The sequence below is a fragment of the Arthrobacter sp. NPDC089319 genome (assembly GCF_040684925.1).
Taxonomy (GTDB): domain Bacteria; phylum Actinomycetota; class Actinomycetes; order Actinomycetales; family Micrococcaceae; genus Crystallibacter.
This window is the reverse complement of record NZ_JBFBGZ010000001.1, coordinates 506,323-563,017: the sequence shown is the minus strand read 5'-3', so window position 1 is coordinate 563,017 and position 56,695 is coordinate 506,323. Positions and strand designations below refer to the sequence as shown.

52 protein-coding genes (2 of these 52 running past the window's edge) are annotated in these 56,695 nt (G+C 67.0%); 15 read left to right on the top strand and 37 right to left on the bottom strand.

Features of this window, described 5'->3' with window-relative positions; all coding sequences use genetic code 11:
- The 10 genes from AB0N75_RS02750 to AB0N75_RS02705 form a co-directional block, all read right to left on the bottom strand.
- Positions 1-263 carry the 5' end (the start) of an ATP-binding cassette domain-containing protein gene (locus AB0N75_RS02750; protein ID WP_364644689.1) on the bottom strand. The gene continues 433 nt to the left of window position 1, outside the view, so 263 of the gene's 696 nt are visible here — the first part of the coding sequence; the start codon lies at positions 261-263; its stop codon lies off the left edge, out of view.
- A complete protein-coding gene (locus AB0N75_RS02745; RefSeq protein ID WP_364644686.1) occupies positions 260-2,026 on the bottom strand; it encodes an ATP-binding cassette domain-containing protein in 1,767 nt (588 codons plus the stop codon). Before AB0N75_RS02745 ends, AB0N75_RS02750 begins: the two co-directional genes overlap by 4 nt.
- Complete coding sequence (locus AB0N75_RS02740; protein WP_364644683.1) at positions 2,013-2,876, bottom strand: branched-chain amino acid ABC transporter permease; 864 nt, start codon at positions 2,874-2,876, stop codon at positions 2,013-2,015. The genes AB0N75_RS02745 and AB0N75_RS02740 overlap by 14 nt, the downstream gene beginning before the upstream one ends.
- Positions 2,877-2,921: 45 nt before the next feature.
- Positions 2,922-4,139 (bottom strand): ABC transporter substrate-binding protein, encoded by a 1,218-nt coding sequence (locus AB0N75_RS02735; RefSeq protein WP_364644680.1) that lies wholly within the window; start codon positions 4,137-4,139, stop codon positions 2,922-2,924.
- Between the two features lie 299 nt (positions 4,140-4,438).
- On the bottom strand, positions 4,439-5,551 hold the full coding sequence (locus AB0N75_RS02730) for an NAD(P)-dependent alcohol dehydrogenase (RefSeq protein WP_364644677.1): 1,113 nt from the start codon (positions 5,549-5,551) through the stop codon (positions 4,439-4,441).
- The gene (locus AB0N75_RS02725) at positions 5,548-6,618 is read right to left on the bottom strand and encodes an alcohol dehydrogenase catalytic domain-containing protein (protein ID WP_364644674.1); all 1,071 of its coding nucleotides are present in this window, start codon (positions 6,616-6,618) and stop codon (positions 5,548-5,550) included. The genes AB0N75_RS02730 and AB0N75_RS02725 overlap by 4 nt, the downstream gene beginning before the upstream one ends.
- Positions 6,615-7,751: a serine hydrolase domain-containing protein gene (locus tag AB0N75_RS02720; protein WP_364644671.1), complete on the bottom strand. Its 1,137-nt coding sequence runs from the start codon at positions 7,749-7,751 to the stop codon at positions 6,615-6,617. Before AB0N75_RS02720 ends, AB0N75_RS02725 begins: the two co-directional genes overlap by 4 nt.
- Positions 7,752-7,761: 10 nt before the next feature.
- Positions 7,762-9,165, bottom strand: coding sequence for an NAD(P)/FAD-dependent oxidoreductase (locus tag AB0N75_RS02715; protein WP_364644668.1), 1,404 nt, complete (start codon positions 9,163-9,165; stop codon positions 7,762-7,764).
- A gap of 104 nt (positions 9,166-9,269) precedes the next feature.
- Positions 9,270-10,271: a helix-turn-helix domain-containing protein gene (locus AB0N75_RS02710; protein WP_364644665.1), complete on the bottom strand. Its 1,002-nt coding sequence runs from the start codon at positions 10,269-10,271 to the stop codon at positions 9,270-9,272.
- 489 nt (positions 10,272-10,760) lie between these two features.
- A complete protein-coding gene (locus AB0N75_RS02705; protein ID WP_364644662.1) occupies positions 10,761-11,378 on the bottom strand; it encodes a TetR family transcriptional regulator in 618 nt (205 codons plus the stop codon).
- Positions 11,379-11,555: 177 nt separating this feature from the next.
- Here AB0N75_RS02705 and AB0N75_RS02700 point away from each other — a divergent pair, with 177 nt between their 5' ends.
- The 4 genes from AB0N75_RS02700 to AB0N75_RS02685 all read left to right on the top strand — a co-directional run bounded on the left by AB0N75_RS02700 (position 11,556) and on the right by AB0N75_RS02685 (position 16,241).
- Positions 11,556-13,052, top strand: a complete 1,497-nt coding sequence (locus AB0N75_RS02700) for an APC family permease (RefSeq protein ID WP_364644660.1) — start codon at positions 11,556-11,558, stop codon at positions 13,050-13,052.
- 18 nt (positions 13,053-13,070) lie between these two features.
- Complete coding sequence (locus AB0N75_RS02695) at positions 13,071-13,406, top strand: cupin domain-containing protein (RefSeq protein ID WP_364644657.1); 336 nt, start codon at positions 13,071-13,073, stop codon at positions 13,404-13,406.
- 23 nt (positions 13,407-13,429) lie between these two features.
- Positions 13,430-14,731: an NAD(P)/FAD-dependent oxidoreductase gene (locus AB0N75_RS02690; RefSeq protein WP_364644654.1), complete on the top strand. Its 1,302-nt coding sequence runs from the start codon at positions 13,430-13,432 to the stop codon at positions 14,729-14,731.
- A 76-nt stretch (positions 14,732-14,807) separates the two neighbouring features.
- A complete protein-coding gene (locus tag AB0N75_RS02685; protein WP_364644651.1) occupies positions 14,808-16,241 on the top strand; it encodes an aldehyde dehydrogenase family protein in 1,434 nt (477 codons plus the stop codon).
- A gap of 183 nt (positions 16,242-16,424) precedes the next feature.
- On the opposite strand, the gene AB0N75_RS02680 is transcribed toward AB0N75_RS02685, so the two are convergent.
- On the bottom strand, positions 16,425-16,784 hold the full coding sequence (locus AB0N75_RS02680; protein ID WP_364644648.1) for a zinc ribbon domain-containing protein YjdM: 360 nt from the start codon (positions 16,782-16,784) through the stop codon (positions 16,425-16,427).
- On the bottom strand, positions 16,777-17,862 hold the full coding sequence (gene ychF / locus AB0N75_RS02675) for a redox-regulated ATPase YchF (protein ID WP_364644645.1): 1,086 nt from the start codon (positions 17,860-17,862) through the stop codon (positions 16,777-16,779). The genes AB0N75_RS02680 and ychF overlap by 8 nt, the downstream gene beginning before the upstream one ends.
- 78 nt (positions 17,863-17,940) lie before the next feature.
- Between ychF and AB0N75_RS02670 the strand changes: the two genes are divergently transcribed.
- Positions 17,941-19,152, top strand: coding sequence for a DNA recombination protein RmuC (locus tag AB0N75_RS02670; protein ID WP_364644642.1), 1,212 nt, complete (start codon positions 17,941-17,943; stop codon positions 19,150-19,152).
- Positions 19,153-19,220: 68 nt separating this feature from the next.
- On the opposite strand, the gene AB0N75_RS02665 is transcribed toward AB0N75_RS02670, so the two are convergent.
- On the bottom strand, positions 19,221-20,306 hold the full coding sequence (locus tag AB0N75_RS02665; protein WP_364644639.1) for a 4-hydroxy-3-methylbut-2-enyl diphosphate reductase: 1,086 nt from the start codon (positions 20,304-20,306) through the stop codon (positions 19,221-19,223).
- A gap of 9 nt (positions 20,307-20,315) precedes the next feature.
- The gene (locus AB0N75_RS02660; RefSeq protein ID WP_364644636.1) at positions 20,316-21,158 is read right to left on the bottom strand and encodes a hypothetical protein; all 843 of its coding nucleotides are present in this window, start codon (positions 21,156-21,158) and stop codon (positions 20,316-20,318) included.
- A gap of 172 nt (positions 21,159-21,330) precedes the next feature.
- On the opposite strand from AB0N75_RS02660, the gene xseA reads away from it, so the two are divergent.
- Positions 21,331-22,587, top strand: coding sequence for an exodeoxyribonuclease VII large subunit (xseA, locus tag AB0N75_RS02655; RefSeq protein WP_364644634.1), 1,257 nt, complete (start codon positions 21,331-21,333; stop codon positions 22,585-22,587).
- Between the two features lie 61 nt (positions 22,588-22,648).
- On the top strand, positions 22,649-22,942 hold the full coding sequence (locus AB0N75_RS02650; protein ID WP_364644631.1) for an exodeoxyribonuclease VII small subunit: 294 nt from the start codon (positions 22,649-22,651) through the stop codon (positions 22,940-22,942).
- A gap of 94 nt (positions 22,943-23,036) precedes the next feature.
- Here the strand turns inward: AB0N75_RS02650 and AB0N75_RS02645 are convergent, their stop codons facing one another.
- From AB0N75_RS02645 to AB0N75_RS02600, 10 genes are all read right to left on the bottom strand, one after another.
- Positions 23,037-23,897, bottom strand: coding sequence for a polyphosphate kinase 2 family protein (locus tag AB0N75_RS02645; RefSeq protein ID WP_364644628.1), 861 nt, complete (start codon positions 23,895-23,897; stop codon positions 23,037-23,039).
- Positions 23,898-23,986: 89 nt separating this feature from the next.
- Positions 23,987-25,201, bottom strand: a complete 1,215-nt coding sequence (locus tag AB0N75_RS02640; RefSeq protein ID WP_364644625.1) for a pyridoxal phosphate-dependent aminotransferase — start codon at positions 25,199-25,201, stop codon at positions 23,987-23,989.
- A 73-nt stretch (positions 25,202-25,274) separates the two neighbouring features.
- Positions 25,275-26,258, bottom strand: a complete 984-nt coding sequence (locus AB0N75_RS02635) for an ABC transporter substrate-binding protein (RefSeq protein WP_364644622.1) — start codon at positions 26,256-26,258, stop codon at positions 25,275-25,277.
- A 10-nt stretch (positions 26,259-26,268) separates the two neighbouring features.
- Complete coding sequence (locus AB0N75_RS02630) at positions 26,269-26,988, bottom strand: ABC transporter permease (RefSeq protein ID WP_364644619.1); 720 nt, start codon at positions 26,986-26,988, stop codon at positions 26,269-26,271.
- Positions 26,985-27,755: an ABC transporter permease gene (locus tag AB0N75_RS02625; RefSeq protein WP_364644616.1), complete on the bottom strand. Its 771-nt coding sequence runs from the start codon at positions 27,753-27,755 to the stop codon at positions 26,985-26,987. Before AB0N75_RS02625 ends, AB0N75_RS02630 begins: the two co-directional genes overlap by 4 nt.
- Positions 27,755-28,816 (bottom strand): ATP-binding cassette domain-containing protein, encoded by a 1,062-nt coding sequence (locus AB0N75_RS02620; protein WP_364644828.1) that lies wholly within the window; start codon positions 28,814-28,816, stop codon positions 27,755-27,757. Before AB0N75_RS02620 ends, AB0N75_RS02625 begins: the two co-directional genes overlap by 1 nt.
- A gap of 139 nt (positions 28,817-28,955) precedes the next feature.
- Complete coding sequence (gene rsgA / locus AB0N75_RS02615) at positions 28,956-30,068, bottom strand: ribosome small subunit-dependent GTPase A (RefSeq protein ID WP_364644613.1); 1,113 nt, start codon at positions 30,066-30,068, stop codon at positions 28,956-28,958.
- A gap of 183 nt (positions 30,069-30,251) precedes the next feature.
- Positions 30,252-30,707: an NUDIX domain-containing protein gene (locus AB0N75_RS02610; RefSeq protein ID WP_364644610.1), complete on the bottom strand. Its 456-nt coding sequence runs from the start codon at positions 30,705-30,707 to the stop codon at positions 30,252-30,254.
- Between the two features lie 28 nt (positions 30,708-30,735).
- Positions 30,736-30,990, bottom strand: coding sequence for a hypothetical protein (locus AB0N75_RS02605; protein WP_364644607.1), 255 nt, complete (start codon positions 30,988-30,990; stop codon positions 30,736-30,738).
- Complete coding sequence (locus AB0N75_RS02600) at positions 30,987-31,652, bottom strand: winged helix-turn-helix domain-containing protein (protein WP_364644604.1); 666 nt, start codon at positions 31,650-31,652, stop codon at positions 30,987-30,989. Before AB0N75_RS02600 ends, AB0N75_RS02605 begins: the two co-directional genes overlap by 4 nt.
- 213 nt (positions 31,653-31,865) lie before the next feature.
- On the opposite strand from AB0N75_RS02600, the gene AB0N75_RS02595 reads away from it, so the two are divergent.
- The 4 genes from AB0N75_RS02595 to AB0N75_RS02580 all read left to right on the top strand — a co-directional run bounded on the left by AB0N75_RS02595 (position 31,866) and on the right by AB0N75_RS02580 (position 36,268).
- Complete coding sequence (locus AB0N75_RS02595) at positions 31,866-33,608, top strand: tetratricopeptide repeat protein (protein WP_364644601.1); 1,743 nt, start codon at positions 31,866-31,868, stop codon at positions 33,606-33,608.
- Positions 33,609-33,708: 100 nt separating this feature from the next.
- On the top strand, positions 33,709-34,062 hold the full coding sequence (locus AB0N75_RS02590) for a hypothetical protein (RefSeq protein ID WP_364644598.1): 354 nt from the start codon (positions 33,709-33,711) through the stop codon (positions 34,060-34,062).
- A 125-nt stretch (positions 34,063-34,187) separates the two neighbouring features.
- Entirely contained in the window at positions 34,188-35,615 is a 1,428-nt protein-coding gene (locus AB0N75_RS02585; protein WP_364644595.1) for a HAMP domain-containing sensor histidine kinase, read from the top strand.
- Entirely contained in the window at positions 35,600-36,268 is a 669-nt protein-coding gene (locus AB0N75_RS02580) for a response regulator transcription factor (RefSeq protein WP_364644593.1), read from the top strand. The genes AB0N75_RS02585 and AB0N75_RS02580 overlap by 16 nt, the downstream gene beginning before the upstream one ends.
- An 11-nt stretch (positions 36,269-36,279) precedes the next feature.
- On the opposite strand, the gene AB0N75_RS02575 is transcribed toward AB0N75_RS02580, so the two are convergent.
- The 4 genes from AB0N75_RS02575 to galU form a co-directional block, all read right to left on the bottom strand.
- Positions 36,280-37,491 carry an aminoglycoside phosphotransferase family protein gene (locus AB0N75_RS02575; RefSeq protein ID WP_364644590.1) on the bottom strand — a complete coding sequence of 404 codons (1,212 nt, stop codon included), beginning with the start codon at positions 37,489-37,491 and terminating at the stop codon, positions 36,280-36,282.
- A 103-nt stretch (positions 37,492-37,594) separates the two neighbouring features.
- Positions 37,595-38,398, bottom strand: coding sequence for a hypothetical protein (locus tag AB0N75_RS02570; protein ID WP_364644587.1), 804 nt, complete (start codon positions 38,396-38,398; stop codon positions 37,595-37,597).
- 261 nt (positions 38,399-38,659) lie between these two features.
- Positions 38,660-39,295: a GNAT family protein gene (locus AB0N75_RS02565; protein WP_364644584.1), complete on the bottom strand. Its 636-nt coding sequence runs from the start codon at positions 39,293-39,295 to the stop codon at positions 38,660-38,662.
- Between the two features lie 24 nt (positions 39,296-39,319).
- A complete protein-coding gene (gene galU, locus AB0N75_RS02560) occupies positions 39,320-40,222 on the bottom strand; it encodes a UTP--glucose-1-phosphate uridylyltransferase GalU (RefSeq protein WP_364644581.1) in 903 nt (300 codons plus the stop codon).
- A gap of 68 nt (positions 40,223-40,290) precedes the next feature.
- Here galU and AB0N75_RS02555 point away from each other — a divergent pair, with 68 nt between their 5' ends.
- From AB0N75_RS02555 to cpaB, 3 genes are all read left to right on the top strand, one after another.
- Positions 40,291-40,926 (top strand): 5-formyltetrahydrofolate cyclo-ligase, encoded by a 636-nt coding sequence (locus AB0N75_RS02555; protein ID WP_364644578.1) that lies wholly within the window; start codon positions 40,291-40,293, stop codon positions 40,924-40,926.
- 82 nt (positions 40,927-41,008) lie between these two features.
- Positions 41,009-41,317, top strand: coding sequence for an FmdB family zinc ribbon protein (locus AB0N75_RS02550; RefSeq protein WP_364644575.1), 309 nt, complete (start codon positions 41,009-41,011; stop codon positions 41,315-41,317).
- 113 nt (positions 41,318-41,430) lie between these two features.
- Positions 41,431-42,102, top strand: a complete 672-nt coding sequence (gene cpaB, locus AB0N75_RS02545) for a Flp pilus assembly protein CpaB (protein WP_364644572.1) — start codon at positions 41,431-41,433, stop codon at positions 42,100-42,102.
- 44 nt (positions 42,103-42,146) lie between these two features.
- Here the strand turns inward: cpaB and AB0N75_RS02540 are convergent, their stop codons facing one another.
- The 6 genes from AB0N75_RS02540 to AB0N75_RS02515 all read right to left on the bottom strand — a co-directional run bounded on the left by AB0N75_RS02540 (position 42,147) and on the right by AB0N75_RS02515 (position 52,401).
- Positions 42,147-46,172, bottom strand: a complete 4,026-nt coding sequence (locus AB0N75_RS02540; protein WP_364644569.1) for a DUF4011 domain-containing protein — start codon at positions 46,170-46,172, stop codon at positions 42,147-42,149.
- A 118-nt stretch (positions 46,173-46,290) separates the two neighbouring features.
- Entirely contained in the window at positions 46,291-47,880 is a 1,590-nt protein-coding gene (gene guaA / locus AB0N75_RS02535; protein WP_364644566.1) for a glutamine-hydrolyzing GMP synthase, read from the bottom strand.
- 172 nt (positions 47,881-48,052) lie between these two features.
- Positions 48,053-48,544 (bottom strand): DUF3817 domain-containing protein, encoded by a 492-nt coding sequence (locus tag AB0N75_RS02530; protein WP_364644563.1) that lies wholly within the window; start codon positions 48,542-48,544, stop codon positions 48,053-48,055.
- Between the two features lie 5 nt (positions 48,545-48,549).
- Complete coding sequence (locus AB0N75_RS02525; protein ID WP_364644560.1) at positions 48,550-49,440, bottom strand: SURF1 family protein; 891 nt, start codon at positions 49,438-49,440, stop codon at positions 48,550-48,552.
- Between the two features lie 72 nt (positions 49,441-49,512).
- Complete coding sequence (locus tag AB0N75_RS02520) at positions 49,513-51,237, bottom strand: glycerol-3-phosphate dehydrogenase/oxidase (protein ID WP_364644557.1); 1,725 nt, start codon at positions 51,235-51,237, stop codon at positions 49,513-49,515.
- A 24-nt stretch (positions 51,238-51,261) separates the two neighbouring features.
- Positions 51,262-52,401, bottom strand: a complete 1,140-nt coding sequence (locus AB0N75_RS02515; protein WP_364644554.1) for a GuaB3 family IMP dehydrogenase-related protein — start codon at positions 52,399-52,401, stop codon at positions 51,262-51,264.
- Between the two features lie 376 nt (positions 52,402-52,777).
- On the opposite strand from AB0N75_RS02515, the gene AB0N75_RS02510 reads away from it, so the two are divergent.
- Positions 52,778-53,629, top strand: a complete 852-nt coding sequence (locus AB0N75_RS02510; protein WP_364644552.1) for a hypothetical protein — start codon at positions 52,778-52,780, stop codon at positions 53,627-53,629.
- A 4-nt stretch (positions 53,630-53,633) separates the two neighbouring features.
- Here the strand turns inward: AB0N75_RS02510 and AB0N75_RS02505 are convergent, their stop codons facing one another.
- The 3 genes from AB0N75_RS02505 to groL all read right to left on the bottom strand — a co-directional run.
- Positions 53,634-54,023 (bottom strand): hypothetical protein, encoded by a 390-nt coding sequence (locus AB0N75_RS02505; protein WP_364644549.1) that lies wholly within the window; start codon positions 54,021-54,023, stop codon positions 53,634-53,636.
- Positions 54,024-54,159: 136 nt separating this feature from the next.
- A complete protein-coding gene (gene guaB, locus AB0N75_RS02500; RefSeq protein ID WP_364644546.1) occupies positions 54,160-55,665 on the bottom strand; it encodes an IMP dehydrogenase in 1,506 nt (501 codons plus the stop codon).
- Positions 55,666-55,896: 231 nt separating this feature from the next.
- Positions 55,897-56,695: the 3' end of a chaperonin GroEL gene (gene groL, locus AB0N75_RS02495; RefSeq protein WP_364644543.1), read on the bottom strand. The gene runs 806 nt beyond the window's last position; only the last 799 of its 1,605 coding nucleotides appear in the window; the start codon falls outside the window, past its right edge; it ends in the stop codon at positions 55,897-55,899.

The following is a 56,695-nucleotide window of genomic DNA, read 5'->3' as shown; positions in this document are numbered from 1 at the left end:
ATCGCCCTGCCCTGCTCAACATGTTGAATGCCGTTCCGTGACCGTGACCGCGGTGACGCCGGCCGGAGGTCGGTGCCATCGCTGGCGATGAGGCCGTCGTATGTGCGCAGGATTCCTGAAATGGCCTCGAGCAGGCTGGTTTTGCCCGCACCATTGGGGCCCACCAGTGTCGCAACCTGGCCGGGGCCCACCTGGAAAGAGACATCGTGGACAACGGGCCCGATGCCGCGACGGACGGCAACGTTTTCGAGCTTGAGCGTCATTTGGATTCGACCTCTCCCATGTAGGCTGCCTGGACTTCCGGGTTGCTGAAGACCTCCTCGGACGGCCCACGCGCGATGACCTGGCCGAAGTTCAAAACGGTGACCTCCGTGCAGACACTGCGTACCAGATCCAGGTCGTGCTCAATCACCAGCAGCGTGACACCGAACCGCTCGGGAATCTGCCGCAGCCGTTCGGCAAACCTGAGATGTTCCTCGTGGGACAGCCCGGCGGCCGGCTCGTCCAACAGCAGCAGTTTGGGCCGCGCGGCCAGGGAGGCCGCGACCTCGATCAGGCGGCGCGTTCCCACGTCGACCATCTGCAGCGGTGTTCCGGATTCCGGACAACCGAGGAAATCCAAGGCCGCCCTCACTTCCTGCTGGCCAGCCGAGGCCCCTGCGACAAAGCGGACGTAAGCGCCGACCGTCATTGTAGGCGGCACACGGTCTTGTTGGAACGTTCGCCGCAGGCCCAGATGGGCCCGCTGGTGAGGCGGTACGGCCTGGATTGGTGTATCCCCGAGCAGGATCACGCCGTCGTGGTTTGACACGAAGCCGGTGAGCGCGTCGATGGTGGTCGACTTCCCTGCCCCATTAGGCCCGATCAGGCCCATGATGGATCCCTCGCGGACGCTGAAGCTGACATCGTTGAGCGCCTTCAGGGCGCCGAACTGCACCGTCAGGTTCCGCACGTCGAGCAGCACTTTGCCGCTCCCCCGGGGCAGCTGGCTCCGGAGGGGTTCAAGGCCGGCCAGCCGCGAGTCGGTCTGCTGCAGGCCGCGGGCGCGGCGCCGTTTCACGAGCGCGTTTCGCAGGTCCGCTCCGAGGCTCGAGTTCATGGTCAGCGCCTGGATGCCGAGCAACGAAAAAGCCACGTTGGACCATTCCAAGGGAACTCCGACCCGCTTGAGCAGTTCCGGAAGCAAGACGAACACCACGGCGCCGAGTAACGCCATCTCGAGGAAGTGCGCCCCGACGACGATGCTCAGCACATACAGTCCCAAGGATCCGATGGTCTGGAAGGTGGTGAAGTTGACCTGTGCGATCTGTCCGACAGTCAGCCCTCCAGCGATACCTCCCACGAATGCCGAGGTTGCGAAGGCGGTGAGCTTGGCCCGGGTGACGCTTTGGCCAACAGACGCGGCGCCACGTTCCGAGAATGCCACGGCACGCCACGCCGAACCCCAGCGCCCACGCTGCAGCAGGCCCACGGCCAGCACCACCAGCAACGTCACCACGGCTGTGAAGATGAAGTACTCCCGGTCTCCGGCGTCGGAAAAGGCGATACCGAAGGGCCGCTCGATCCGCTCCACGGAAGCAGCATCCGGGAAGGCGGTGCGCTGGAAGGTCAGGTCGACGGCAGCGGCGATGCCGAGGGTGACGACTGCGAGATTCACACCGCGCAACCGCAACGCCGGGAGCCCGACGACGACGCCCACCAGGCTAGCCATGATGCCGCTGGCCAACAACGCCAACGGGAAGGCGAGCAATCCCAGCGACGAGGCCAGCTGCTGCTCCAGGAGCAGGTATTCCAGCACCCAGGCGCCGATGGCCGCGAAGGACAGTTGGCACAGAGCCATCATGCCCGCAGTGCCGGTGACGACCCCCAACCCGGCAAGCGAGATCCAGGCGATGAGCACCGATGTTCCCACGAAGACCCAGTAGGCGGGCAGCGCGAACCCGAGTGCCATTGCCAGGACCAGCCCGGCACCGCACGCAAGGAGCAACCCGTTCTTGCCCGAGAGCAGTTGTTCAACGCGCAGCATCCCACTTCTCCTTCCGCTGGTTCCATAGCAGGAAAACGATGACGGACAGGATCGGGACCCAGTCCTTGAGGTTCACCAGATCCGGGAACGCTGTGAAGAGCCCCTGGAGTCCGCCGATGAGCAGTCCCCCTATGATGGTCAGTTCTAGGTTCCTGAAAGCGCCGACCAGAGCCGCGGCGGCGGCCGGTACCATCAGATTCACCATGGAGGAGGCGCTGGAGACCTGGGCGCTGCCCAGCATGAACACCACCAGTCCGGAGATGGCTCCCGAGACCGCCCAAACGGCGACCTGCCACCCGGTCACGTTGACCTTTAGCAGGGCGGCGGCGCGCGGGTGGTCGGATATGGCCCGCAGCCGGATCCCCACCGACGTGTAGCCCAAGAGCAGCCGCGCCATCCCGGCAACGGCCACCCCGAGTACCAGCATGGCCACCCCTGCCTTGGTGACGACGATGCCTCCGCTGCTCCAGGCGGGGCCGACGAACAGGGGTGCCAGCGGCTGCGGCCGGGTGCCGAAGAAGATGGCCGACATCGACAACAAGCCCATCAGGACGGCAACCGTCACCGCGGAACGGGCGGTCGCTGAGGCCTGCCCCAGCCAGCGGCTGACTACCCAGCCCACGATGACAGAGACCGCGGCCGCGGCCGCGATAGCCAGTGCCGCCCGTCCCAGAGTGGAACCGTCAGGCCCGATCAGGCTCAGCGACAGGTAGGCGGCAAAGACTCCGACGGCGATCTGAGCGAAGTTGATCACCCGCGTTAGCAGTGCCATCAGGGTCAGCAAGACCCCGAAGGTGGCGTAAATGGTGCCGGCGCTGAGACCGACGACAAAGGATGAGATGAGGTCCATGATTCTCCTCGAGTGGGCCTGTCCGGCGTGCCTTTGACGTGACCGTCAGTTCTTGACGGCCTGCGTGGGAACCCAGCCGCGCTCCTCACCGTCAAGCACCGGCCCCACTGCCTCCCACGCCGTCTGGCCGGCAGCAAGCTTCACAGGGAACACCGTCTGGTTAGGGTGGTGGGCGGTGTCGGAACCGAAAATCCATTCGTCTTGGGCCATGGGGTCGTTGATGCTTTCCGTCATCGCGGTGGCCGCCTTCGTGAAGGCCTCGCGCGTCGGCTCGCCCTCGATGGACTCGAGGATGCTGATGAAGTACTTGGCCGCCAGGTAGCCGCCTTGGGCGAAGGAGGTCTTTTCCACCTTGTGCTCGTCCATGACCTGTGACCACTCGCTGGTGGTCTCGCCGTCGTCGCCGTAGGGTGCGAACTCGGCGGGGACGAAGATGTCTCCCTGATAATTAGCGGTGAGGGCGAACTGGTCGGAATACACGGCAGTGGTGGCCAACACCGGCAGGTTCAGGCCTTGGTTCGACGCCTCGCCGAGGAAGCCGATGACGGCGTCGGCGACATCGTTGATGAACACTGCATCACAGTCCTGGGAGCGCAGCTGGGAGATGTTCGCAGCGTAGCTGGACTGGCCGCGGGTCAGGCTGTCATCTAAGTAGGCCAGCGACTGGCCGCTGGCTTTCTCCCAGGCCTCGATCGACTGAATAACCGCAGGTTTGGCCGAGGCCGGTTCCGTGGTGATGACTGCGCAGATCTTGTCGAATCCGAGTTCTCCCGATCCGTGGCTGAGGCTCATGAACGAGTCGAAGAATGGCCCGGCGTTGGCAGGGGCAATGTTTGGAGTGGTTACGCATTCAGGTTCAGCTCCCACCGCCGGAATGCTGACCACTCCGGCGTCCTCGAAGGCGCGGTGGTTGACAGCGCAATCCACGAGCGACGCGGAGCCCACCATGGCGATGGCGCCGGCGTTGAGCGCTTCCTTGGCCGCGGTGGCCGCAGTTCCGGGATCAGTCTTGTCATCGATCACGCTGTACTGGATCGGGCGGCCGTTCAGGCCGCCGGCGGCATTGTAGTCCTCAAAAACGGCTTCTGCCGCTTGAGAGGCTTCCGGAAAGAAGGACAAGCCGCTGAGCGCGGACACGACGATCGGTTCACCGGTCGCCGCGTTGTCCGTGCCGGACGATGCGGCGCCCGCGCATCCGGTCGCCATAAGCAGGGTGGCTGCAGCCGAAGCAGCTGCGGCCATCCGAAAACGCCGAGAATTCATGATTTTCCTTACTGATGGTGTTCCACGATCCTGCGGAGAGGCAGGGACCGTGGAAGTGAGGTGTGTCATACGGTTTCTAGAAGACTAGGCAGTGCCGATTTCGATCCAGTGCACGCAATTTGCATCTCAGCGCAGGTCCCATGCCGGTCGGCACCGAGCTGCAAATGGGCACAGTTTTCAAGCCCCTGCGCGGGCTGCGGCGGGGCTTGGCCGTAGGCTGGGTTTTGGTTAGCCGGCCCGGCGGTCCCGGGATTCCGCCCTTTCGTCGGACAGCAGCCCGGGACCGGATACGGCGTTGGTCAGGCGATGTTGAGGACGGCCTTAATGGTCTCGCCGCTCTTGGAATCGGCGACCGCCTGGTCAATCTGATCGAAGTCGTAGAACTTCACGAGCCGGTCGAACGGGAACCGGCCTTGACGGTAGAGGTGGATCAAGGCGGGGATGAGTCGTTCGGAACTCGCGGAGCCGCCCAGCGTGCCCACGATGCGCCGCCCGAACAACGTCCGCTGGTGGTCCAGGGAGAACCGCGCCTCGGCCGGGGCGCCTCCGATGAGTATCAGAGTTCCCAGCATGCCCACCGCCTCCGCGGCCTGCTCGATCACCGGGACTACACCCGTGCAGTCGAGCACGTAGTCAGCGGCGCCACCGCAAATCTGCAGTACCCCCTCGACCGGGTCAACGCGGCCGGAGTTGATCACGTGGGTGGCGCCGAGTTCCATTGCTAGATCGAGCCGAGAGTCGTGCAGGTCGATGGCCACGATGGTCGTGGCCGGGGTGTTCTTGGCGGCCATCACCGCAGCCAGCCCGACGGCACCGGCCCCGAAAATGACCACGGATTCGCCCACCTGCGGATCGGCAGTGTTAAAGACGGCGCCGGCGCCGGTGGTGATGCCGCATGCCAGAGGCCCCAGCAGGTTCAGCGGAATGGCTTTGTCGACCTTGACCACGGCGGATGCCGGGGCCAGGGAGTACTCCGCGAACGACGACTGTCCAAAGAAGTGCCCGGACAGGGCCGTTCCGTCGGCGCGCCGGTACCCGGATTCTCCGGCCTTGGGTCCCGAGAGCCGGTGGCCGCCACACAGCGCCTCGCCGATGCGCTCACAGTAGCGGTGCTCGCCCCGCAGGCAGTTGCGGCACTGGCCGCAGTACGGCCAGCCCATAACAACGTGGTCGCCCACGGCGAGGTGGTCGACCCCGTCGCCGAGGGCTTCGACGATGCCGGCCCCTTCGTGGCCGAGGACGCCGGGCAGCGGAAGCGGCATATCGCCGGATTGGGTGTTGAGGTCGGTGTGGCAGACACCGGTTGCCACCACCTTGACCAGGATCTCCCCCCGCCCCGGGGCGTCCAGTTCGATCTGTTCGCGTACGAAGGGTTCGTTCTTGCCTTCGACAATCAGCGCGTCGACTTTCATGTTGCTTCTCCTGCAGTCTTGTTTCCTTCGACCGTGACAAGGACCTTCACGATCTCCGGGTCGCCCTCGGCGAGCCGGTCGTACATGGCGGGCAGCTCGTCGAGCGTGCACGAATGGGTGAACATGGGGTTCGGATCAAGCGTCCCGTCGCCGACGAGTGCCATGAGCTCGTTCATCCGGGTCAGGTCGCCCAGCCCGGTCCAGATCGTCGCGTTCTTCATGAGCAGGCGGCCGAAGTCCAGCGTGAAGGGCTGCGACGCGATGCCGAGTTCTGCGATCCTGCCTCCGACAGCCACGACCTCGCAGGCCATGTCCATCGTCGACTGGACGCCAGCTGCGTCGACCACGGCCGCTGCTCCGACGCCGCGGGTCAGGTCCCGGATAACCTCGACCGTGGCGTCGTCGGGAGCCATAACCGCGTCAGCTCCGAGCTTTCGGGCGAGCCGGCGGCGGGACTCCACCGGGTCGACGGCGATCACCTGGCTGGCCGCGGAGATCCGCTTGGCCGTGTGCACCGCCGACAGGCCGACCGGTCCGCAGCCGAACACCGCGAGGGTCTCGCCCGGTTGGGGCCGGGCCTGGCGGACACCGGACCAACCCGTTGAAAGGATGTCCGCCACGGCAATCGCCGCGGCGTCGCTCACTTCCTCCGGCACCTTGACCAGGCTCTGATCAGCCCACGGCACGCGGATCAGCTCCGCCTGGGCGCCGTCGAGCCCGCCCATGGCCGGGCCCGATCCGAGGATTCCCCCGCGCTGGCACAGCTGGTGCTGTCCCCGCTGGCACATCTCGCACGAGCGGCAGTAGGGCGCCGCCGGCCCGGTGACGCGGTCTCCGATTGAGAACCTCGTCACGGCGGACCCGAGGGCCTCGATCTCACCGACGTATTCGTGGCCGATCGGGAAACCGGTCTCGGGAGTGATGTGGCCGGCGCGGATGTGCAGGTCGCTCCCGCAGATGGCTGCCGCATGAACCCGGATCAGGGCGTCCGTCGGATTCAGCAGCTCCGGATCGGGCAACTCTGCGACGGTTACCCGCCCCACCTCCGGGAAAAAGGCCGACCTCACCACTGGTTCACCACCTGTCGGGTGGCAGCCAGCAACGTCAGCGCCGCATCCGATCCTCCGACCGTGCTCGCCGTATGCGTGGAAGTGTAAACCGACACCAGACCGGAGTCTGGATCCACCGCCGCGACGGAACCGCCCGCACCCTGATGCCCAAAGGAACGGCCGCCGAAGTAAGGGAAGTGCCCGTGCGCCAGTTCCACGCCGGAACCATAGCGGGTGACGTGGGCCAGCGTGCGGTCCATCCCGTGCCGCTGTTCCGCGATCATGTCCTGCAGCTCCGCCGTCGACAGGACCGGCTCTTCCGTCCCATGGCCGAGGACCGCGTTGAGGATCTTCGCCAGGTCCCGCGCCGTGCTGATCCCAGACATGGCCGGCCAGTCAGACTGAATGACCCGCCGGTCCGAGAAGAAGCCCGGGGAATCCGTGAGGATCGGGAGCATCGACCCGTCTGCAATGGCCCGTCCGGCCATCATCGCGGCGACCTGGCCCTCGGTGAGGATCGGCGAGTCGAACGTCAGAGGCGCCAAGGTAGACAGGATCCCGTCCGGCGCACCGAACCAGAAATTGGCTCCGGCCGGGCCTGTGACGTGTTCAGCAACGTACTGCTGCACCGATGTCATGGCCGAGTGCTTGAAAACCCCTGACATGAGGGCACCGAACGTGAAAGCGCCGTAACCATGCTCGGTCCCGGGTTCCCAATGCGGATCCTGGGCAGCGACCGCGTCATCCAAGGCACCGGCGACCAGGTCCTCGAGGGACAGTGGCTTGTCGACGGCGTTGATGCCGCTCGAATGGTTCAGGACCATGCGCGCGGTGATCGTCCGGGCCGCATCGCGGTCGAAGGCCGGCCACGTCTCGGCAAGCGGCTGGTCCAGGTCAAGGACGCCGTGCCCATGGGCGTGGGCGGCCGCGATGGCGACGACCAGCTTCGACACGGAGTACACCTGAACCGGGGTGTCCTGGCTTATCGAGCCGCCGGCCAAGTCCACGAGCGTCTCACCGTTCCGGGTGACCACCAACTGGGCGCCGCCCTTAGAGCGGGCGAGGGCCCGGGAGAACGCCTCGCGGATTTCCGCACCCAGTCCGCTATGCGTGCCCGTAACTTCGGCGACGGGGGGCAATTGCTGATTCATCAAAGCTCCTTTAGACGGTTACGTACTGACGCCGAACCGAGTCATAGAACCCGGGGGTCTGCCGTCTCGGCACCGTGATTCCGAATTTTGTCTCCAGGTCGGAGATCAGTTGGTCCAGAAGGGCAACATCCACCTGGTTAACGTTGCGGCGCACGTCCAGGAACGGGAAGTCGCCCTTCAGATTGGGCCGGAACTCCTCGCGGATGTAACGCAGCGCCTCAGCGTTCTCGCCCGTGAGGGTGGCCTTGATGTCCGCGACGACAAGCTGGGCCAGCTGGTCGAAGGTGGCCCAAGCGTCCGCCCGGCTCGGGTGCAGCACCCCGATGCCGTAGAGGTTCGGGACATTCAGGGCGAGGCCGCCAAGGTGAAAGTGCGGATGCCCCGCCTCATAGTCGACCGCGCCCTCGGGCAGCCAGGGGATGTCGATGTCGTAGCCGGTTGCGAACACCACGAGGTCGATCTCTTCGCGGCTTCCGTCGTCGAACTCCACATCGGTGGCGTGGAAGCGCTTGATGTTGGGCCGGTGCTTCAGCGTGCCGTGGGAGAAGCAGTGCAGCACCAGGTCGCTGACGATCGGCTGGGTCGACCCTAGGACAACGCCCTCGGGCTTGGGCAGGCCGTAATGGCTCAGGTCGCCCACCGTGGAGAGAGCGAGGTTGATGATGTCGATCAGCTCCAGCCCGTCCGCCACACCGGGGACGGACGGCAGATCCACCTTGCCGTTAAGCAGGTCCGGGGTGGGCACTCCGAAGACCTGCTTGGGGAGGAAATGGTAGGCACGGCGCGTCGACAGGAACGCGGCCTCAGCATGTTCGGCGGCGTCGACGGCGATGTCCACTCCGGAGTTTCCGGCGCCGACGATGAGCACCCGCTTGCCCTTGAACTGCGCCGGATCCTTATAGCGGTTGCCGGTGATGATCGCCCCCTGGAACTCCTCCTCGCCCTCGAAATCCGGCTTGAACGGAAGCCACTGCTGCCCACCGGCATAGACCACGCCCCGGTAGAGCCGTTCGCTGCCGTCGCTGAAACGGACCGTCCAGGCATCCGTGTCGGAGACGAGGGTCGGCCTGGCCTCGACCACCTCGAGCCCAAAGCGCGTGCGTTCAGTGAGACCGTAGGCATCGGACATTTGGCGGATGTACTGCAGCACCAGGCGCCACGAGGGGTACATCGGGTAGTCGTCCGGCATCGGGAAATCCAGGAAACCGCCCAGCCACTTGCTCGTGATGAAATGGCAGGTCTCGTACATGGGAGAACCGGCGCTGTCGATGTCCCAGATCCCGCCCGGTGCCGAGTGTCGTTCGACAATCTCTACTTCAACGTCAGCCTTGAGCAGCGCTCTTGCGGCGATCAGTCCGCTGGGTCCGGCTCCAACGACCAGGTAGTTCGCCGGAACTTCGATGTTTGTGTTCATGTCTCAGGTCCTTCCACCAAAACGCTCTAATCGGTGGCGTTTCCCTCGACGTTACGTCGGTCACAGGACCTCATTCTTCAAGGTCCGTGCACCTCGATGACATCTCAGCGCGAAGACTGGTTCGCGAAGCATTCCTGGCGGTAGGCGCGCGGCGTCATCCCCATCTCGGCCCGAAAGAGGGTGGAGAAATGCGTCGCATGCACGAAGCCCCACCGGGACCCGATGGCGCCCACGCTCAGGTGCTTCAAGGCCGGGTTGGACAGATCCGCCCGACACTTTTCCAAACGACGGTGGCGGATCCATACAGCAACGCTCGTGCCCGCGTCACGGGCAAGGTTATGCAACGACCGCACCGACATGAAGCAAGCATCCGCGATCATCAATGGATCTAGATCCGGGTCGGCCAAGTGGTCCTCAATCCAAGACACCACCGCATTCCACTGTTCCAGTCTCGGATCGCCCTTCAGTGCTCCCAGTTCGGTTCCCATATGGGTACATAGAGTCTCAAAAAGGTTTGCCACGTTCTGCCCCAGGCGGTGCTGGACAAAGGCGGGCAACAGGGCAAGACGGCCTTCCATGCCCGCGATGGTCTCCAGCACCACGGACACGACCGGGTCGGAACCGGGCATGTGGTGGGCCAACAACGGATTTATTTGCGTGGGTTTAATGGCGACAAGTTCTGCGGGAACTACAACTCCCAGACCTTCGAAGGGACCGTCAAACTCCAGCGTGTAGGGCTTCGATGTGTCATAGACGGTCGCATCGCCAGGCCCCAGTTGTGCCATACGGCCTTCCTGGATGACAACGGCTGAACCTGATAGATGCAGACACAGCACGTAGTGCTGCGGGTCCCCGACCCTCAAGTGATGGGCCGTCCTATCGAGCACATGCGTCGAGGCGCTCACCCGGGACAGACGCAGGCGCCCCTGTTCGACGGTGCGCATCGAAGCCTTGAAGGAAGTGTCCCATGTGTCGATCCTTGCCGGGACGAAGGCCGTGGCAACGCGCTGACCCCACCCGTCCGCATCGTCGACCCGGTGCGCGTTATCGCTGTCTCCAAACCGATGCTGCATAGCAGTCCCCCATACGTGGAATTCGAACGTCACGGCGTCCGCTAGCGGAGATCTTCAGCCTGGGTTCCCACAACTGGCCGGGCATCATCACGGGGAGCCGCCAACTCAGTGTCGCACAGATCACAGTTGACATAACAAATACCCAGTCACGAGGTCGCCGGGCTCATTCACAGACTGCGAGAGGGAGCGACCTATTCACTGGAGTCAGGTAAGAACTCCAAAAAGCCCCGACCCGGCTGGGCTTGCCGCCACGCTAGTTGCGATACCACCCGACACTTGGAGACGGCACCAGACGTTACAGCGCAAACCTAAACTCCACTCGTTCCGTAGCTGAATAACCTCTTAGCAGGCAGCCGTTGGCAGGTCTGCCTGTACAAGCAGCGCCAGAATTCGACGTCAACGATATAGCCCTGCCCGGGGCCGGCCTGATTCTCACCGAGTCCACCGACTGACTAACTGCCTGACGGGTGCATCCCAGCGAGTCGCCGCCGACATCCGCGGCATATAGCTTTCACCCTTGTACTACCCAACTGGTTGCTTGGGAGCCGGATGTGATTTTTCTACGCCTGACCTCTGCTGGCGAGGCGTCCTTTCCAGCATCTGCCCTACTCGCAGGATCGCATCATGGATTGAATCGGTATCGGCAACTGTCAGCTGCTGCAGGACCAAGCCGTCGAGGGCTGCGAAAATTGCGCGCGCCAATGGGCCCGTGTCTTGGTAGCCGTGTTTCTGCAGCGCCTGCTGCATCGAGGCGACGTAGTTCTCATAGAGCTTGACCGCTGAGGGGCGGAGTTCAGGTTTTCGCCGGGATTCCAAGATCATTTCGTACTGGAACAGCTGCAGCTCCGGTTCTGCCTGGACGAGTTCCACGAGGGCACGAGCGAAATCCTCGTCGACTTCCTCAGTGGCCGATAGATCGCTGAGACGGATGGACCGAGCAGAGGCCCATTCCATAGCCGCTTCCAGCAGTGCGCTTCGTGAACCGAAGTAGTGGGAGATCAGCGTGTTGTTCACGCCTGCCCGCTCCGCAACGGCGCGGTAGGTCAGGCCCCGCAGCCCTTTTTCGGCCACGACTCCTACGACGGCGGCCAAGAGGGCTTCCCGCCCGTCGCCGTATTTATGTGCTCGTCCACTGGGCATGAAACGAGTCTATCTACACAGGTGGTCCGATCTCCTAAGTGCCTCGGCCGCTCCGTAAAAGAACTCTTCCGAATCTATTGACGACCACAACTAAGCAGGTGCATAGTTGTAAGGACGTGCCCCACCTCACACCCACTTGTCGACGAGTTCCGGCATTCTTCATTGAAAGGTCCCGTGATGACCAACCCAAACTCACCCGCTGCCGCCGTTCCGGCAGCGGAACCGTCACTTCACAAGACGCTGCGTTGGCAGGATGCTTTTGCCTTGGCCATGGCCGTCTCCGGCGGATTGTTTGTCTCCTTCGGCGCCACGATGGCCGCCATTGGTGCACTGTCTGCACTGTTCATCTGGGCGCTGGCGGCAGGAATCGGCTGGCTCCAAAACAACCTCTTTGCCGAAATGGCGTCCATGTTCCCGAACAAGCCGGGTGGAGTTCCCGTCTATGCACACGAGGCATGGAAGGAACGTTTCGCGCCCGCCGGTGCGCTGGCCACTTTCGGTTACTGGTTCGGCTGGTCCGCGGTCATTTCAGTCGTCAGCTTCACCGCCGGCGCGATCATCCAGGCGCGTTGGTTCCCGGACCAGACCTGGGCGCTGGACCTCGGGATCGCCCAGATCGGGCTGAGCCAACTGATCGGTATCGCCCTGATCCTGGCCATCATGGTCCCTAATCTCTTCGGTGCGCAACCCGCCGCTTGGGTGAACAAACTCCTCGGTGCGCTGCTGGTCATTCCGCTGCTGATCTTTGTTGTCTCGCCCATCATCAGCGGTAACTGGCACGTCGAGAACCTCACTTGGGGCCTGGGCGGCGAAGGTGCCGACCACTGGGGCGGGTGGCAGGACGCGATTGTCTGGCTGTATCTGGTGGGCTGGACCGCCTACGGCACAGAAATGTGTGCCGCCTTCACCCCGGAGTACAAGTCACGCAAGGACGCCAAGCGCGCCCTGTCCGCATCGGGTGCCTACACCTTCGCCATGTTCGCCTTGGTTCCGCTGGGCGTTGGCGGCCTGATCTCCCGCGAAGACGCAGCGGCCGACGTTGGCGGCGTCTTCGTCAACGCCTTCGCCAGCGTCCTGCCCGCAGGCCCGATGGCGGACATCATGCTGATCATCTCCATCGGCGCGCTGCTCATGGGAGTCAACGCCAGCATGGCAGACGGTTCCCGTGCCCTCTACGGCGCGGCTCTGGACGGCCTGGTTCCCCGGCAGTTCGAGAAGCTCAACAAGCACCAAGTACCCGCCCGAGCGATCCTGACCGCCGTCGTCATGAATATCCTGCTGATCATCTTCGTCTCGAACCCGATCTCGATCCTGGTCGCGGCGAATCTCGGCTACCTGCTGGCCATCCTGTTGGCCGTCAGTGGCTTCATCATCCTGCGCAAAGACCACCCCCAGATGCCTCGACCCTTCCGTGCCGGGCGGACCGCAATGCCACTGGCCATCACGCTAACCATCTACGGTGCCGTCGTGCTGGTAGTTGGCTCGCTGTCCTCCGAACTCACGGGTTACGGCGGAGCACTGGAACTCTCCATCGGCGTCGGCATCCTGTTGCTCTCCCTGGTCCTCTACGCCATTCGTCGCCGCGGCCAGGAAAAGCTGCCGTTGCTCCGCGAACCGAGACGCACCGCGTATCCGGCTGCAGATCCCGTATCCACCCCCGAACCGACCAACTAGACCCACTCGGAGATCACCATGACCTCACCCGTTTTCCACACCGGCCACACCGAAACCCAGTACGAACAGTTCGAAGTCGGCCAGGTCCAATGGCTGCGCCGCAACGGCGACGGCGGCAACCAGGCCCTCGCGTCCGGCATCTGGCATGTCACTCCCGAAGACGCCCCGGAACCGTTTGATTTGCCGATCGAAGAAGACGAGACCATCTACATCGTCTCCGGCCACCTCCACATCGAAGTCCTCGACGGTGACACCTTCGATCTGAAGGCCGGCAGCATGGCCTCCTTCTCCAAGGGAGCCAAGACCCGCTGGACCGTCGTCGAGCCCACCGTCGAATTCTTCGTCTACAGCTGAGCCGGACCGGAAAGAGAACCACCATGAGCACAACCACCGACGTCCTCATCATCGGTGCCGGATTCGCCGGCCTCACCGCGGCGCGCGAACTCACCCAGCAGGGGCGCACCGTCAAAATCCTCGAAGCACGCGACCGGATCGCCGGCCGCACCTGGGTGGAAGAGCGGATGGGCCGCGGCCTTGAACTCGGAGGCACCTGGGTCCACTGGGTGCAGCCCCATGTATGGGCCGAGATGACCAGATACGGCATCGGAGTGGTCGCCGGCCCGGAGTTCGAGAAAGCCTATTGGTGGGCCGACGGACAACTGCACGAGGGGCCAGCCGAACGGGTACTGGAGATCATCGACGAGCCCAACAAGCGCCTGTTGGAGCAAACCCGTGAACTGATCCCGTTGCCGTACCAGCCCCTGAGCAATCCCGCGGTCAAGGGCGTGGACCAGGAGAGCGTCTCCAGCCGGATCGACGCGCTGAACCTGGACGAAGAAGCCCGCCAGCTTCTGCGCACCTTCTGGTCGCTGAACTTCAACGGAAAAATTGAAGACGCGGCCTTCACTCAGGCGCTGCGCTGGTGCTCGGCGGCCAGCGGCGACTGGATGCTCATGTTCGAAGCGTGCGCCACCTACAAGGTGCAGGGCGGAACGGCCGCCCTGGCCGCCGCGATCCTGGCGGACACCACCGCGGACCTGCACCTCAACAGCGTCGTCAAGCGAGTAGAGCAGAACGACGCCGGGGTCACCGTCACCACCGCGGACGGAGCAGTCCATTCGGCCAAGGCGGTCATCGTCACGTTGCCGCTGAACGCACTGGATTCAGTTGAGTTCTCGCCCGCGCTCTCGGAAGGCAAGCAAGCGGCCGCCGCGCGTGGCCAGGCCGGTTTGGGCGCGAAATTGTGGATCAAGGTCAAGGGCAAGTGGGACCGTTTTGTGGCCTTCGGAGCCGAGGACTGGCCAATCAACTTCGTACAGTCGGAATACTTCGACGAGGACACCACCACCCTGGTGGCCTTCGGACCTGACGGACACGCTGTCGATGTCGAAGACACGGAAGCTGCGCAGGCCGTGCTCGAGAAGCTCGTCCCCGGCATCGAGGTCCTCGAGATCACCGGACACTCCTGGGTCGGCGACGAGTTCGCCAAGTCCACTTGGCCTATGCACTACACCGGCTACCTGTCCGAAAGCCTCGAGGAAATGCAGCGACCCGAAGGGAACGTTTTCCTCGCCGGTTCCGACTACGCCAACGGCTGGGGCGGCTTCATCGACGGCGCGATCGAAAGCGGCCTGAACACCGCGCGCGCCGTCACTGGCAAGCTCGACCGACACAAGTAATCGATGACACTTTGAGCCTGCAGTCCGCTGATACAGGCAACTCACGCACATCCCGATCTGTAAGAAAGAACGCACTATGAGCATTACGACGACCACGCATGCCAGCTACGCCACCGCGGCCGACCTGCTTGCTGTCATCCAGCCGTCTACCGGCGGCCGCGACATCCTGGACCCGGCCACCGGCGAACTTGTCGGCCGCGCGCCCGAACACACGGCAGCGGACCTCGAAGCAGCCGTCAGCGCTGCCCGTGAGGCGCAGCCGGGATGGTCGGCCCTCGGACACGAGGAGCGCAGCGCTTATCTGAACCGTGCCGCCGACGCCGTCGAAGCTTCGGCCGAGGCCCTCGCGGAGTTGCTCTCCCGGGAGCAGGGCAAGCCGCTGAACGGGCCGAATGCCCGCTTCGAGGTCGGGGCATGCACCGCCTGGCTGCGCGCCACGGCATCCTTCGAACTCGAGCCTGAAGTGCTGGTCGACGACGGCGGCCGGGCCGAACTGCACTACCGCCCCCTCGGTGTCGTCGGCGCGATCGGGCCGTGGAACTGGCCGATGATGATCGGCGTCTGGCAACTGGCCCCGGCCCTGCGCATGGGCAACACCGTCGTGATGAAGCCCTCGAGCTCCACACCGCTGTCGGTCCTCGCGCTGGTGCACGTCCTCAACGCCGCACTCCCTGGCCGCGTATTGCAGGCAGTCTCCGGCGACCGGACCGTCGGCAACCTGCTGGTCGAACACCCCGGAATCGCGAAGATCATGTTCACCGGCTCCACAGACGCGGGCAAGGCGATCATCCGCAACTCCGCCGACACCGTCAAGCGGCTGACCATGGAACTCGGCGGCAACGACGCCGGCATCGTGCTCCCCGATGCCGACCCGCAGACGATCGCCGAGGACCTGTTCTGGGGCGCCTTCATCAACACCGGCCAAACCTGCGCCGCGCTAAAGCGCCTGTACGTGCACGAGGACATCTACGAAGACGTCGTCACCGCGCTAACTGAAACCGCGAAGGCCACGCCCATGGGGGTCGGCCTGGACGAGAACAACGTGCTTGGCCCGCTGCAAAACAAAAACCAGTTCGACATCGTGGCCAACCTGGTCCAGGCGGCCAAGGACTCCGGCGCCCGCATCGTCCTCGGCGGCAACCCCGAACAGGGCCAGCCCGGCTACTTCTACCCCACCACCCTGGTCGCCGACATCGACAACGACAACCCGCTCGTCGCCGAGGAACAGTTCGGCCCGGCACTCCCGATCGTCAAGTACTCCAGCGTGGACGAAGCCATTGAAATGGCCAACGCCCTGAATGTCGGCCTCGGCGCCTCTGTATGGTCATCCGATAAGGACAAGGCCCGCGAGGTCGCCGCCAGGATCCAGGCCGGCACGGTGTGGATCAACAAGCATGGTGCCGTGGACCCGCGGGTACCGTTCGGCGGCGCGAAGCAGTCCGGCTACGGCCTCGAATTCGGTGTCGAAGGCCTCAAACACCTCGGCCAGCCCCACGTGATCAGCTACTAAAACATCGCACCGCAGGCAATGGGGCCCATGGCTGCCAACGGCCCCATTGCCTGCTCAAGATGCAATTTCACGCGAAGACCAGAATATTTGACTCGCCCTGTCCAGTAGCGACAGTGGGCGACTTCCAGTGGTGAACAGGCTCGTCGACGACGAAACCCCTATCCCCGGGGAACGGCCGCGGGGTCAGAGGACCTTTTTCACCACGCTGGACTTCAGTTGCATCCGCCCAAAGCCGGGGACGGTCGCATCAATGTCGTGATCGCCCACGCCGTCCTCAATGAGCCGGATGCCGCGCACCTTGGTGCCGACCTTCACCACACCGCCACCGGCGCCCTTGACCTTGAGGTCCTTGGCGATCGTGACCGTGTCACCATCGGCGAGGATGTTGCCAACGGCGTCCTTGATCGAAACGGCCTCCGGCGTCGTGGCCTCGGCCGAGTCTTTCGGCCATTCATGGCCGCACATCGGGCACACCAGCAAGGCGCCCTGCTCGTAGCTGAACGCCTCGTGGCACTCCGGGCAAGCCGGCAGACCGTCAGACATTGAAGCGGAACTCAACCACGTCGCCGTCGACCATGACGTAGTCCTTGCCTTCGATCCGCACCTTGCCGCGGGACTTGGCCTCGGCCATGGATCCTGCGTCGACCAGGTCGGCGAACGAGACGACTTCGGCCTTGATGAAACCGCGCTGGAAGTCCGAGTGGATGACGCCGGCGGCCTGCGGTGCGGTGTCGCCCCGGTTGATGGTCCAGGCGCGCGCTTCCTTCGGCCCGGCCGTCAGGTAGGTCTGCAGGCCCAGGGTGTGGAAGCCAACCCGCGCCAGCTGGTCCAGCCCGGATTCGTCCTGGCCGTTCATCTCCAGCATCTCGCGGGCCTCTTCCTCGTCGAGCTCCACGAGGTCGGCTTCCAGCTTGGCATCCAGGAAGACGCAGTCGGCCGGCTCCACCAGCGCGCGCAGTTCGGCCTGGCGCTCCGGGCTGCCGAGCACGGCGTCGTCCACGTTGAACACGTAGATGAACGGCTTGGCGGTGAGCAGGCTCAGTTCCTTGAGGTTCTCCACGTCCAGCTTGTCGCTCTCCATAGAGGCGAAGACGGTGTCGCCGCGCTCCAGCACCGCCTGGGCCGCCTGCATGGCAGCCAGCTCCGCGGCGTCGCGCTTCTTGATCTTGACTTCCTTCTCCACCCGCGGAATGGCCTTCTCCAGGGTCTGCAGGTCGGCCAGGATCAGCTCGGTGTTGATCGTCTCCATGTCCGAGCGCGGGTCCACCTTGCCGTCCACGTGCACTACGTCGGGGTCGTCGAAGACGCGAATGACCTGGGCAATGGCCTGCGCTTCGCGGATGTTGGCCAGGAACTGGTTGCCCAGCCCTTCACCTTCGGACGCGCCCTTGACGATGCCGGCGATGTCCACGAAGGACACGGTTGCCGGAAGGATCCGCTGCGACCCGAAGATCCCCGCCAGCTGGCCCAGCCGGGGGTCCGGCAAGGAAACCACGCCGACGTTCGGCTCGATGGTGGCGAACGGGTAGTTCGCCGCGAGCACGTTATTGCGGGTCAGCGCGTTGAAGAGAGTTGATTTGCCGACGTTGGGCAGTCCGACGATGCCAATAGTTAGAGCCACGGTAGTCAAGGATACCGTGGCCGGGACACAAGCACCGGCGTTCCCTGTTTTGTCCGAGGCAGCTGGCATCGTGAAGGCATGGATGCTTCGCATGTACTTCTCGCACTTCTGGCCTTGTTCGTTGGCGCCGCGGCCGGGGCCGTGGCCATGGCTGTCCTTTTGCGCCGCCGCCTGGCGGATCTGCAGGACGCTTCAAAGCACGACGGCGACCGGCTGGCAGAGCTCTCGACCCGTCTCGCCGGGGTGGAGGCGGAACGCCGGATGCTTGCCGAACAGAACCGGCAGCTCTCCGCCCAGGATGAGCAAGAGAACACGGTGCTGCGCGCCCTGATCCCTGTCGGGGAGAAGCTCAAGCTGGTCCAGCAGCAGGTCAGCCTGCTGGAACGGGACCGTGTAGAGCAGTTTGGCCAGCTCGCCGAGCAGCTGCGCGCTGCCCAGCGCAGTGACGAGGCACTGATGCGTTCCACGCAGACGCTCGCCTCGGCGTTGCAGTCCAACTCGGCCCGCGGGCAGTGGGGCGAGGTCCAGCTGCGCCGGGTTGTGGAAGCGGCTGGCATGCTCCCCCACGTGGACTTTGACGAGCAGGTGCACCTGGCCGGCGCCGACCGGACCGGCCGCCCGGACATGCTGATCCGCCTGCCCGGCGGAAAGTCCATCGTCGCGGACGCCAAGGTGCCGCTGCGGGCCTACCTTCAGGCCCAGGAGATCCCGGCGGCAGCATCGGCTGCCGAGCAGCAGCAACGTGCCGACCTGCTGGCGGCCCACGCCAAGGCCGTGCGCGGACATGTGGATGCGTTGGCGGGCCGGAGGTATTGGGAGCAGCTGCAGTCCTCACCTGAGTTGGTGCTGTGCTTCCTGCCCTCGGAAGCGGTGCTGTCCGCCGCCCTGCATGCTGATCCGGGCCTGCTGGACCACGCGTTCGCCCGCAGCGTTGCCTTGGTCTCCCCCGTCTCGCTGCTGGCCACGCTGAAGTCGGTGGCGTTTACCTGGCGGCAGGAGGTCCTCAAGGACAACGCCCGCGAGATCTTCGACCTGTCCCGGCAGCTCTACGAGCGGCTCGGGACGCTGGGCGAGCACGTGACCCGGCTGGGTTCATCGCTGAAGAGCTCGGTCGAGCGGTACAACTCGTTCGTCGGGACCTTGGAGTCGAGGGTGCTGCCCACCGCCCGGAAGATCAATGCCTTCGACGCAACGGTGCTGGAGGAACCCGCGGCGCCGGCAGCGTTGGAGAATACGCCCCGGCTGCTGTCGGCCCCGGAACTTATCGAGAACAGGGACCCGGCCGCCTAGCGCGCCGGTTCAGTCTCCTGCGGTGCAGCGGCCCCGGGCAACCGCCCGGGGCCGCTGCCCTGCAGGCTTTAGCTGGTGGGGCGGGTGACCCTGCCGCCGAGGCCGCGCGATTCGTCGCCGCGTTCCTTGAGCGTGGCGCGCAGTTCCTTCGGCAGCGAGAAGAGAATGTCCTCCTGGGCAGTGACCACTTCCTCCACCTCGCCGTAGCCGTAGTCGGCCAGCAGGCTCAGGACCTCGCGCACCAGCACCTCCGGCACGGAGGCGCCCGAGGTCACGCCGACGCTGGCCACGCCCTCGAACCAGGATTCGTCCACCTGATTGGCGAAGTCAACCCGGTAGGCCGCTTTGGCGCCGTATTCCAGGGCGACCTCCACCAGCCGGACCGAGTTGGAAGAGTTCGCGGAGCCCACCACAATGACCAGGTCCGATTCCGGAGCGATCTTCTTGATCGCCGCCTGGCGGTTGGAGGTGGCGTAGCAGATGTCGTCGCTGGGCGGATCCTGCAGAGCCGGGAAGCGTTCGCGAAGGATGGAGACGATTTCCAAGGTCTCGTCAACGGAGAGCGTCGTCTGCGAGAGCCAGATTAGTTTGTTCGGGTCGCGCACCTGCACGGTCCGCGCCTCGTCCGGGTCGTTGACGATCGTGGTGTGGTCGGGGGCTTCGCCGTAGGTCCCTTCGACTTCTTCGTGCCCCTCGTGACCGATCAGGAGGATCTCGTTGCCATCGCGGGCGAAGCGCACCGCTTCGCGGTGCACCTTGGTGACCAGCGGGCAGGTGGCGTCGATGGTGCGCAACTGCCGGTCCGCGGCAGACTGCACCACGGCGGGGCTGACGCCGTGGGCTGAGAAGACCACCAGCGCCCCTTCCGGAACCTCGTCCGTCTCTTCAACGAAGATGGCGCCCTTTTCCTCCAGGGTGGACACCACATGCACATTGTGGACGATCTGCTTGCGCACATAGACCGGCGGGCCGTAGTGCTCGAGTGCCTTTTCGACGGCGATCACGGCACGGTCCACGCCGGCACAGTATCCGCGGGGAGCTGCCAGCAACACCTTCTTGTCGCCGTCCACGGGCGTGGCTGACGCGATCTCGTCAGGAGTGCGTCGCTTGCGGGGAACGGTAGGCATGGAAAGGGAGACTGCTGTACTGGCCATGCCTCTATGCTAGCCCGTGGCCTTCTTCCGCCGGTCCCCGCCCAGCAAGGCCCGCAGGGTGAAACCGGCCACGGCAACCACCAGCCCGGCGCCGGCGAAAACGATGGCCCAGGAACGGAAATCCGCCACCGCCAACCCGGCAAGCCTCCCCACAAAGGTGGCCGCAAGTTCGCTGCTGGCCGCCGCGCCCTCCGCCAGCGGCGGCGCCTGCACTGCCGCCAGCCAGAGGATCCCGCCCAGCAGCGCCGCGCCAATACCGGCCCAGGCCAGTGCCGTAGTGGAGCGGCGTGCGGCCAGCAGCATCAGCACCAGCGCGGCGGCCGCAGCCAGCGCCGCCACCCACCACTGCGCGGCCAGATCCTGCCAGAAAGTCAGCTGGTCCGCGGTCTGGGCTGAGCCCAACGGGACCAGCACTCGCTCCGGCACCGGAAGATCGGCGCCCAGGGCGTCCGCTACCCGCGTAACCGCCAGGCCCACAATGGGAGCAATATCCAAGGTGATCCCGGCTTCTGACTCCGCCCCGCCGGAAAACGTCAGGGTGTGCGAGTTGGCCAGGGTTTCATTCAGCGCCTGCGGAAAACCGTCCAGTTCGGTGACCGCTCCGGCAGTCCGCTCGACGATGGGGCGCACCAACTCCCGCAGGCCTGCCGGCAGGTCTGCGCTTCCGGCCATTTCTTCCGTGACCGCGGAGGCAAGCGCCGCACGGAAGTCCGCATCACTGCCAAGAGGTGCAGCCAGCGACACGAACCCATCGCGATCGAACACGCGCTGGTTTGCCCAGGCTCCGCAGAGCGCCGCGCCGGCGAGGAGCACCGCCAGAAGCCCGCTCAGCACGGCCAGTAATGCGCGCACTGCTACCTCCGTCCCTTGCTTCCAGCAGGTGGTCCGGCAGCGGCCCGCGAGCCCTGCCCCATTTGTACCTAGTACAACAGAGAATCGGAATGACGGGGATAGCTGGTAAGAATGTAGAGTCTTCGGCAGCCGCCGTAAGCACACGGATGCACACTGCCGGAGGGGGCAATTCATGGAGTCAGGCGGGGTCCAAGGCGCGGACACCGGGAAGTCGACCCTGCCCCCGACGGCCAACCAGACCACGGCGGAGAACCCCTGGCCGCTGCGGATGCTCTCCCAGAAGCTCAAGATGCACATCGACCGCGTGCCGCCCACCTGGGTTGAGGGCCAAGTCATTGAGCTCAACCGCCGGAACTCAACGACCTACCTGACCCTGCGGGACACCGACGCCGAGGCATCCTTCAGCCTGGTGGTCTGGGGCAGCGTAATGGCCCGCCTGGAGATGCCACTGGAACCAGGCTCGCGCGTGGTGGCGCAGATCAAGCCGGACCTTTACATCAAGACCGGCCGGCTGACCATGCAGACCCGCGACATCCGGCCGGTGGGGCTCGGAGACCTGCTCGTGAGGCTGGAGCGGCTGCGCCGGGCGCTGGCCGCCGAAGGCCTGTTCGACCCGTCGCGCAAGCAGCGCCTGCCGCTGCTGCCGCACCGCATCGGCCTCATCACCGGCCGGGATTCCGACGCCATGAAGGACGTCATCCGGAATGCCTCGCTGCGCTGGCCGGCCGTCGAATTCGAGGTGCGCGAGGTTGCCGTCCAGGGCGTGAACGCGGTGGCCCAGGTAATGCGGGCCGTCGCGGAACTCGACGCCCGCCAGGACGTCGATGTCATCGTCATCGCCCGCGGAGGCGGATCGCTGGAGGATCTGCTGCCGTTCAGCAACGAAGATCTGGTCCGCGCGGTGGCCGCGGCAGCCACGCCGATTGTCAGCGCCATCGGGCACGAAGCAGACCGTCCGCTGCTGGACGACGTGGCAGACCTGCGCGCCTCGACGCCCACTGATGCTGCCAAGCGCATTGTCCCGGACGTCAGCGAGGAACTGCACCGGATCGGCCAGGCCCGCGCCATGCTGGCCCGGCGGGTGGAGCAACTGGTCCACCGCGAAACGGACCGGTTGGCCACCCTGCGGAGCCGTCCGGTGATGGCGAATCCTGCGGGCATGGTGGATGTCCGGACAGAGGACATCCACCGGCTCATTTCACGGGCCCACCAAGCACTCTCCACGGCAGTGCACCGGGATACGGACCGGATTGCCCACCTCAAAGCGCAGGTTCGTGCCCTTTCGCCCCAGAACACGCTGGACCGCGGCTATGCCGTGGCCCAGCTGCCGGATGGCCACGTGCTGCGCGATGCAGCCGACGCTCCCGCCGGTACCCGGCTGCGCCTCCGCCTCGCGGTAGGCGAGGTCGCCGCCGAAACACTCCCCTGACGCCGCTCCCGAATACCCACAGACTCCAACAAAAATTACCTGCAGCGAAAGCGAGAACCCGATGACAGAGCAGCCAGCAGTGCCGTCCGACGTGGCGTCCTTGTCCTATGAACAGGCACGCGAAGAGCTGGTAGCCGTTGTCAGCCAACTGGAAGCCGGCGGCGCCAGCCTTGAGCAGTCCCTCGCACTGTGGGAGCGCGGCGAAGCATTGGCCGCCCGCTGCGAGGCCTGGCTGGAAGGTGCGCGCCAACGTTTGGACGCGGCGCGCGTTGCCACCAACGCCGGGCAGCCGCCGCTCAGTGCAGGCAGTGCCGGCACTCCGGGATCCCCGATTTCCCCCGTTTCTCCGCTCTAGCCCGCCCGGCACGCCCACCAGAAGGTTTGCCCCGCCGGAGAGTCCGCCACTGCGCGGACGCCTGCCTCGATAGTTGCCGCCGTTCCGCCCGCTGCTACGAGTCGGCCAGCCGGGCCTTTTCCGCGGCGACGTCGAAGTGGGCCGGTGGCCACTGCGGGTCGATGGCTTCCAGTGCCTGCAGCAGAAGCTCCTGCACGGCGATCCGCGCGTACCACTTGTTGTCCGCCGGCACCACGAACCACGGCGCCTCGGCGGTGCTGGTCCGGTCCAGCATCACCTGGTAGGCCTGCTGGTATTCGTCCCAGAAACGGCGTTCGTCCACGTCGCCCGGATCGTACTTCCAGTATTTGTCCGCCCGGTCCAGCCGCTCGAGCAGCCGTTTGCCCTGTTCGTCCTTGCCCAGGTGCAGCATGACTTTGACCAGCCGGATGCCCCTGCCGGCCACCGAGGACTCGAAGTCGATGATCTGGCCGTACCGTGCTTCCACCACCTCCCGGGACGAGAGCCCGTGCACGCGGTGGATGAGCACGTCTTCATAGTGCGACCGGTCGAAGACGCCGATCAGGCCCGGCCCCGGCAATTCCCGCTCCACCCGCCAGAGAAAGTCGTGCGCCAGTTCTTCCGGCGTCGGGGCTTTAAACGCATGATGCGACACGCCCTGCGGGTCGGCCGCTCCAACCACGTGCCGGACGATCCCGCCCTTGCCTGAGGTATCCATCCCTTGCAGCACCAGCAGGACAGCATCCCGCGCCCCGCCTCGGCTCTGCGCAAAGAGGCGTTCCTGCAGTTCGGAGAGGCGGCGGTCGGACGCCTTGAGCAGGTCTTTGCCCTCGGCTTTGCCGCCGGCAAAACCCGGTGTGCTGCCGGTGTCCACGCCAGCCAGGTCAAAGCCCGGTCCGACCCTCAGCAGCTCCGACGGATTCCGCGAAAACTCCGGTACATCTGGCTCGTCCACCTTGGTCCTCCCTTCGGCACGGCCCGCGTGGCACGCGGTGGGGAAAGCCTACCCACGCGGGGGCAGGGCGGCTACGCCGGCTGCGCCCGCTACTGCCGGTACCCGGCCAGGAATTCCTCGATCCGCCCGACGGCTTCGGTCAACACGTCCACATTCGGCAACGTGACCAGCCGGAAATGGTCCGGTTGCGTCCAGTTGAACGCCCGCCCGTGCGAGATCAGGATCTTCTGCTGCTTGAGCAGGTCCAACGCGAACTGCTCGTCGTCCTTGATCGGATAAACCTCCGGGTCCAGCTTCGGGAACAAGTAGAGCGCCCCCTTGGCCTGTTGGGTGCTGACTCCGGGGATGGCATTCAGCAGCTCATAGGCCTTGTTGCGCTGCTCCAGCAGCCTGCCGCCGGGCAGGATCAGGTCGTTGATGCTCTGATGTCCGCCCAACGCGGTCTGGATCGCATGCTGGGCCGGTACGTTGGCGCACAGCCGCATGTTGGTGAGCAGGTTGATGCCTTCGATGTAATCCCCGGCCAAATGCTTGGGCCCGGAGATGGCCATCCAGCCGCTGCGGAAACCGCAGACCCGGTAGGCCTTGGACAGCCCGCTGAACGTCAGGACCAGCACGTCGTCTGCCAGCAGCGCGGTATTCACATGTTCGGCGTCTTCGTAGAGGATCTTCTCGTAGATCTCGTCCGAGAACACCACCAGATTGTGCTTGCGCGCCAGTTCCAGCATGCCTTCGAGGACGTGCTGCGGATAGACGGCCCCGGTGGGGTTGTTCGGGTTGATGATCACGATTCCCTTGGTGTTGGGGGTGATCTTCCGTTCCATGTCTTCCAGGTCGGGCAGCCAGCCCTCTTCCTCGACACAGAGATAATGCACCGGATGGCCGCCGGCCAGGGACACCGAGGCGGTCCAGAGGGGGTAGTCGGGCGCCGGGATGAGCACCTCGTCGCCGTTGTTCAGCAGCGCCTGCAGGCTCATGGTGATCAGCTCGCTGACGCCGTTGCCCAGGTAGACGTCGTCCACGCCGATCTCCTGGATGCCGCGCGTTTGGTAGTACTGCGACACGGCGGTCCTGGCGGAGAAAATGCCGCGCGAATCGCTGTAGCCCTGCGCGGTGGGCAGGTTGCGGATCACGTCCACCAGAATGGCGTCCGGCGCCTCGAATCCGAACGGCGCGGGGTTGCCGATGTTCAGTTTGAGGATGCGCTGGCCCTCGGCCTCCATCCGCTGCGCGTGCTCGAGCAGCGGCCCGCGGATGTCGTAGAGAACGTTGTGGAGCTTATTGGACTGCTTGAACTCGGCCATTCAAAAATCTTCGCACACCGCACGCGCCGCCCCGGTGACCGGAGCGGCGCGTGCATGAACTCGAGGCAAAGCCTTAGTCGGCCAAGCCCTTCTGTGCCAGCCAATCGGCAGCCGCGTCGGCCGGATTGCGCTTCTCGTCGCCGCTGACCTGCCGGTTGAGGTCAATCAAGTCCTCGGTGGTCAATGCCGCCGAGACCTCGTCGAGCACCTTGGCTGCCTTGTCGTCCACGGACTCGGTACGGACCAGCGGCAGCACCTGCTGGGCAATGAAGTTGTTCTTCGGGTCTTCAAGCACCACCAAGTCGTTGTCCTCGATGGACGGAGTGGTGGTGTAGATATCGGCCACCTGGATCTTGTCCGTGATCAGCGCGTTGAGCGTGGTCGGCCCACCGTAGTCGTTGATCGGTTCGAAGGACTTGGGGACGCAGTTGTAGTGAGCCTTCAGTCCCGGCAGTCCGTACTCGCGCTCGGCGAATTCCGGGTTGGCTCCGATCACCAGGTCGCCGCAGACCGGGGCCATGTCCTCGATCGAGGTCAGCTTGTGTTTCTCCGCCGTTGCCTTGGTTACCACCATCGCGTCCTTGCTCTCCGCCGCTGCCGGCTCCAGCACGCCGAGCCCCTCGGGCATGGCGGCCGGAAGTGCCGCCATGACGTCCGGGGCGGAGGCCGCCGTCGCGCCGCTGTCCAGGAACAGCAGCAAGTTTCCGCTGTAGTCCGGGATAACGTCCACGGACCCTTCCTCGACGGCCTTCACGTAGACCTCCCGGGAGCCGATGCCCGGCTTGGTGGTGACGTCGTAGCCGGCTGCGGTCAGCGCACCCGCATAGAGCTCGGCAATGATCTGGCTTTCCGTGCCGCCGCTTGACCCGACCACCAGGGACCCGCCGGCGCTACCCTCCGACGCCGGCGTCCCTTCCTGCAGCGGGTTGGAGCCGCCGCCGCAGGCGGCCAATACCAGCGCCAGGGCCGCCGTTCCTGCCGCGAGCACGCTCCGCCGGGCGGCCGGGCCCCTGCTGCGTTCTTGGCTGTGTGCGTTGATCCGGGGGTGGTTTTTCATGCTTTTCTCCTCATGTGCCGGCACTGGCTGCTCCAACCTTACTTGTCCTGCCTTTTGACCCGGAGGGGACGCCGCGCACGCCGGGCGATACGGCGACTTTCTGAACCAAGGCCAACACGGCGTCGGTCACCAGTGCCAGCGCCGCGATCAGCAGTGCGCCGGCGAACAGGCGAACCGGGTCGCGGACGGCAAGCCCGTCGATCAGGTACCGGCCGAGGCCGCCGAGATTAATGTAGGCGACCACCGAGACCGTGGCGATGACCTGCAGCACGGCGGCACGCACCCCGCCCAGCAGCACCGGCAGCGCGTTCGGCACTTCGGCACGGAACAGCACCTGCCGCTCGGTCATGCCCATCGCGCGTGCAGCGTCCACCAGCGGGCGGTCGACGGCGGCAATCCCGGAATAGGTGCCTGCCAGCAGCGGCGGAATGGCCAGGATCACCAGCGCATAGATCGGCGGCATGAGGCCAAGGCCCATCAGGATGACGAACAGGGTCAGCAGGCCCAGCGTGGGCAGCGCCCGCAGCCCGCTGGCCAGCCCGACGACGGCGACGCGCCCCCTTCCGGTGTGGCCGACGAACAGTCCCAGCGGCACGGCAATGGCAGCGGCGATCACCAGGGTCAGGCCACAGTAGAACAGGTGCTCGGCCAGCCTGGCCGGAATGCCTGCCGGTCCGTTCCAGTTGACCGGATCGAGGAACCACGCCGCAGTCTGCTCAAAGAGGTTCATCCGCGCACCGCCGCCTGGGCAGCATCGGGCCGTTGCCCCGGACCGATGCCTTCCTGCGCCGCCGCGCCGCCGCCGGGTTCCGACTCGGCGCCGGGCCCGGCCGCGGTGAGCGCAGCGGACCCGTCGGCAACTCTGTGCCGGCGCAGCCACGGCGTGAATACCCGCTCCAGCACCACCAGGAACAGATCCATCAGCGCCGCGAGCACCAGGGTCATGAAAATTCCAACCAGGATTTCGGTCATGAAGTTGCGCAGCAGTCCGTCGGTGAACAGGAAGCCGAGGTTCGGGACGCCGATCAGTGCACCCACGCTGGCCACCGATATGTTGCTCACCGACACCACGCGCAGGCCTGCCACCAGCACCGGGATACACAGCGGCAGATCCACCTGGAAGAAGCGGCGCACCGGCCGGTAGCCCATGGCGGCCGCGGCTTGCCGGACGCCGTCGTCCACGGACTCCAGCGCATCAACCACCGAGCGGACCAGCAGCGCAACGGTGTAGACCGTCAGCGCCACAATGAGGTTGGCCATTTCCAGGATTCCGGTGCCCAGAATCACGGGCAGGATCACGAACAGGGCCAGCGAGGGAATGGTGTACAGCACCGACGAAAGAGACAGGATCAGTCCGCGGACGGCGTGAATCCGCCAGGCCAGATAGCCCAGCGGCAGCGACGCCACCAACCCGAGCACCAGTGGAAGCACGCACTGGAACAAGTGGAGCCAGCTCAGCTCCATCACATAGGGCAGGTTGTCCAGGAACCACTCCATCAGCTGCCGTCCGCCTGGAGCCGCTGCAGCACGGCGGAGGGGTCGACCAGGCCGACCACACGACCAGCGGTGTCGACGGCGACCCCCGCCCCGGAGGGCGAGGACAGCGCCGCGTCCAGCGCCTGCCGGAGGCTGGAGCCGGGCGTGAACAGCGATCCCCCGATCAGTGCCTTCGCCGGGTCACGCTGACCCGGCGGCAGCCATCCGGCCGGCCCGCCGCCGTCGTTGGTCAACAGCAGCCAGCCTTCCCTTGGCGCTTCCGCAACACGGTCTTCGGTGGCGGTGGTGGCCGGCATCAGGGTCAGGCCGGCCGCGCTGTTGAACGACAACGAGCGGAAGCCGCGGTCGCGGCCGACGAAACCGGCGACGAATTCGTCCACCGGTGCCCGTAGGACTTCCTCCGGCGTGCCGAACTGCGCCAGCCGGCCGCCGGTGGCGAAGACGGCGAGCTTGTCGCCGAGGATCGTCGCCTCATCAATGTCATGGGTGACGAACACGATGGTTTTGGCCAGCTGTTGCTGCAGGCGCAGCAATTCCTGCTGGAGCTCGGCGCGGACTACCGGATCCACCGCGCTGAACGGCTCGTCCATCAGCAGGATCGGCGGATCGGCCGCGAGCGCCCGGGCCACCCCCACACGCTGCTGCTGGCCGCCGGAGAGTTGGCCCGGGTAGCGGTTGCCCAGCTCCTGCGCCAGCCCGACGACGGCGAGCAGCTCTTCGGCGCGCTTCCGCGCAGCCGTGCGGCGGGCTCCGTTCAGCCGCGGCACGGTGGCAACGTTGTCCAGCACGGTGCGGTGCGGCAGCAGTCCGGACGACTGCATGACGTAGCCCATGGACCGGCGCAGGGCCGCGGCGGGTTGGGCGGAGACGTCGTGGCCGTCCACCAGCACGGAACCAGCGGTCGGTTCCACCATCCGGTTGATCATCCGGAGCGAGGTGGTTTTGCCACAGCCCGACGGACCCACAAAAACGGTGATCGCGCCGCGTTCAATGTCCAGTGTCAGGTCACGGACGGCAGGCTGTCCGGCATAGGTCTTCGTGACTTCCCGGAACTCCACCATCGGGCGCTGCCCAGCCGTGGCGACGGCAGCCGACTGGTCAGCCGGAAGGGCAGTCGGTTGTTGGGGCTCGGACATGCTGAACCTTCCGTGGGAGATCCTGCGACCGGTGGGCCCGCAGGAGTGCTGGCTCTGAGTCTAATCACCTCGGCCGTCCGCCTGCACGTGGTTCCCCTCGTCCGCGGTAGTCCTTGGCCTGCGCGGCCGCCTTGGCCAGCTTGGCGAACTGCCGGCCGGTCCGGCGCTGCGCCGCCACGTTCTGCCGCCGGTGCAGGCTGGCCAGTTCACGTTCCATCTTCCGGTAGCTGTCCCAGCGCCGCCGCTCCAGGCTGCCGTCGGCCAGCGCCAGCTGGACGGCGCAGCCGGGCTCGGCACCATGGACGCAGTCGCTGAACCGGCAACTGGTTGCCAGCTCTTCGATATCGGCAAACACCGTCCCCAGCCCGTCCTCCGCATCCCACAGGGCGAAGCCACGGATGCCGGGAGTATCCATCAGCACTGCGCCGTTGGGCAGCGGAATGAGTTCACGCACCGTGGTGGTGTGGCGGCCCTTGCCGTCGCCGGCGCGGACCGCTCCGGCGTCCTGCACCTCCCGGCCCAGCAGCGCGTTGATCAGGCTGGATTTGCCGGCGCCGGAGGGTCCGAGCAACGCCATGGTCCGGCCGGGGGCCAGGTACCCGGTCAGTGCGTCCAGGCCGTCACCCGCCTCCGCGCTGGTTGTCAGGACGTCGGCACCGGCCGCCTGCTCCACGATCTGGGCGGCGACCTCGTCATGCTGGCCGCGCAGGTCAGCCTTGGTCAAGATCACCAGCGGCACTGCGCCCGAATCCCACGCGGCCACCAGGGTCCGTTCCAGCCGGTTCGGCGAGAGCGGCCGGTCGAAGGGCGCCACCACCCCGATAAAGTCCATGTTGGCGGCCAGGATCTGTTCGGCCGAGAGCGGATCGTAGGCCTGTTTGCGGGACAGCGCTGAAAACCGCGGCAGCAGCCCGACGATGGCGGGGCCGCCCGCAGACGCCGGTCGGCCGGCGTCGTACGCCACCCAGTCGCCGGTGGCCGGCTGCTGGGGCAGGCCCACGGTGGTCAGGTGCAGCAGGCCGCTCTCGGCTGCCAGCAGAACGCGGCCCCGGTCGGTGCGCGCCACCCGGGCAGGGCGGAGGGTGGGATCGGGAAATTGGTCCCTGAATAGCGCGCCGATGCGTTCGGTGTAGCCGTAGCTGTGCAGCAGGGAATGCGGTGCGGATGTGTCGGTCACAACGGTTACCTCGGGATCTGAGGCCTCCGGACCGGAGGTTCCGGCTGCTAGCTGCGGCCGGAGCGGTGGTGGGAGGCGGGGCTGGAGATGGCAACGGCATCTGCGGCAATGACGGTCATCACATCCACCTCCTCGAGAGGTCCCAGCGGGCACGGCGGCCCGGCAACCGGTCCAGCATAGCGCTCAACCGCCGGTTGCGGAATGGCCAGCGGGCACACCGTCCGGGAAGAGCAGCCGAAGCCCCAGATCCACCAGATCGACGCGGTCCAGCGACGGGACCCGGTGCAGCGGGATCCACCGCGCCAAATCGGTGGACCCGTCGGCCTCGTCCTTGAGCTCACCGTCGATCACGCCGGCCGCGTAGATGACGCGGAAGGCGTGCAGCGGACGGTTCCCATGCAGCCGCTTCGCAGCCGGGATGTGCTTGCTGTCCACGCCCAGCAGGCCCTGGAGTTCGGCTGAATAGCCAGTCTCCTCCCGGATCTCCCGGACTGCGCCGGTTTCGGCGTCTTCTCCGTACTCCAGGCCGCCGCCGGGCAGCGTCCAACGCGGCCAGCCGGCGCCGGTCCAGCGGGCCAGCAGCACGGCGCCGTCGGCGACGATCACGCCGTAGGCGGCAACCCGCGTATCGAATTCCATCCCTTTAGTGTAGGGCTGCGGGCCGGCGCTACCGGGCGTGGATCCCGCTGTGTGCTGCCGCCTGGACATCGGTCCGAAGGGTTTCGTGGGCCTGTAGCAGCGCGGCCGGTGCACCATGGTTCGGCGTCGGCCGGCGCAGGGCTGCCTGCCGCCGGGCGCGGTGCTCTCCGGCCATCACCAGTGCACGGCCGGAGTGGATCAGGAGCGATTCGAAAGCGGTGGGCCTGATGCCGACGCCGGCGGGCGACGGCGGACGGTACGGCTGGCTGGGAATGCTGGTCATGATGGGCTCTCGGTGGGTGAGGGCGTCCGGTCCGAGCGGACGTCGATGATCGGAAAAGCGTTGAAGTGGAGCTGTACCGGGCGGACGCCCTCGGCGCTCTCCGCACTCTGGTCCAGATAGGGCGCGGCCAGTTTGCGGACGTAATCAGATGCCTGTTCTGCAATCCCGGCGAGCTGTTCACGGGTCAGCCGGACGTTGATGGTGCTGACCACCGACGCATCCAGCCATTCCCCGGGCAGCAACTCGCTCCCGTGGGCCATGAAATCCGCCAGCAGGTCAGCCCGGCTACGCTCGAATTCCCGCGTGACCAGGCGGGCTGCCTCCCTGGTCGCCGGACTGCCAGCCAGTTCTCCAGCGCTGATCGTCAGGCTGCCGGGGGTGCGCCGCCACCATCGTTCGCGGGCGGTTCCGCGGCCTTCGACCTCGCGGACGAAGTCGTGCTTGGCCAGTTGGCGTAAGTGGTAACTGGTGGCACCGCTGGACTCCCCCAGACGTTCCGCGAGTCCGCTGGCGGTCTGCGGGCCGTACTGGGACAACATATTGAGCAGCTGGATCCGCAGCGGGTGGGCCAGTGCCTTCAAGGACACCACATCCACCCGACGGTCCGTGCCGTGCTCGCCCGCTGAGGACGGGGTGGCTTCTTGCTGTTTCTGCTGCTCCATGAGCACCACCCTAGTAGTGCAAACACTTCTTTGCAATAGAATCTTTGCAACTGTTTGTTTGCATGCGCCGGGCGGCTTCGATGACCATCGCCGCCGAGCCTCTGCCGGGCGCCTAGAAGGCATTGCGCGGACCCCCGTTGGCAGCTAGAACTGAGACCATGGGCAATGCGGCAACGAGGTTTCTCGGCACAGCGCTGCGGAAGCGAGGCCGCCGTGCCTGAGTCCGCGGCCACCATGCCCCGGGGCCTGATCGCCGACCGCTTGCATGCCGTCCTGGAGAACGCCGGACCCGATCCCTCTCGGTTCCCTGCGGCCGCCCGGGACTGTCTGGACCGCGCCTATGAGGCCGCCTACGCGGAGAACCACGCCAGCGCCCGGGCGTTGGCAGAGGCCGGACTGGCCAGGTCTTCCGACGCCGACTTGGACGTCCGGTTGGGCCTGTACTCCGTGCTGATTGCGCTCGACCAACTGGCCGGAGACGAAAGCCAGGCACTTGAGTACCTCCAAGCGCGGATTGCCCTGCTCCGCAGCCACGGCCTGGCGGCGGAAGCTGCCGCGGGTGAACGGCTGGGAATCGTCCTGTTCCGCGAGGCCGGCGATGATGATCTCCCGCTGCTGGAGGCCGAACTGGCCAGTCTGCTGGATACGCATTCCCCCGCCTCGGTGACCTCGGATGTCCAGTTGGCCATCGCCGTCGTCCGATCCCAGCGGGGCGAGGCGAAGCGGGCGATCGCCTTGCTGGAAGACGCGGTGGCGGGGTATGAACGTGCCGGCCGGACCGACAGTTTGTCCGGCGCGCTGATGTATCTGGCCAATACATACCTGCAGGCCGACCAGCCGGAACGGGCCACGGCGGCCGCCGACCGGATGCTGGCCTTGCCGGGAAACCGTGCCACCACCGCCAGCATGTGGCTGCTTAAGGCCAATGCCGCCGGCGGAGAGGGCGCGGCTGGGCTGGAGGAAGCGCTGACGGCGCTGGAACTCTATGCCGCGGCCGGCGTGCGTAAGGGCGCCATCAGCGCGGCCGTGGTGCTGGCACGGCTGTGTGCGGGGATGGGCGACTATGAAGATTCGGTGCTGGCCTGGCAGGCCGCCGTGGCGCAGGCAGAACGCGGTGAGGTCCAGGAAGAACTGACCCTGCGCCTGGCCCTGGGCAATCAACTGCTGGAGGCCGAGGAGTATGAGCTCGCCGGCGAGGTGCTGTCCAAGCTGCTGCAGCGGCTGGAGCAGACCAAGGCGCCGCACCCGCAGGTGGCCCGCGCCCTGATGAGCATGGGCCATGCCCACCGGCACGCCGGACGCACCCCCGAGGCGCTGGACTGCTGGCGCCGCGCGGTGTCCGAATTCAGCCACGGCGGCGAGTTCGGCGAAGCGGCCCGCGGCCTGCTCGCGACCGGAACGCTGCTGTCCAGGGAGGACCGAGAGAAGGACGCGCTGGTCTGCTTTGAAGCGGCGGTAGCCGCCGCCCGCAAGGCCGAGGACGACGACGCCGCACTGCCGCAGGCGCTGCATGCACTCGGCCATGCCCTGTGCGAAGCCGGCGACCCGAACGGCCTGAACGCCCTGGACGAGGCCATCAGCCTGGCCCGCGAGTACGGGGCTCACTGGTATGAGGCGGACTACAGCGACACGCGGGCCCGGGGGCTCTGGGCGCTGGAGGACGGCACCGCGGCAATCTCGGCCGCACTGCACGCGGCCGACCTCTACTCGGCCGCAGACGACGCCGCCTCGGCCGGCAATTCCGAATTGTTCGCCGCCCATGTGCTCGCGGAGATGGGCCGGGCCGACGACGCCGTGCCGATGTTCAAACTGGTGCTGCAGGAGCCCGACGTCGGCCGCACGCTCCGGGTCGCCGCCTATCTGGGACTGGCCTCTGCCCTCGATGACCTGGGCAGGACCGTGGAGGCGGACATTGCCAGGCGCGCCGCGGACGCGGCGGCCGACGGCACCGACTGACCGAGGCCCGCTCCGCATCCGCCCGCTTCCGCGGCAAGGCACCCCGGCCCTTCGGCGCGGCTCTCATCTTGGTCTCATCTGCGCCGTGGATACTGATGCCATGCCTCGTGTAGCCATCCGCACCGTTTTGATCACGCTGGCCGTGCTGCTCGGACTGGGCGCCGGCGGCGCAGCACTGGCCGCCGCGATGCGCGCGCCGGGCACCACCGATCTGGGCCCGTCGATCAGCGTCACGCAGTCCGTATCGCCAGACCCGGCCGAAACCCCGACCCCGGCAGCAAGCGAACCGCCGTCGCCGGCTTCCACCCCGACGCCGTCGCCGACCCCATCCGAACGGCCGCCGGGAGAAGGGGCCCAGCCGGTTCCGGTCCAGCCTGCCCCGCCGCAGGATTACGATGACGACGATGACCACTGGGATGATGATGGGGATGACGACGGCGGGGACGATGACTAATTCCGGAGCAGGTCCGGCCGCACCGACCCGCCAGCAGAACTGGTCCCAGTGCGGCGGCGTCCTGTCCGGCGGCCGTGCCTAGTCCTGCGGGCGGGCTATCGGTCCGGGTGCGGATACTGGCTGCCGTGCTCGCACTCTCCGCCCTGGGTCTGCTGGTTGCCGGATCGGTCGCTTTCGCCTTGCAGCGGGCTCACACGGTGCAGCGCATCGACGATTCCCTGCAGCGCAGCGTGACCGAGTTCAAGACCTTGGCGGAAACAGGCATCGACCCGGAAACCGGGGAACCCTTCACGCAGGCCAGCCGATTGGTGTTTCTGGCGATGCAACGGACGCTGCCAGCGGCCAACGAAGGCATGCTCGGTCTGGTGGACGGGCGGGTGACCTACACGGCAAGCCCCTCTATTCGGCTACGGCTCGAGCAGGATGCCGAGCTGGTGGCCCGCTTGGGCTCGGAGGCAGCGGCGTCCGACCGGGTCACGCTGGCAACGCTGCAGACGCCCCTGACCGTTTATCGGGTGGTCACGGTGCCGGTTCAGCTGGCCTCCGACCCTGCCCAAAGCACCTTCGTCGTGGCCTACGACTTTGATGCCGAACTGCGGCAGTTGGGGGACATTTTCCTGACCTACGCGCTGATCAGCTTCGGTTCCCTGGTGCTGATCGGCGGCGTGGGCTGGCTTCTGGCCGGCCGTCTGCTCGCGCCGGTCCGGTTGGTGCGCGAAACCGCCCAGCAAATCACCGACGCTGACCTGACCCAGCGGATTCCGGTCGGCGGAAACGACGACGTCTCCGCGCTGACCCGCACGTTCAACGACATGCTCGACCGGTTGGAAGCGTCGATGACTGCCCAGCGTCAGCTGCTCGACGACGTCGGGCATGAGCTCCGAACCCCCATCACCATCCTGCAGGGCCATCTGGAGCTGCAGGACTCGGGCGACCCGGCGGATGTGGAATCAGTCCGCGGGATCGCCCTGGACGAACTGGACCGGATGCGCCTGCTGGTTGACGATCTGGTCCTGCTGGCCAAGGCCGAACGCCCTGGCTTTATCAGCGTGGCAGGGGTGGAAGTCGGCCAACTGACCGACGATGTGCTGGACAAGGCACGGGCCCTGGGCGAGCGCCGGTGGATGGTCGACGCCCGGGCCGAAGTCCGCTGGCCGCTCGACAGCCGGAGGATCACCCAGGCCTGGCTCCAGTTGGTGTCCAACGCGGCCAAGTTCTCCGAGCCAGGCTCCACCGTGGCCATCGGATCGGCGGTGCGCGGCGATGAACTGCGGCTGTGGGTCAGGGACGAAGGAACGGGCATCCTCCTTGAGGACCAGGCCCGGATTTTTGACCGCTTCACTCGGGGCAGCAACGGGACCCGGGCGGAAGGGTCCGGCCTGGGGCTGACCATCGTCAGCGCCATCGCGGCAGCGCACGGCGGCACCGTGGAACTGGCCTCCGCGCCGGGCGCCGGTTCCACCTTCACTATTCTGATCAGCGGGCGGCCGGAGGCGGCCGAGTACAAGGAGTTAGCCGAGGACAAGGAGATAACAACGTGGGCCAGATTCTGATCATCGAGGACGAGGACAGGATTAGCTCCTTCGTCGCCAAGGGATTGAAGGCGGCCGGGTACGTGCCCACCGTGGTCGGCACCGGCCGGGAGGGCTACCATCTGGCCATGACCGGCGACTTCGAACTGGTCATCCTCGACCTTGGGCTGCCGGACCAGGACGGATTCACCGTGCTGCGCCGCCTGCGCGATGGCCGGAACGACACGCCGGTGATCATCCTCACCGCCCGCAGCTCGGTGGATGACACGGTTGCCGGGCTGGAGAACGGGGCGAACGACTACATGTCCAAGCCATTCCGGTTCGAAGAGCTGCTGGCCCGGGTTCGGCTGCGGCTGCGTTCCGAGCCGCAGCCGGCGGACCTGGCCATCCTGAGCAGCGGCACGCTGAGCCTGGACCTGCGGACCCGACGCGCCAGCGTGGGCGATCGGGACGTGGACCTTTCCGCGCGGGAGTTCGCCCTCGCCGAGGCCTTCCTGCGCAACCCGGGCCAGGTCCTCAGCCGCGAGCAGTTGCTCTCGCGGGTTTGGGGATACGATTTCGACCCAGGGTCAAACGTGGTGGACGTGTACGTCCGCTACCTGCGGAACAAGCTGGGGGCGGAGAAGTTCGCCACCGTCCGGGGCATGGGCTACCGGCTGGTGCCGGACGCCTAGTACCTCCGGCTTCAGGCCGCGTCGGCGGCCAGGCCCTCGGCGATGGCCAGCCGCTGCAGGGCGTCCTGCTGCCATTCGTCCCCCTCGCCGGCGGTCTTGGCCCCGGCCACCAGCGACAGTGCCACGCCGGCGGCCCGGCCGCGCAGCCCCGCCGGGTCCACCACGGTATCGAACATCGCTGTGAAACGCTCCAGGGCTGCCGGCACATGCACATAGCCGGCGTGAACCGCCGGCAGCACGGCCAAGTGCCCGAGGAAACAGGCCAGATCGTCCACCAGATGGCCGGGTCCTAGCGAGTCCACGTCCATGAGTCCGGTGATCCGCCCGCCGTCCACCAGCAGGTTGGCTTCGTAGAAGTCCCCGTGCGAAGGGACCACGGGACCGGAATCCGTGGTGGCCAGCAGCTCCTCCACCCGGCCGGCCAGGGCGAAGATCCGGTCCTGCTCGTCGGGAAGCACCGCGGCCGCGGCCTTGGCATAATCGGCGGCGCGCTCCGCCCAGGCCGGACGGCGGGAGAGCTCCAACACGCCCGGCGGGAGGGCGTTCAGCAGGTCCAGGAGGGTCTGAGGTGCGAGCGCCGCGGCGCCGTCGTTCATGATGGCCCGGGCCAGCGGGGTTCCCTCCGCCTCCGTGAGCACCACCACGCCGTCGGCCGGGCCCGGGGTGGCAACAGGTGCAGGCAGACCTGCGTCGGTCAGCATGCGGTGCCGGCGAAGCAACTGGACCGCCCGGTCCGGGCGGACCACCTTGAGAAAGACCTTGCGGCCGCCCTGCACGGCTTCCAGGACAGCGCGGCGCAGCGGCCGGTAACTGACCATCCGCAGCTCCGCCTCTCCCCCGCCGAAGACGCTGCGTCCGACGGCGGCCGGGTCGCAGGCTGCAGGCAACCCGACCAGCACCGGGTCGATCGGGTACAGCCAGGCGGTCAACGTCACGGTTCCGCCGTCCAGGCGCACCAGCGGCAGGCCGCATTCGGGCACCGCGGCCGTGGTGATGCAGACGTACTCCGTCCGGTCGACGCCATCGTTCGCGCGAAGCCGCACCGTGTAGATACCTGTGGTGCCGGCCCCGGGGCGGTGCTGCAGTTTCGCCAACTGCCAGGACTGGATGGCACCGCCGACCGTGGCGACGGCCAGTTCCAGCGGCTCGCGCATCTCGGAGCTTTCCAAGAGGTCGATGCCGGCGGTTTCCGTGGCCATCACGTCCTGATTCGGTGCTTCCATACGTCCATTCCACACCATGTCGGCCGTCGCCGCTCGGTATTGCGGATCAGAAAGCACTGCGGCCCGCCCCGGGGGGCAGGCCGCAATGACATTCAGGGGCAGATCAGGCCCGGCGGCGCTGCAGCACGTCGTCCAGGTTCAGCCGGTTGGCTGCGGACTGCTGGCCGGAGGCTTCGGCCGTCGCGGCCGCCTCCTCGGTGTGCTGCCCGGCGGCCTGCGCGGTCCGCTGTGCAGCGGCTTCTTCAGTCCGCTGCGCGGTGGTCTGCTTGATCGAGGTCTTGGCCTGCGGCTTCTTGACCTCGGGGGCCGGCAGCGGCGCGGGAGCCGGACGGTTGGCCTTGGCGGCGGCAACATACGTCGGCTTGGGTACGTCCACTGGCTGCCAAGTGGTCCCGGTCGGCCGGGACGGGGCAACTGTATCCCCGGCCTCCGCGGCCACCTTCAATGCCTGCTCACGAAGTTCGGTGGCGGTCAGCGGAGCCGGCGCGGCGGGCGCGTCCTCCGGCGCCGGCTGCGCGTCCGCGGCGGCCCCGTCAAAGAGCTGGGTGGGGCGGGCGGGAGTCCTCGTGCCGGAGGCCCGGGAGGCCGACGCGGTGCGGGCCGCCCGGTCAGCGCGGACCGCCGCACGCTTCTTGCGGTCGCGGAGCGCCAAGGAGCGCAAGATCACGACGACGGCGACGGCCGCCAGCAGCGCGAAGCCAGGAACCTGCCCCGAAACTGCGCCGGCCAGCGCCAGCGCACCGCCGGCGACGAAAACCACAAGGGCCGCGGCGCCGGCCAGCGCCAGCGCGGTCCGGCCATAGCGGATCCGGAACCCGGACTGCCCGGCGGGCTGTTGGGAGGGCTGCCGGGAGATCTGCTGCACGGGCGACGACGTCGACGGTGCCGGCTGTGCGTTGTATTCCATGATGTTCCCCTGGTTGCCGCTGGAGGCGGTTGCGGGTATTGAAACTAGTGGTGCTGCTGCGTGCCCCGGCGCCGGTTCAGCCATCGCGGGACGGAATCCTCCGCGGAGCAGGTACGGTCCTACCCAGACAAACCACAGCCCAACGATGACCGCCAAGATCACAGAGCTCTGAATGTCCACTCTCAAAACCGTAGAAGCTCAAGCATGCCGGACGTGGCATTCCTCGCGGTGTGTCGGATAACGATTCCGCCCTGCCCTGCTTTATGGTGTCAGCCCAACGTCCCCGTGCTCCAACCAGCGGTCCAGCAGTCCGCCGGGGACTTCCTCGGCGGTCAGCGCGAAGCTGCGGTGGTCCGCCCACGCGCCGTTGATGTGCAGGTACCGCGGACGCAGGCCCTCGTCCCGGAAACCGAGCTTCTCCACCACCCGGAGGCTGGCCCGGTTTTCCGGCCTGATGTTGATCTCCATTCGATGCAGCCCCAGCGTCTGGAAACAGTGGTCGGTAGCCATCGCCACCGCCGTCGGCGCTATCCCCCGTCCGGCGCAGCCCTCGTCAACCCAGTAGCCCAGGGTGGCGGACATCGCGGACCCCCAGGTGATGCCGGAGACGGTGAGCTGGCCGATCAGCGCCGGCTTGGGCTGTCCCTGTTGCAGCTCGGTAATGACCCAGGGCAGGGCCATGGCCATCCGCGCCTGGTGTTTGAGTGAGCGGACCATCTCCGAGAAGGCCGGCAGGTAGCCGCCCGGGGCCGGATTCGAAGCCTCCCACGGCTCCAGCCAGCGTGCGTTGCGGCGCCGTACCGCCATCCACTCGTGCCGGTCCCGGTACCGGATGGGGCGCAGCGACAAATCCCCGCACTCAAGTGTCGCCGGCCAGATCGCCGCGCCATAAACCATGTGAAGATCTTTGCGGTCGAGCCGTCAGTCGCACGAACCGTCGACGAATTCTTTCAGCCAACCCCTCAGTTCCGTGCCGATGTCCTCCCGCTCGGAGGCTATCGTCACCACTGCCTTGAGATAGCTGAGCTTGTCGCCGGTGTCGTAGCGGCGTCCGGAAAAGACCACGCCATAAACGCCGCCGCCCTCGCCTTCGCGGCCGGCCAGCACTTCCAGCGCGTCGGTCAACTGGATTTCGCCGCCGCGGCCCGGCTTCGTATCCTCCAGCACGTCGAAGACATCCGGGTGCAGTACATAGCGGCCGATCACGGCCAGATTGGACGGTGCCTCCCCCGGCGACGGTTTCTCGACGAGTTCGTTGATCCGCACATAGCTGCCGTCTCCCACCGGGGTGATATCGGCGCAGCCATAGGCACTGATCTGTGCCGGCTCCACCTCCATCAGGGCGACCACGGAACCGCCGGTCTGCTGCTGGACCTCGATCATCTGGGCCAGCAGGTCGTCGCGTTCGTCGATCAGGTCGTCTCCGAGCAGCACGGCGAATGGCTCGTGGCCCACGTGCTGGCGCGCCCGCAGCACCGCGTGGCCGAGCCCCAGCGGGTCCCCCTGGCGCAGGTAGTGGATGTCCGCCAGTTCCGAGGCAGCCCGGACGGCGGCAAGCTTTTCCAGGTCGCCCTTCTCCTCCAGGATCTGCTCAATGTTGGGCACCCGGTCAAAGTGGTCCTCCAGCGGCCGCTTGTTGCGTCCGGTGATCACCATGACGTCGCTCAGGTTCGCGCGGACGGCCTCTTCGACCACGTACTGGATGGCCGGCTTGTCCACAACGGGAAGCATCTCCTTGGGCATGGCCTTGGTCGCGGGCAGGAACCTGGTTCCCAGGCCGGCGGCCGGAATGACTGCTTTGCGTACCGCACGATGAGACGTCATGACCTCAGAGTACCGAACGAAGCTGCGCCGCAAGCCGTTTTGGCCGGAAAGGAATTACGATGGCGGCCATGGAGAAGCAGACCCGATTGGACAAGGAGACGGCCCGCGCCCTCTTCCGCACCCGCCGCAGCGAGCGTTCCACCGAGGAGCGGCTCCGGGCCGGAACCGCTTTCGCGCAGCAGGTGCTTGACGGACTGCAGCGGCTGAAGATTCCGGCCGGAACCACCGTTCCGGCCTACATCTCGGTGGGCTCCGAACCCTCCACCCGGACGCTGCTTCCTGCACTGGAGGACGCGGGCTACCACGTTGTAGTCCCCGTCTGCGAACCGGAATACCGGCTCAGCTGGGCCCGCTGGTTCAGCGGCGTGGAGCTGGCGCGCAGCCCGCGGGCCTGGGTGGACGAGCCCGTCGGAGAGCGCTTCGGTCCGGAGATCATGGCCGGCCTGCCGTTGCTGCTGATTCCCGGGCTGGCCGTCGACTCAGCGGGCAACCGGATGGGCCAAGGCGGCGGGTACTACGACCGCTTCCTGGCCTCGCTGCCCGAGGACGCGAACCGAACCAAAATTGTGGGACTTTTCTACTCGGACGAAGTGGTGCCGGCCGGCACCTTCGAGTTCACCGCCCTCGATGCACCGCTGGACGGCGTGGTCACTCCCGACGGCTGGACGTGGTTCAGTAGCCGGACGGTGCAGAACACGGTGTAGAATTGGCACTCGGAGCATTTGAGTGCCAGCTTACGTATCAGGCACTGTTCTGCTCCAGGCCAAGTTTTCAGGAGGAACCACAGTGCCCACGTACGCCTACGCCTGCAAAGACTGCACCCACGCCTTCGATATCCAGCAGTCCTTCAGCGACGATTCGCTGACCGTCTGCCCCGAATGCGGCGGAAACCTGCGCAAGAAGTTCAACAGCGTGGGCGTCGTCTTCAAGGGTTCGGGCTTCTACCGCACGGACTCCCGCGACGCTGCCAAGGCCAGCTCCGTGCCCGCGGCCTCCTCCGGTACCAGCGGCAGTACGGAAGCTGCCAAGCCGGCGGCCGCTGCCGAACCGGCCAAGCCTGCCGCAGCTCCGGCACCCGCCGCGGCCGCCAGCTAACCAGCCGCGGGCGGCCCGCCGCTTCTCCTACACACCTCAACGGTGGCAGCGCCGTATCCACAGCGCCCTGCCGCCTGCTGCCGTCGCACCGGCCCCCGGCATAACGTGGCTGCATGCCCCCAGCCGCAGCAACCACCCGCAGTGCCCGCCTCGCCGTGATGCCGCGCCGGCTGCTCCGCCGGCATTACCGGTTGCTGGCCGCCCTGCTGCTCTGCGCCGCCGCCGCACTGGTGGTCAATCACTTCACCCCCGCGCCGGCGCCCACCGACGCCGTGGTGGTCGCTGCGGCGGATCTGCCTGCCGGCACCGTCCTGTCTGCGGGGGACATCGAGCTCGCCGAGCTGCCCGCGGGTGCCGTCCCGGACGGAACCGCGGACAACACCTTGCCACTGGTCGGTCAACGCCTGGCCACGGCCCTGCGGGCAGGTTCTCCGGTCTTCGACACCTCAATCGTCGGGCCAGGACTGTTGGCAGGTGCTCCGCCGGGCACGGTGGCCGTGCCGGTCCGTCCCGCAGACCCCTCCACCGTGCAGCTGGTCTCCCCCGGCCAACTGGTGGACATTGTGCTCAGCAGCGGCAACGGGTTCGACGAGCCGGCGGGGTCGACGGTCTTGGCGCGCGCGGTCCCGGTGCTGTGGAAGGCCGACGACGGCGGTGCCTCGCCTACGCTGCTCGGCTCACCGGAACCGGACGGGCTGGTGGTGGTGGCTGCGGCGCCGTCGGACGCAACCGCCCTGGCCGGCGCATCCAGCCGGGGCAACATCTTCCTGGTGCTCGTCGGCTGACAGCCCGGTTGGGCTCCCAGCCGCTCAATCTCCGGGTGCCCGGCTTAGCCCCAGTGCGGAGGGCGCTGCTCACGCAGCCAGGCGTCCCGGTCCTCGTCCCGGTCGCCCCAGGCGTGGGGGTCGTCCTCGGTTGCCTTGGTCGGCAGCGTCGGGGACTGGCTTCGCTTGGCACGGCGCGGCCGCAACCCGTCCTGGCCGGTTTCCTGTGCCTCGGCCGTGGCATCGGTTTCGGGCTCAGCCGGGGCCTGCCCGGGCTGAGCTGCCGGCTCCTGCTGTCCCGGACCGGTCGGGCGGCCGTTCTGTTCTACCGGTTCTTCCGGCTTCTGCAGTCCCAAGTAGCCTCCGATCAGGTCCGCGCATTTCTCCGGATCAGTGAACACCTCGATGGTCCACAGGGTCAGCGGCCGCCAGCCGAGCCGTTCCAGCTGCTGCGGGCGCAGCCGGCTGCGTTCGCGTACGGTCAGCTGCCGGTACTCCGGGGTCCCATCCGATTCCAGGGCCACCGGAAGCGTCGGTTCAACATCCGGCGAATACTCTACCGCGTTCGTGCTGGCCACGATATCGATGAGTCCGTAATAGTGGTCCCAAACGCGGGCGCCGCGGCTGCGGATGCGCTCCACCAGGTCGGCGACCAGCGGGTCGTCGATGCCCGGCGAGAGTTCCGATGCCCGGAAGCGACCGTCGCCCAGATGGCGGTCCAACAGTTCGTGGAAATCGACCGCTCCATGCCGCAGCCGCTCCGGGTCCAGGTCCTCCGGACGGAAGCAGCTGAGCACGTGCAGCGAGTGCCTGGACCGGGTCACCGCGGTCGCGAAGAGAGCCCGCCCGCCCGCCGCCGACAAGGGCCCGAAGTCATGTACCGCACGGCCGTGCGGTGTCCGGCCGAAGCCCAGCGAGAAAATCACGTCGTCGCGGACCAGTCCGGAGGCGCGTTCCACCGGGACCACCCGGAAAGGTTCTTGGCGGCGCTGGAAGAAGCTTGTTGCCGACGGGTAGTTGGGCATCTGCAGCCGGATGGCCTCCGCCACCCGGGCGGCATGCCGGGCGCTGGCCGTTACCACGGCGAGCGACCGCGACGGCCGCAGGCTGATGTGCTCGAAGACCAGGTCCACTACGCGGTTCAGTTCGGCCGGAACGCTCTCTACGCCTTCGTGGCCGGCGCCGGGCATGCCGGTACCGTCCGGCAGGTATTCCACTTCCAGGCCGCCGCCGCGGATGGAGCTGGCACCGGGCAGCCGGGACAGCGATCCCGCGTAGAACTTGTCGCTCAACGAGCGGGTCAGGTCCAGGTCCACGGCGCGGTACGCGGTGGTCAAGCGCACAACCGGGAGCACCTCGGAGAGGGCGTGGAAGCAGCTGGTCAACGGCTTCGGGGCCTCGCCGGTGACCGGATCGTTGCGGCGGTCCACATTCACTTCGAAGGGCGCTGCGCGGCCGAGCTCGCCGTCGCCGAACGCCACCACCTGATGCGCGCGGGAGACCGCGGCCAGGGCCGACGGCAGGCTGGTGGCCTCGGCGTCGAGGACGATCACGGCGTCGAAGTGCTTGCCTTCCGGCAGCAGCAGCGGCAGCACCAGCGGGGAGGCTGTCCAGATCGGCAGCAGCGCCGACACCAGCGATTCCGACTGCTGCCCCAGCGCGGCCAGCGTAGGTTCGCCGGCCTTGAGCAGCTCGCGCAACCGGTGGGCTGCCTTGGGCTTGCTTTTGAGCGAATGCCGCCAGTTCTGCGCCAGTTCCCAGCGCAGCCGGGCGGGACCGGACGCGATGTGCGCGTTGTCGGCGAGCCGATAAACGGCCTCGAGCTTGCGCAGATTGTCGCCGTCCGACATGGCCAGGTAATCGTCGCCGCTGATCATCGCTTCCAGCGCCGACTGCCACCAGGCAAGGTCCAGTTCGGCGCCCACCTGCTCGGCGCTGACCTGTCGCTCGGCCAGGTCGTCCAGCAGCTCGCCCAGCCCGTGTTCGCGCATCTGCTCAAGCAGCAGCGTGCGTTCGGGCAGGTTGATCAGAGTTTCCTTGTCCGCGGCCAGCGAGTTCAGCTGTTCCTGGAGTTCGCCGTCGGGCATGGCCACCAGTGCGCGGTCCTCCGGCACCGGTGCCAGCAGGGCGGCCAGTTTCTGCAGCCGCCCTGACACGTCCCGGTAGAAGCTGTTCAGGTCGGCCAGGCCGGACGGCACCGCCGGATGGCGCTGCGAGGTGGCGTAGTCGGCCCATTTGGTCCGCTGCTGCTGCACTTCGAAAAGGGATTCATGCAGGTCGGAGATGTGCACGCCGGGGCGGATGTATTCCTTGGCCACCTTGCGCAGCCGGGAGCGCGTCATCGAGCTCATCTCGATCCCGCGGTCCCGCCGCCAGGAGTTCGGCGCGGTCGCCGAGATCAGGTCGGTGACCGGCCGGTCGAAGATGTCAGGGGTGAACTTGTCCAGGCTGCCGCGGACCTCCACCAGCAGCTGCAGCTGCTGGCCCCACTCGCGGAACGTGTCGGCGAGGGCGATCTGCGAATGCTCGGCCACCTTGTTCATCCGAGTCCGCAGCTCCGGAACATCCTTGGCCAGGTCGGAGGCCAGCTGGTGGGCGTCCTCCGTTTCCTTGCGGTTGAGCAGCTTGGCCCCGAACCACGGACTGGTGGTGGAGGATTTGCTGAAGCTGCCTAGTTCGGCCGCGCGGACCAACCGCGCCGTCAGTTCGGCCCGGTCGGTAATGCTGTCCAGCACCGAGCGCTTCAACCGCACCGTGGTAGCCGGCGCCGGATCAAGCGAGGTGAGCTTGGCCAGCGACTGCATGGCCTGATACGGCGAGCAGCGCCAGCGGCTCCGGACGTTGTGCAGCGATTTAACGTGGTCCAGCAGCTTGTGCCGGTGGTCGGCGAGCGTGGCGTGCAGCTTCCGCAGCTGCGGCTCCTGCGCCTTTTCGCTGCGGCTGATGGCGCGGATCAGCGTCTGGCGCAGCTGGTCAGGCGTCAGGTCGGCACTGAGCTGCAGCGTCAGCGATCCCAGGTCCACGGTTTCCAGCAGCTGTGCGAATTCGTTCAGCGTGCCGCGGCGCTCCGCCACCACCAGCACGCTCTTGCCCTCGTAGGCGAGCGCCGCCGCGGCGTTGAGCGCGGTCTGGGTCTGGCCGGTGCCCGGCGGCGTCGAAACCACCAGCGAGTGCCCGGCCTGGACCAGGTCCAGCACCTGCTGCTGCGCCGCGTCGGCGTCCAGCAGCAGGAACTCGTCCTGAGGATCGCGCTCATCGATCGGCGGCAGTTCCACCTCCGGCACCGGCACCGCGCCCAGGCCGTGGGCAACGGGGCGTCCCTCCCCCGAACCCGCGCCGGCTTCCGCCAGAGCCTGAATCACCGGGTGAGCCGCATCGATCAGGACCGGGTCGGTGACGGCCTCCAGATCGGCGAAGGTGGACACCAGAAAATGGTGTTCGATGGTCATGTTCCGCACGTCCGCGGTGAGCAGGCGAAGCCGTTCCAGCACCGGGTGCGGGTCGAGGCGGGCAGTGCCGTAGGCCAGCCGGGCGGTCGCCTCGGCATCGATGCCGATCCCCTGCTCGGCGGACAGGTGGCGGACCAGGGCGGGGTTCAGCCGGGCACGGTCGGCCAACTGCAGCTCGAAGTCGTCCTGGCTGGGGCGCACGGTCAGCGCCACCGGTGTCAGCATCACCGGGGCGTTCAGCGACTCCGACCGGCCGACCTCCGGAACCCGCCAGGACGCGGTGCCCGCGGCAAGGTAGCCGACGTCGATGCCGCGGTCGGAACCCAGCTCCAGGATCTTGGCCCGCAGGCTGCGGGCGGTACGCATCGCGGCGGCGTACTGGTTCGGATCGCGCAACAAGGTGGAAAGACGGGTTCGGCGCCCGGCCAGCAATTGGGCCAGACCGGAAGGGTGGGCATGCGTCAGGTCGATGCTATTCGAGGACGTCGGAGCGAACCGCAGCAAAGTGTCGGACCCGGCCACATCGCCCAGGTTCTCCAGCCACGATGCCACAACGTCTTCAGCAGCCTCAGCTACGCTGGCCAGCGACACGGCTGCCCCCTTTACTTCACTCTCGGCTACTTGCCTCGACCACAACGGCATGTCAATCAAGGTATCGGACTTTAAACGCCAAACGGGCGACCGCAACACTGCCTCGGCGAATTTTGCTGTGCAGTGTTCCCGCGCTGTGCGGCGGGTTGGCAGCGGTTGCCCGTTGTGGCTACTCCCACTCGATGGTTCCCGGCGGCTTGCTCGTCACGTCGAGCACCACGCGGTTGACACCGTCCACTTCGTTGGTGATCCGGTTGGAGATCCTGGCCAGCAGGTCGTAGGGCAGGCGGGACCAGTCAGCGGTCATCGCGTCCTCGGAGGAGACCGGACGGAGCACGATCGGGTGCCCGTAGGTGCGGCCGTCGCCCTGCACGCCCACGCTGCGCACGTCGGCCAGCAGGACCACCGGCATCTGCCAGACTTCCTGGTCCAGGCCTGCGGCGGTCAGTTCCGCGCGCGCAATCGCGTCGGCCTTGCGCAGCAGGTCCAGGCGTTCCTGCGTGACTTCGCCGATGATGCGGATGCCCAGGCCCGGGCCCGGGAACGGCTGGCGGCCGACGATCTCGGCCGGCAGGCCCAGCTGCGCGCCGACGGCGCGGACTTCGTCCTTGAACAGCGTGCGCAGCGGCTCGACCAACTCGAACTGCAGGTCCTCGGGCAGACCGCCCACGTTGTGGTGGCTCTTGATGTTCGCGGCGCCCTCGCCGCCGCCGGACTCGACCACATCCGGGTACAGCGTTCCCTGCACCAGGTATTTCACCGATTCGCCCTCCGCGGCCGCCTCGGCCAGCACGGCCTTTTCGGCCGCTTCGAAGGCGCGGATGAACTCGCGGCCAATGATCTTGCGCTTGGTCTCCGGATCGGTGACTCCGGCCAGCGCGGACAGGAAGCGCTGCTGCTCGTTGGCAACGTACAGGTTCACGCCGGTGGCGGCGACGAAGTCACGCTCCACCTGCTCGGCTTCGCCCTCGCGCAGCAGCCCGTGATCCACGAAGACACAAGTCAGCTGGTCGCCGACTGCGCGCTGCACCAAGGCCGCGGCGACGGCCGAGTCCACCCCGCCGGACAGCCCGCAGATCACGCGGGAATCGCCGATCTGCGCGCGGATGCGCTCCACCTGCTCTTCCAGGATGTTGCCGGTGGTCCAGTTGGGCTTCAGTCCGGCGCCCTGGAACAGGAAGTTCTCCAGCACCTGCTGGCCGTGCGCGGAGTGCTTGACCTCGGGATGCCACTGCACGCCGTACAGCTTCTTTTCCTCGTTCGCGAAGGCCGCTACCGGTGCACCGGCCGTGCTGGCCAGCACGTCGAAGCCTTCGGGCGCCTCCTGTACGGAGTCGCCATGGCTCATCCAGGTGTTCTGCGAGGCCGGGATGCCGGTCAGGATCGAGCGTCCCTCGCCAACGGTGGTGGCGTCCGTGGCGCCATACTCGCGCAGGCCGGTCTTCGCCACCGTGCCGCCCAGGGCGTTCGCCATGGCCTGGAAGCCGTAGCAAATGCCGAACACCGGAACGCCGGTCTCGAACAGGTCGGCGCCGACGCGGGGCGCTCCCTCGGCGTACACGCTGGACGGGCCGCCGGAGAGGATGATGGCCACCGGGTTCTTGGCCATCAGCTGTTCGGTAGAGAAGGTGTGCGGAACGATTTCGGAGTACACGTTGGCTTCGCGTACGCGGCGGGCAATCAGCTGCGCGTACTGGGCCCCGTAGTCAACAACGAGGACAGGCCGGTGGTCCGTAGTGGCGGGGGGAGGAGTAGTCACCCCTACAGGATAGTCGCCGTGCCCGGGGGCACGCACTTTGACGTCGGGCTTCGCGGCGTGAGCTAAGGCACGGGTGACCCAATACACGGTGAGCCAAGGCACGACGCCGGTGGGCCCCGCCGTCGTGCTCCTCACCGCCGTGCCTTTCCACTAGGGCCGGTGGCCGCCTCGGTCAGTAGCGCTTGGCGGCTTCGGGGTGGGCGGACAGCTCTTCTTCCACCTCGCGGTGGATCTTCCGCTCCAGAATGATGGACAGGAACGGGATCACGCCGCCCAGGGCGATCAGCACGAACTTGGTGAACGGCCAGCGCATCAGCGACCAGAGCCGGAAGTCGGCAATCAGGTAGAGCACATACAGCCAGCCGTGCGCCACCAGCACCGCGATGGAGAGGTTTACGCCTTCTATCACCGAGGGTTCGGCCTGCGCCAGGCCGAGCGCGAAGGTCTCCCCGGTCAGCGTGTTGGTCGCGCCGGCGAACAGGAACAGGTTGAAACCGTAGCGCAGCACCATCTCCGCACAGAGCAGCAGCAGCATGATGCCGGTGATGTAGGAGGTGACCTTGTAGAACGTCAGGGCGGAGCGGATCTGGGTGTGCGTTCCGGCGAAGCGGCGCTTGGCGGGGCGCTGGGGCGCGGCGGAACGGTCGGGAGCATTTTCTGTCACGTGGACTACCTCGTTGCGTGGGGTGTGTTGCTGGATGTGGTCTGGTCGGCGCCGTCCGGGCCGGCGGGATGAGGTTCTGCCTGGGCCGCCGCGCCGCGTTCGGCCTCGGCAGCGAAGCGGGCTTCTGCGGCCGCGTCTTCGGCGTCCTCCAGGTCGCGGCGGTGGTCATCTGCCACCAGCCGCCACCAGAGGAAGATGGCGAACCCGGCGAACACCACCCATTCCACCGCGTAGAAGATGTTCATCCAGTTCAGCGGAGCTTCCTGCGGCTGCGGTCCGACGACCACCGGCTGCATGGCGGTGCCGTCGGTTGCCGTGCCCAGGTCCTTGCCGGCAACGGTGTAGCCGGTACCGACCACGAAGCCGGCATAGCTCGGCGCGTCCCAGCGGTTGATCAGCTCGGCAACCGAGAGCGACGCAACCTGCCCGGCGGGCCTGGCACCGGGCAGCGGAGCCTCGGTGGGCAGCAGGCGCCCGACGACGTTGGCCTCGCCTTCCGGAGCGGGAGCGGCATCTGCCGGATCCTTGATCCAGCCGCGCACCACGGGGATGACCACGTCTTCGCGGGACTGCTCGACGCCGTCCACGGCGAAGGCGTCCACCACCCACAGTCCGCTGTCACCGTCCTGCAGACGGCCCTGGACCAGCACCTGGGAGCCGGGGACAAAACTGCCGTGCACGCTGACCATCTGGTCCGCCGTGGCGGCCATCATCGGGATGCCCGGCTTAAAGACGTCGGTCAGCGGCTTGACGGTTTCGGTCTCGCCCGGGGGCGGCGGCGGTTTGCTCTGCGAGGCGGAAAACTGCCACTGGCTCAGCAGCACAAACACCGTGGACAGCGTCAGCGCAAGCACCAGAGCCGCTATCCAGCGGGGTTTCAGGGCAGTCTTGAGCACCCTTTAAAGGTACTTCGCAAGCCTGTAGAAAACGAATCCAGCCGGGGTCCGCCGTAGGCTGCACCCGCGCCCTTAGGCCAGCGGCACGATGTCGTCGACGCCCATCCGGGCACTGTCTGCGGAGACGTCGTCGGGCTGTTCCTGGCTGAGTCGTTCTGCTTCCACCCGCGCCAGATAGTGCTTCACCTCGCGTTCCACTTGTTCCTCGCTCCAGCCCAGGATCGGCGCCATCAGCTTGGCCACCACCGGCGCGGCCGAGACACCGCGGTCCCAGGCCTCGATGGAGATCCGGGTCCGGCGGGTGAGCACGTCGTGGATGTGCCGGGCCCCCTCGTGCGTGGTCGCATAGACCACCTCGGCCGCCAGGTAGTCGTCGGCGCCCGGCAGCGGTTCGGCCAGCTCGGGCCGTTCCGTGATGATGTCCAGCACGTCCCCGGCCATGGAGCCGAAGCGGTTGAGCAGGTGCTCCACCCGGGCCACGTGGATGCCGGTCCGGTCGGCGGTGCGGCTGCGCTTGTTCCACGCGGCCTTGAACCCGGAGGCGCCGAGCAGCGGAATGGTATCGGTGCAGCTCGGCGGCACGCGCTCGTCCAAGGCCCGCGCGGCCTCGTCCACGGCGTCCCTGGCCATCACGCGGTAGGTGGTGTACTTGCCGCCGGCCACCACCACCAGTCCGGGGACCGGGTGCGCCACCACGTGTTCGCGCGATAGCTTCGCGGTGGAATCGTTTTCGCCCGCCAGCAGCGGCCGGAGTCCGGCATAGACGCCTTCGACGTCCTCCCGGGTGAGCGGGCGCTGCAGCACCTGGTTGACGTGTTCGAGCAGGTAGTCGATGTCCTTGGACGAGGCCGCCGGGTGGGCCTTGTCCAGGTCCCAGTCCGTGTCCGTGGTGCCGATGATCCAGTGCCGGCCCCACGGAATCACGAACAGCACCGATTTTTCGGTGCGGAGGATCAGCCCCACGGTGGACTGGAAGCGGTCCCGCGGCACCACCAGGTGGATTCCCTTGGACGCACGGACGCTCAACTGGCCGCGTTCGGTGACCATCGCCTGGGTCTCGTCCGTCCACACACCGGTGGCATTGACCACCTGCTTGGCGCGGATGTTGAACTCGCTGCCGTCCTCTTGGTTGCGCACGCGCGCGCCGACCACGCGTTCACCCTCGCGCAGGAAGTCGATGACGGACAGCCGGTTCACCGCCTGCGCTCCGAACGCGGCGGCCGTGCGGACCAGGTTCACCACCAGCCGGGCGTCGTCCACCTGCGCATCGTAGTAGCGGATGGACCCCACCATGGCGTCCTTCTTCAGGCTGGGTGCCGCCCGGAGGGTCCCGTGCCGGGACAAGTGTTTGTGGAAGGGCACGCCGCGGCCGCGCCCGGTGGCCACCGCCAACGCGTCGTACAAGGCGACGCCCGCGCCCACGTAGGGCCGCTCCACGAACCGTTTGGTCAGCGGATAGAGGAACGGCACCGGCCGCACCAGATGCGGCGCGATGCGCTCCAGCAGCAGCCCGCGTTCCTGCAGCGCCTCACGCACCAATGCGAAGTCCAGCATCTCCAGATACCGCAGCCCGCCGTGGATCAATTTGGAAGACCGCGACGACGTCCCCGAGGCCCAGTCCCGCGCCTCCACAATGCCCACGTCCAGCCCGCGGGTGGCCGCGTCCAGCGCCGCCCCGGCACCCACCACGCCTCCACCGACGATCAGCACGTCCAGTTCGGCCCCGCGCTCCGCGGTGGCGCGCAAGGCAGCCAGCGACTGCTCGCGGCTCTCGGGACTCAGGGCACCGGTGGTCATCGCCTCAGCCTTCCATGATCGGGATCAGTCGCCGGGCTGGATGGGCGCCAGCACCACTTCGCAGCGCTGGAATTCCTTCAGGTCGGAGTACCCGGTGGTGGCCATCGACCTTCGCAGCGCACCGACGAGGTTGGACGTGCCGTCCGTGTGGTTCGATGGCCCGTGCAGCACCCGCTCCAACGGACCCACGGTGCCCACATTCACGCGGTCTCCGCGCGGCAGCTCGTCGTGGTGGGCCTCCTGGCCCCAGTGCCAGCCGCGGCCGGGGGCTTCTTCGGCCCGGGCCAGTGCCGAACCGAGCATGACGGCGTCGGCTCCCATGGCGATGGCCTTGACGATGTCGCCGCTGAAGCCGAGTCCGCCGTCGGCAATCACATGCACGTAGCGGCCGCCGGATTCGTCCATGTAGTCCCGCCGCGCGGCAGCCACGTCGGAGATCGCCGAGGCCATCGGTGCATGGATGCCCAGCGCGCGCCGCGTGGTGGTGGTGGCTCCCCCGCCAAAGCCCACCAGCACGCCGGCCGCGCCGGTGCGCATCAGGTGCAGGGCCGGGGTGTAGCCGGCCGCGCCGCCGACGATCACCGGCACGTCCAGTTCGTAGATGAACTGCTTCAGGTTCAGCGGCTCCTGTGTCTTGGACACATGCTCTGCAGAGACCGTAGTGCCGCGGATCACGAAGATGTCCACGCCGGCGGCCAGCACCGTCTTGTAGTGCTCCTGCGTGCGCTGCGGGGTCAGCGATCCGGCCACGGTCACCCCGGCCTCGCGGATCTCGGCCAGGCGGGAGGTAATCAGCTCCGGCTGGACCGGTGCCGCGTAGAGCTCCTGCATCCGCTTGGTGGCGGCCGGGTTGAAATTCTCCGTGCCCAGAGCTTCGATTTCATCGAGCACCGGCAGCGGATCCTCGTAGCGGGTCCACAGTCCTTCGAGATTGAGCACGCCAAGGCCGCCCAGCTTGCCCAGCGCTATGGCGGTGGCCGGGGACATCACCGAGTCCATCGGCGCGGCGATCACCGGGGCGTCGAACTTGTACGCGTCGATCTGCCAGCTGACAGAGACATCTTTCGGGTCGCGCGTGCGGCGCGACGGGACGATCGCCACGTCATCGAGGGAGTAGGCTCGGCGCCCACGCTTGCCACGGCCAATTTCAATCTCGTAAGTCACGGCTCTAGGTTATCCCACTGCTGGAACGCTTCACCCGTGAACCCGCGGTGACAGGAACTACGCCGGCCGCGGCCGGCGGCTGCGCGCTCCCCTGGGGCCGACTGCTGGCGTCGTCCCGGCGCAGGCGGTACGCTCGACCTGCCGCACGGCAGGCAAGCGCACCGTAGGCCCGCTCTCCTCAGGTTGCCGCTGGCCGGCCGCAGGTAGCTTCAGCGGGAAGTGGGCAGGCATGGGCGGAAGATTCCGGCGGTCCGTTGAGCGCATGCGACCGTTCGCGAGTGGCCTGGGGTCCATCCTGTGCTTTGGCATCGCTGGGCTCATCTGGTCCATGCCCTCCCTGCGTTCGCGACGGTTGCGGAGAGCCGCATCGTGTTCCGTGTGCGCTTTCCACCAGCGGGTGCGCGGGATCGCCGTCGTTGTGGTGGCGGTCCTCCTCGTCGCGGGGGCTGGGGCCCGCGCGCTGGAGGCATTCTCCCCGCACATCGTTTGCCACAGCCATATAACTGCCGACGGGCGGATCAAACCCGAGCCGTATCTGAAGATTTCACCGCCGGCCCCGTGGAACATCACCCGCAATTTCCTGGTAGCCCCGATCAGCGGCGTCGGGGTCCTGACCGGGCGCAGCCTTGAGATGGAATCGTGCTCGGGACCGTCGCTGTGGGTCATGTTCTGGCACCCGCCGCGGACCAGTGGTGGCGGAACAATGCTCGGCGATGTGTTCCTTGCATGGATGCCGCCGGTAGACCCAGCGGGCGCCTTGAGCGTCAACGGCTACGGCATAGCCGACGAGGGCCAGTATGTCCGCTATGGCCCGAACATCTCCCAGACCCGGACCGAGGAGGTGAAACTCGCCAGCCACGAGTCGCGGCACGTCGACCAGTGGGCCGTAGGCAGCTTGCTCGCCGGCCCGTTCGCATTTCCGGCGGCATACATCATCGACGGAGCGCTGTTCCCGTCCTCACGCAACCACTTCGAGCGAGCCGCCGGATTGTCCAGCGGCGCCTATCCGCCCGCGCCGGATAACTGGCCGGCGCCGCGCTGGCCTGACACTGCCGCCATCGTGATCATCGCGCTTCTGATCTTCCGACGTCGGCTCCGTTGGCTCACCCGTGTGGCGGTCGGCGGCCGCGTGCATGCCCGTGCCCACGCACCCATGCGCTGCCCCGTCCATACCCGCGGCTGGTCGCAGCCCGCCGGCCCGTCCCGGGTGCCGTTGGCCCGCGGCTGAGCGCTTACCCGGCGGCGTCGATCCAGCGGGCAGCCGCCGCATAGGTCTCTTCGGGACTGGCGTTGAACGCGATGGCCGCGTCCGGAGCGTGCCGGCGCACGAGGTTGATGATCCGCTCGAACAGCTGGGGACGGTCCTCTGCTCTGCGCACACCCCCGCCGACAACGACGCACTCCCAGGGATGAGCGCGAAGGGCGGCCGCGACCATCGCTTCCGGGTCATCGCTGCCGTCCAGCCCGAACAGGCAGGCCTGGGCGCCGACTCCGTGGCGGGCGAACGTTGCCATGCCGGCCTCGATGGCATCCGCCACCGGCCGCGGGTCCCACGGCCCCGGCACCTTGTACGGGTTCAGCCCGATCACCAGCACGCGAGGCACGGGCGCTGGAGCTGTCATGCCCCGAACCTATAGCTCCGTTGCCGCTGTGGCCAGCGCTCCGCGAAGCGGCCACAACGTTGCATGCCGCACGTTAATGCGCGAGGCGCCGCTCCCCCAGTTGCAGTGAACGGCGCCTCTCTCGTGGGCTGTGGGGCTACCGCTTGTAGTTCGGTGCCTCCACGGTCATCATGATGTCGTGCGGGTGGGATTCCTTCAGGCCCGCAGCGGTGATCCGGACGAACTTACCCTTGGCCTTAAGTTCGGCGACGGTGCGGGCTCCGGTGTAGAACATGGTCTGACGCAAGCCGCCCACCAACTGGTGCGCCACGGCGGACAGCGGGCCGCGGTACGGCACCTGGCCTTCGATGCCTTCGGGGATCAGCTTTTCGTCGTCGGGCACATCGGCCTGGAAATAGCGGTCCTTGGAGAAGGACGTGTTCTTGCCGCGGGTCTGCATGGCGCCCAACGAGCCCATGCCGCGGTACGCCTTGAACTGCTTGCCGTTGACGAACACCAGATCGCCTGGGGACTCGGCGGCACCGGCCAGCAACGAGCCGAGCATCACGGTGTCGGCGCCGGCGACGAGGGCCTTGCCGATGTCGCCGGAGTGCTGCAGGCCGCCGTCGGCAATCACCGGGATGCCGGCCGGGATGGCTGCCTTGGCGGACTCGTAGATCGCGGTAATCTGCGGGACGCCCACACCGGCCACCACGCGGGTGGTGCAGATGGATCCGGGGCCTACGCCCACCTTGATGGCGTCGGCGCCGGCATCGACCAGCGCCTGCGCACCCTCGCGGGTGGCTGCCTGGCCGCCGATGACATCCACGTGGGCCGCGGCCGGATCCTTCTTGAGCCGGGCGATCATGTCCAGCACGCCCTGGCTGTGGCCGTTGGCGGTGTCCACCACCAACACGTCCACGCCGGCATCGATCATGGTCATGGCACGCTCGTAGCCGTCGCCGAAGAAACCGACGGCGGCGCCGACGCGGAGCCGGCCGTCGTCGTCCTTGGTGGCCAGCGGGTACTGCTCCGCCTTGTCAAAGTCTTTGACCGTGATGAGGCCCTGCAGGATGCCGGCATCGTCCACCAGCGGCAGCTTCTCGATCCGGTTCTTGCCCAGCAGTTCGATCACGTCGGGGCGGCTGATGCCGACCTTGCCGGTGATCAGCGGCATCGAGGTCATTACCTCGTGCACCTTCGTGGTCGGGTAGTCGGCGCGGGGCACAAAGCGGGTGTCGCGGTTGGTGCAGATGCCCAGCAGCTTGCCCTCGGAGTCCACCACCGGCAGGCCGGAGACGCGGTAGTTGAAGCAGAGCTCGTCCAGCTCGGCGAGCGTGGCGTCCGGGGCGATGGTCACCGGGTTGGTGATCATGCCGGATTCGCTGCGCTTGACCCGGTCCACGTGCTCGGCCTGGTCCGCAATGGAGAGATTGCGGTGGATCACACCCAGACCGCCCTGGCGGGCCATGGCGATGGCCATCCGGGATTCGGTCACCGTGTCCATGGCGGCGGAGAGCAGCGGGGTCTGCACGGTGATTCGACGGGTCAGGCGCGAACTGGTGTCGGCCTCGGACGGAATGACATCCGTGGGGCCGGGCAACAGCAGAACGTCGTCGTAGGTCAGACCCTCGAAAGCGAACGGATTGAATTCTTCGGACACTGCAGGGCCTTTCGAACGATACCGGTGGCGGCCTCCGGACACAGCCTGAAGACCGGTTCCTGAGGTTGATTACATCCTAAACGTTTCCGGCGCAGCCGATATTTCTGCCCGCTCGCGATGTGGTGGAGCTAACGGCCCTCGCGGGCAGCACAGAGGGGACCAGGCACGGCCTGGTCCCCTCTGTGCTTGACTGCCCGCCGGTCCCCGCGGGTGCGGCAACCCTTCAGGCTGTTAGTGCTGGTGGTTGTGCTCGTCCTCGTCGGCCGGCTTCTCGACGACCAGGGTTTCGGTGGTCAGCACCAGGGCTGCGATCGACGCCGCGTTGCGCAGCGCCGAACGGGTCACCTTGACGGGGTCGATGACGCCGGCGGCGAACAGGTCCTCGTACTCGCCGGTGGCGGCGTTGAAACCGTTGTTGACGGTCAGTTCGCCCACCTTGGAGACGACGACCATGCCCTCGTGGCCGGCGTTCTCGGCGATCCAGCGCAGCGGCTGGGCCAGCGCGCGGCGGACGAGTCCGACGGCGGTGGCTGCATCGCCCTCAAGGGCCAGTACATTCGGGTCGGTATCTAGAGCCTGGGCAGCGTGGACCAGTGCGGAACCGCCGCCGGCAACGATGCCTTCTTCCAGAGCAGCGCGGGTGGAGGACACTGCGTCCTCGATCCGGTGCTTCTTCTCCTTCATCTCGACCTCGGTGGCAGCGCCGACCTTGATCACGCCGATGCCACCGGCCAGCTTGGCCAGGCGTTCCTGCAGCTTCTCGCGGTCCCAATCGGAATCGGTGCGCAGCACCTCTGCCTGCAACTGGGCCACGCGGTCCGCCACATCGGCCTCCGAACCGGCACCGTCCACAATGGTGGTGTTGTCCTTGGTGACGGTGATCCGGCGGGCGGTACCCAGCACCTCGAGGCCAACCTGGTCCAGCTTCAGACCGAGGTCCGCGGACACCACCTGGGCGCCGGTGAGCACCGCGATGTCCTGCAGCATGGCCTTGCGGCGGTCGCCGAAGCCAGGTGCCTTCACGGCGGCC

Excerpts from the sequence above, each read along its gene's own strand:
- AB0N75_RS02745 (WP_364644686.1), bottom strand. The coding sequence starts at position 2,026 with ATGCTGCGCGTTGAACAACTGCTCTCGGGCAAGAACGGGTTGCTCCTT.
- AB0N75_RS02740 (WP_364644683.1), bottom strand. The coding sequence starts at position 2,876 with ATGGACCTCATCTCATCCTTTGTCGTCGGTCTCAGCGCCGGCACCATT.
- AB0N75_RS02735 (WP_364644680.1), bottom strand. The coding sequence starts at position 4,139 with ATGAATTCTCGGCGTTTTCGGATGGCCGCAGCTGCTTCGGCTGCAGCC.
- AB0N75_RS02730 (WP_364644677.1), bottom strand. The coding sequence starts at position 5,551 with ATGAAAGTCGACGCGCTGATTGTCGAAGGCAAGAACGAACCCTTCGTA.
- AB0N75_RS02720 (WP_364644671.1), bottom strand. The coding sequence starts at position 7,751 with ATGAATCAGCAATTGCCCCCCGTCGCCGAAGTTACGGGCACGCATAGC.
- AB0N75_RS02715 (WP_364644668.1), bottom strand. The coding sequence starts at position 9,165 with ATGAACACAAACATCGAAGTTCCGGCGAACTACCTGGTCGTTGGAGCC.
- AB0N75_RS02705 (WP_364644662.1), bottom strand. The coding sequence starts at position 11,378 with ATGCCCAGTGGACGAGCACATAAATACGGCGACGGGCGGGAAGCCCTC.
- AB0N75_RS02700 (WP_364644660.1), top strand. The coding sequence starts at position 11,556 with ATGACCAACCCAAACTCACCCGCTGCCGCCGTTCCGGCAGCGGAACCG.
- AB0N75_RS02695 (WP_364644657.1), top strand. The coding sequence starts at position 13,071 with ATGACCTCACCCGTTTTCCACACCGGCCACACCGAAACCCAGTACGAA.
- AB0N75_RS02690 (WP_364644654.1), top strand. The coding sequence starts at position 13,430 with ATGAGCACAACCACCGACGTCCTCATCATCGGTGCCGGATTCGCCGGC.
- AB0N75_RS02685 (WP_364644651.1), top strand. The coding sequence starts at position 14,808 with ATGAGCATTACGACGACCACGCATGCCAGCTACGCCACCGCGGCCGAC.
- AB0N75_RS02680 (WP_364644648.1), bottom strand. The coding sequence starts at position 16,784 with ATGTCTGACGGTCTGCCGGCTTGCCCGGAGTGCCACGAGGCGTTCAGC.
- AB0N75_RS02670 (WP_364644642.1), top strand. The coding sequence starts at position 17,941 with ATGGATGCTTCGCATGTACTTCTCGCACTTCTGGCCTTGTTCGTTGGC.
- AB0N75_RS02665 (WP_364644639.1), bottom strand. The coding sequence starts at position 20,306 with ATGGCCAGTACAGCAGTCTCCCTTTCCATGCCTACCGTTCCCCGCAAG.
- xseA (WP_364644634.1), top strand. The coding sequence starts at position 21,331 with ATGGAGTCAGGCGGGGTCCAAGGCGCGGACACCGGGAAGTCGACCCTG.
- AB0N75_RS02650 (WP_364644631.1), top strand. The coding sequence starts at position 22,649 with ATGACAGAGCAGCCAGCAGTGCCGTCCGACGTGGCGTCCTTGTCCTAT.
- AB0N75_RS02640 (WP_364644625.1), bottom strand. The coding sequence starts at position 25,201 with ATGGCCGAGTTCAAGCAGTCCAATAAGCTCCACAACGTTCTCTACGAC.
- AB0N75_RS02635 (WP_364644622.1), bottom strand. The coding sequence starts at position 26,258 with ATGAAAAACCACCCCCGGATCAACGCACACAGCCAAGAACGCAGCAGG.
- AB0N75_RS02630 (WP_364644619.1), bottom strand. The coding sequence starts at position 26,988 with ATGAACCTCTTTGAGCAGACTGCGGCGTGGTTCCTCGATCCGGTCAAC.
- AB0N75_RS02625 (WP_364644616.1), bottom strand. The coding sequence starts at position 27,755 with ATGGAGTGGTTCCTGGACAACCTGCCCTATGTGATGGAGCTGAGCTGG.
- AB0N75_RS02620 (WP_364644828.1), bottom strand. The coding sequence starts at position 28,816 with ATGGTGGAGTTCCGGGAAGTCACGAAGACCTATGCCGGACAGCCTGCC.
- AB0N75_RS02610 (WP_364644610.1), bottom strand. The coding sequence starts at position 30,707 with ATGGAATTCGATACGCGGGTTGCCGCCTACGGCGTGATCGTCGCCGAC.
- AB0N75_RS02605 (WP_364644607.1), bottom strand. The coding sequence starts at position 30,990 with ATGACCAGCATTCCCAGCCAGCCGTACCGTCCGCCGTCGCCCGCCGGC.
- AB0N75_RS02600 (WP_364644604.1), bottom strand. The coding sequence starts at position 31,652 with ATGGAGCAGCAGAAACAGCAAGAAGCCACCCCGTCCTCAGCGGGCGAG.
- AB0N75_RS02590 (WP_364644598.1), top strand. The coding sequence starts at position 33,709 with ATGCCTCGTGTAGCCATCCGCACCGTTTTGATCACGCTGGCCGTGCTG.
- AB0N75_RS02575 (WP_364644590.1), bottom strand. The coding sequence starts at position 37,491 with ATGGAAGCACCGAATCAGGACGTGATGGCCACGGAAACCGCCGGCATC.
- AB0N75_RS02570 (WP_364644587.1), bottom strand. The coding sequence starts at position 38,398 with ATGGAATACAACGCACAGCCGGCACCGTCGACGTCGTCGCCCGTGCAG.
- AB0N75_RS02565 (WP_364644584.1), bottom strand. The coding sequence starts at position 39,295 with ATGGTTTATGGCGCGGCGATCTGGCCGGCGACACTTGAGTGCGGGGAT.
- galU (WP_364644581.1), bottom strand. The coding sequence starts at position 40,222 with ATGACGTCTCATCGTGCGGTACGCAAAGCAGTCATTCCGGCCGCCGGC.
- AB0N75_RS02555 (WP_364644578.1), top strand. The coding sequence starts at position 40,291 with ATGGAGAAGCAGACCCGATTGGACAAGGAGACGGCCCGCGCCCTCTTC.
- cpaB (WP_364644572.1), top strand. The coding sequence starts at position 41,431 with ATGCCCCCAGCCGCAGCAACCACCCGCAGTGCCCGCCTCGCCGTGATG.
- AB0N75_RS02540 (WP_364644569.1), bottom strand. The coding sequence starts at position 46,172 with ATGCCGTTGTGGTCGAGGCAAGTAGCCGAGAGTGAAGTAAAGGGGGCA.
- AB0N75_RS02520 (WP_364644557.1), bottom strand. The coding sequence starts at position 51,237 with ATGACCACCGGTGCCCTGAGTCCCGAGAGCCGCGAGCAGTCGCTGGCT.
- AB0N75_RS02505 (WP_364644549.1), bottom strand. The coding sequence starts at position 54,023 with ATGACAGCTCCAGCGCCCGTGCCTCGCGTGCTGGTGATCGGGCTGAAC.